This is a genomic window from Nocardia vinacea NBRC 16497, from assembly GCF_000308835.1.
Lineage (GTDB): Bacteria > Actinomycetota > Actinomycetes > Mycobacteriales > Mycobacteriaceae > Nocardia > Nocardia vinacea.
Genome location: NZ_BAGN01000219.1, coordinates 1 through 57,671 on the forward strand (window position 1 = coordinate 1; position 57,671 = coordinate 57,671).

The 57,671-nt window shown below is 65.7% G+C and carries 53 protein-coding genes and 2 pseudogenes (1 of these 55 running past the window's edge); 24 read left to right on the top strand and 31 right to left on the bottom strand.

What is annotated here, in order from left to right:
* Positions 1–417: pseudogene (locus tag ON44_RS30420) on the bottom strand (hypothetical protein); the annotation flags it as partial.
* Between the two features lie 94 nt (positions 418–511).
* Entirely contained in the window at positions 512–1,120 is a 609-nt protein-coding gene (locus ON44_RS30425) for a type IV toxin-antitoxin system AbiEi family antitoxin (protein ID WP_040696486.1), read from the bottom strand.
* Positions 1,121–1,219: 99 nt separating this feature from the next.
* On the opposite strand from ON44_RS30425, the gene ON44_RS30430 reads away from it, so the two are divergent.
* Complete coding sequence (locus ON44_RS30430) at positions 1,220–1,948, top strand: LmeA family phospholipid-binding protein (protein WP_040696333.1); 729 nt, start codon at positions 1,220–1,222, stop codon at positions 1,946–1,948.
* Between the two features lie 129 nt (positions 1,949–2,077).
* Here the strand turns inward: ON44_RS30430 and deoC are convergent, their stop codons facing one another.
* Complete coding sequence (deoC, locus tag ON44_RS30435) at positions 2,078–2,782, bottom strand: deoxyribose-phosphate aldolase (protein WP_040696489.1); 705 nt, start codon at positions 2,780–2,782, stop codon at positions 2,078–2,080.
* A 144-nt stretch (positions 2,783–2,926) separates the two neighbouring features.
* Here deoC and ON44_RS30440 point away from each other — a divergent pair, with 144 nt between their 5' ends.
* Positions 2,927–3,487 carry a GNAT family N-acetyltransferase gene (locus ON44_RS30440; protein WP_040696335.1) on the top strand — a complete coding sequence of 187 codons (561 nt, stop codon included), beginning with the start codon at positions 2,927–2,929 and terminating at the stop codon, positions 3,485–3,487.
* A 141-nt stretch (positions 3,488–3,628) separates the two neighbouring features.
* Here the strand turns inward: ON44_RS30440 and ON44_RS30445 are convergent, their stop codons facing one another.
* Positions 3,629–3,904 (bottom strand): hypothetical protein, encoded by a 276-nt coding sequence (locus ON44_RS30445; RefSeq protein WP_040696491.1) that lies wholly within the window; start codon positions 3,902–3,904, stop codon positions 3,629–3,631.
* Positions 3,905–3,992: 88 nt separating this feature from the next.
* Here ON44_RS30445 and purU point away from each other — a divergent pair, with 88 nt between their 5' ends.
* Positions 3,993–4,883, top strand: coding sequence for a formyltetrahydrofolate deformylase (gene purU, locus ON44_RS30450; protein ID WP_040696337.1), 891 nt, complete (start codon positions 3,993–3,995; stop codon positions 4,881–4,883).
* A 4-nt stretch (positions 4,884–4,887) separates the two neighbouring features.
* Here the strand turns inward: purU and ON44_RS30455 are convergent, their stop codons facing one another.
* From ON44_RS30455 to ON44_RS30460, 3 genes are all read right to left on the bottom strand, one after another.
* Complete coding sequence (locus ON44_RS30455; RefSeq protein ID WP_040696341.1) at positions 4,888–5,922, bottom strand: alpha/beta fold hydrolase; 1,035 nt, start codon at positions 5,920–5,922, stop codon at positions 4,888–4,890.
* A gap of 313 nt (positions 5,923–6,235) precedes the next feature.
* Positions 6,236–6,376, bottom strand: a complete 141-nt coding sequence (locus tag ON44_RS50605) for a hypothetical protein (protein ID WP_157187358.1) — start codon at positions 6,374–6,376, stop codon at positions 6,236–6,238.
* A complete protein-coding gene (locus tag ON44_RS30460) occupies positions 6,369–7,649 on the bottom strand; it encodes a cytochrome P450 (RefSeq protein ID WP_040696493.1) in 1,281 nt (426 codons plus the stop codon). The genes ON44_RS50605 and ON44_RS30460 overlap by 8 nt, the downstream gene beginning before the upstream one ends.
* Before the next feature lie 106 nt (positions 7,650–7,755).
* On the opposite strand from ON44_RS30460, the gene ON44_RS30465 reads away from it, so the two are divergent.
* A complete protein-coding gene (locus ON44_RS30465) occupies positions 7,756–9,372 on the top strand; it encodes a GMC oxidoreductase (protein ID WP_040696343.1) in 1,617 nt (538 codons plus the stop codon).
* Between the two features lie 3 nt (positions 9,373–9,375).
* Here the strand turns inward: ON44_RS30465 and ON44_RS30470 are convergent, their stop codons facing one another.
* The 3 genes and pseudogenes from ON44_RS30470 to ON44_RS30485 all read right to left on the bottom strand — a co-directional run bounded on the left by ON44_RS30470 (position 9,376) and on the right by ON44_RS30485 (position 12,459).
* Positions 9,376–9,672, bottom strand: a complete 297-nt coding sequence (locus ON44_RS30470; RefSeq protein WP_040696344.1) for a DUF2516 family protein — start codon at positions 9,670–9,672, stop codon at positions 9,376–9,378.
* A 777-nt stretch (positions 9,673–10,449) separates the two neighbouring features.
* Positions 10,450–10,890, bottom strand: a pseudogene (locus tag ON44_RS30480) (helix-turn-helix domain-containing protein); the annotation flags it as partial.
* A gap of 162 nt (positions 10,891–11,052) precedes the next feature.
* Positions 11,053–12,459, bottom strand: coding sequence for a DUF445 domain-containing protein (locus ON44_RS30485; RefSeq protein ID WP_373283221.1), 1,407 nt, complete (start codon positions 12,457–12,459; stop codon positions 11,053–11,055).
* A 234-nt stretch (positions 12,460–12,693) separates the two neighbouring features.
* Between ON44_RS30485 and ON44_RS30490 the strand changes: the two genes are divergently transcribed.
* The 10 genes from ON44_RS30490 to ON44_RS30535 all read left to right on the top strand — a co-directional run bounded on the left by ON44_RS30490 (position 12,694) and on the right by ON44_RS30535 (position 21,913).
* Positions 12,694–13,374 (top strand): TetR/AcrR family transcriptional regulator, encoded by a 681-nt coding sequence (locus tag ON44_RS30490; RefSeq protein ID WP_083898236.1) that lies wholly within the window; start codon positions 12,694–12,696, stop codon positions 13,372–13,374.
* A 262-nt stretch (positions 13,375–13,636) separates the two neighbouring features.
* Entirely contained in the window at positions 13,637–15,076 is a 1,440-nt protein-coding gene (locus ON44_RS30495; RefSeq protein WP_040696346.1) for an ABC1 kinase family protein, read from the top strand.
* Positions 15,077–15,106: 30 nt separating this feature from the next.
* Positions 15,107–16,357 (top strand): saccharopine dehydrogenase family protein, encoded by a 1,251-nt coding sequence (locus tag ON44_RS30500; protein ID WP_040696348.1) that lies wholly within the window; start codon positions 15,107–15,109, stop codon positions 16,355–16,357.
* Between the two features lie 144 nt (positions 16,358–16,501).
* Complete coding sequence (locus tag ON44_RS30505; protein WP_040696505.1) at positions 16,502–17,134, top strand: class I SAM-dependent methyltransferase; 633 nt, start codon at positions 16,502–16,504, stop codon at positions 17,132–17,134.
* 134 nt (positions 17,135–17,268) lie between these two features.
* Positions 17,269–17,688 (top strand): hypothetical protein, encoded by a 420-nt coding sequence (locus ON44_RS30510; RefSeq protein WP_040696350.1) that lies wholly within the window; start codon positions 17,269–17,271, stop codon positions 17,686–17,688.
* A 3-nt stretch (positions 17,689–17,691) separates the two neighbouring features.
* Positions 17,692–18,357 carry a hypothetical protein gene (locus ON44_RS30515; protein ID WP_040696352.1) on the top strand — a complete coding sequence of 222 codons (666 nt, stop codon included), beginning with the start codon at positions 17,692–17,694 and terminating at the stop codon, positions 18,355–18,357.
* Positions 18,354–19,049, top strand: coding sequence for an ESX secretion-associated protein EspG (locus ON44_RS30520; RefSeq protein ID WP_040696354.1), 696 nt, complete (start codon positions 18,354–18,356; stop codon positions 19,047–19,049). The genes ON44_RS30515 and ON44_RS30520 overlap by 4 nt, the downstream gene beginning before the upstream one ends.
* A gap of 537 nt (positions 19,050–19,586) precedes the next feature.
* Complete coding sequence (locus ON44_RS30525) at positions 19,587–20,432, top strand: polyphosphate kinase 2 family protein (RefSeq protein WP_040696356.1); 846 nt, start codon at positions 19,587–19,589, stop codon at positions 20,430–20,432.
* Between the two features lie 126 nt (positions 20,433–20,558).
* Positions 20,559–21,350: a DsbA family protein gene (locus ON44_RS30530; protein ID WP_040696358.1), complete on the top strand. Its 792-nt coding sequence runs from the start codon at positions 20,559–20,561 to the stop codon at positions 21,348–21,350.
* Positions 21,347–21,913 (top strand): vitamin K epoxide reductase family protein, encoded by a 567-nt coding sequence (locus ON44_RS30535; protein WP_040696361.1) that lies wholly within the window; start codon positions 21,347–21,349, stop codon positions 21,911–21,913. Before ON44_RS30530 ends, ON44_RS30535 begins: the two co-directional genes overlap by 4 nt.
* On the opposite strand, the gene ON44_RS30540 is transcribed toward ON44_RS30535, so the two are convergent.
* Complete coding sequence (locus ON44_RS30540) at positions 21,910–23,028, bottom strand: S1C family serine protease (protein ID WP_040696363.1); 1,119 nt, start codon at positions 23,026–23,028, stop codon at positions 21,910–21,912. The genes ON44_RS30535 and ON44_RS30540 overlap by 4 nt on opposite strands.
* Before the next feature lie 186 nt (positions 23,029–23,214).
* On the opposite strand from ON44_RS30540, the gene ON44_RS30545 reads away from it, so the two are divergent.
* The gene (locus ON44_RS30545) at positions 23,215–24,267 is read left to right on the top strand and encodes an NAD(P)-dependent alcohol dehydrogenase (RefSeq protein ID WP_040696367.1); all 1,053 of its coding nucleotides are present in this window, start codon (positions 23,215–23,217) and stop codon (positions 24,265–24,267) included.
* 46 nt (positions 24,268–24,313) lie between these two features.
* Positions 24,314–25,516: an AI-2E family transporter gene (locus tag ON44_RS30550; protein ID WP_051182613.1), complete on the top strand. Its 1,203-nt coding sequence runs from the start codon at positions 24,314–24,316 to the stop codon at positions 25,514–25,516.
* Here the strand turns inward: ON44_RS30550 and ON44_RS30555 are convergent, their stop codons facing one another.
* On the bottom strand, positions 25,517–26,806 hold the full coding sequence (locus ON44_RS30555; protein WP_040696370.1) for a phthiocerol/phthiodiolone dimycocerosyl transferase family protein: 1,290 nt from the start codon (positions 26,804–26,806) through the stop codon (positions 25,517–25,519).
* A gap of 124 nt (positions 26,807–26,930) precedes the next feature.
* On the opposite strand from ON44_RS30555, the gene ON44_RS30560 reads away from it, so the two are divergent.
* Positions 26,931–27,497, top strand: coding sequence for a TetR/AcrR family transcriptional regulator (locus tag ON44_RS30560; protein ID WP_040696373.1), 567 nt, complete (start codon positions 26,931–26,933; stop codon positions 27,495–27,497).
* Between the two features lie 257 nt (positions 27,498–27,754).
* The gene (locus ON44_RS30565) at positions 27,755–28,486 is read left to right on the top strand and encodes a ZIP family metal transporter (protein WP_040696376.1); all 732 of its coding nucleotides are present in this window, start codon (positions 27,755–27,757) and stop codon (positions 28,484–28,486) included.
* Between the two features lie 6 nt (positions 28,487–28,492).
* Here the strand turns inward: ON44_RS30565 and ON44_RS30570 are convergent, their stop codons facing one another.
* From ON44_RS30570 to aceA, 6 genes are all read right to left on the bottom strand, one after another.
* On the bottom strand, positions 28,493–29,380 hold the full coding sequence (locus ON44_RS30570) for an LLM class flavin-dependent oxidoreductase (RefSeq protein ID WP_051182614.1): 888 nt from the start codon (positions 29,378–29,380) through the stop codon (positions 28,493–28,495).
* A 160-nt stretch (positions 29,381–29,540) separates the two neighbouring features.
* Positions 29,541–30,107 carry a TetR/AcrR family transcriptional regulator gene (locus ON44_RS30575; RefSeq protein WP_040696379.1) on the bottom strand — a complete coding sequence of 189 codons (567 nt, stop codon included), beginning with the start codon at positions 30,105–30,107 and terminating at the stop codon, positions 29,541–29,543.
* Positions 30,107–30,526, bottom strand: a complete 420-nt coding sequence (locus tag ON44_RS30580; RefSeq protein WP_040696382.1) for a VOC family protein — start codon at positions 30,524–30,526, stop codon at positions 30,107–30,109. The genes ON44_RS30575 and ON44_RS30580 overlap by 1 nt, the downstream gene beginning before the upstream one ends.
* 109 nt (positions 30,527–30,635) lie before the next feature.
* Positions 30,636–32,942 (bottom strand): 5-methyltetrahydropteroyltriglutamate--homocysteine S-methyltransferase, encoded by a 2,307-nt coding sequence (gene metE, locus ON44_RS30585; RefSeq protein ID WP_040696385.1) that lies wholly within the window; start codon positions 32,940–32,942, stop codon positions 30,636–30,638.
* A gap of 349 nt (positions 32,943–33,291) precedes the next feature.
* Complete coding sequence (locus tag ON44_RS30590; RefSeq protein ID WP_040696388.1) at positions 33,292–34,161, bottom strand: 3-hydroxybutyryl-CoA dehydrogenase; 870 nt, start codon at positions 34,159–34,161, stop codon at positions 33,292–33,294.
* A gap of 368 nt (positions 34,162–34,529) precedes the next feature.
* Positions 34,530–35,819: an isocitrate lyase gene (gene aceA, locus ON44_RS30595; protein ID WP_040696392.1), complete on the bottom strand. Its 1,290-nt coding sequence runs from the start codon at positions 35,817–35,819 to the stop codon at positions 34,530–34,532.
* 431 nt (positions 35,820–36,250) lie between these two features.
* Here aceA and ON44_RS30600 point away from each other — a divergent pair, with 431 nt between their 5' ends.
* Positions 36,251–37,372 (top strand): alpha/beta hydrolase, encoded by a 1,122-nt coding sequence (locus ON44_RS30600; RefSeq protein WP_040696393.1) that lies wholly within the window; start codon positions 36,251–36,253, stop codon positions 37,370–37,372.
* A gap of 28 nt (positions 37,373–37,400) precedes the next feature.
* Here ON44_RS30600 and puuE read toward each other — a convergent pair whose 3' ends face one another.
* From puuE to ON44_RS30625, 5 genes are all read right to left on the bottom strand, one after another.
* Complete coding sequence (gene puuE, locus ON44_RS30605; RefSeq protein ID WP_040696396.1) at positions 37,401–38,306, bottom strand: allantoinase PuuE; 906 nt, start codon at positions 38,304–38,306, stop codon at positions 37,401–37,403.
* 5 nt (positions 38,307–38,311) lie between these two features.
* Complete coding sequence (alc, locus tag ON44_RS30610) at positions 38,312–39,298, bottom strand: allantoicase (RefSeq protein WP_051182615.1); 987 nt, start codon at positions 39,296–39,298, stop codon at positions 38,312–38,314.
* Positions 39,295–40,482, bottom strand: a complete 1,188-nt coding sequence (locus ON44_RS30615) for a DUF6986 family protein (protein WP_051182616.1) — start codon at positions 40,480–40,482, stop codon at positions 39,295–39,297. The genes alc and ON44_RS30615 overlap by 4 nt, the downstream gene beginning before the upstream one ends.
* A 108-nt stretch (positions 40,483–40,590) precedes the next feature.
* Positions 40,591–43,416: a molybdopterin-dependent oxidoreductase gene (locus ON44_RS30620; RefSeq protein WP_040696400.1), complete on the bottom strand. Its 2,826-nt coding sequence runs from the start codon at positions 43,414–43,416 to the stop codon at positions 40,591–40,593.
* Positions 43,413–44,270: an FAD binding domain-containing protein gene (locus ON44_RS30625; protein WP_040696403.1), complete on the bottom strand. Its 858-nt coding sequence runs from the start codon at positions 44,268–44,270 to the stop codon at positions 43,413–43,415. Before ON44_RS30625 ends, ON44_RS30620 begins: the two co-directional genes overlap by 4 nt.
* Positions 44,271–44,710: 440 nt before the next feature.
* On the opposite strand from ON44_RS30625, the gene ON44_RS30630 reads away from it, so the two are divergent.
* Positions 44,711–45,451: a 2OG-Fe dioxygenase family protein gene (locus ON44_RS30630; RefSeq protein ID WP_040696404.1), complete on the top strand. Its 741-nt coding sequence runs from the start codon at positions 44,711–44,713 to the stop codon at positions 45,449–45,451.
* Positions 45,444–46,676 carry a M20 family metallopeptidase gene (locus tag ON44_RS30635; RefSeq protein WP_040696406.1) on the top strand — a complete coding sequence of 411 codons (1,233 nt, stop codon included), beginning with the start codon at positions 45,444–45,446 and terminating at the stop codon, positions 46,674–46,676. Before ON44_RS30630 ends, ON44_RS30635 begins: the two co-directional genes overlap by 8 nt.
* Positions 46,677–46,682: 6 nt before the next feature.
* On the opposite strand, the gene ON44_RS30640 is transcribed toward ON44_RS30635, so the two are convergent.
* Positions 46,683–49,571 (bottom strand): tetratricopeptide repeat protein, encoded by a 2,889-nt coding sequence (locus ON44_RS30640; protein ID WP_040696408.1) that lies wholly within the window; start codon positions 49,569–49,571, stop codon positions 46,683–46,685.
* Positions 49,572–49,806: 235 nt separating this feature from the next.
* Between ON44_RS30640 and ON44_RS30645 the strand changes: the two genes are divergently transcribed.
* Positions 49,807–50,148, top strand: a complete 342-nt coding sequence (locus tag ON44_RS30645) for a hypothetical protein (protein WP_040696410.1) — start codon at positions 49,807–49,809, stop codon at positions 50,146–50,148.
* A gap of 89 nt (positions 50,149–50,237) precedes the next feature.
* Here the strand turns inward: ON44_RS30645 and ON44_RS30650 are convergent, their stop codons facing one another.
* The 4 genes from ON44_RS30650 to uraD are packed head-to-tail and all read right to left on the bottom strand — an operon-like array spanning position 50,238 to position 53,340.
* Positions 50,238–51,599 (bottom strand): 8-oxoguanine deaminase, encoded by a 1,362-nt coding sequence (locus ON44_RS30650; protein ID WP_040696412.1) that lies wholly within the window; start codon positions 51,597–51,599, stop codon positions 50,238–50,240.
* 4 nt (positions 51,600–51,603) lie between these two features.
* Positions 51,604–52,509, bottom strand: a complete 906-nt coding sequence (gene pucL / locus ON44_RS30655; protein ID WP_040696415.1) for a factor-independent urate hydroxylase — start codon at positions 52,507–52,509, stop codon at positions 51,604–51,606.
* A 7-nt stretch (positions 52,510–52,516) separates the two neighbouring features.
* Positions 52,517–52,837 (bottom strand): hydroxyisourate hydrolase, encoded by a 321-nt coding sequence (gene uraH / locus ON44_RS30660; RefSeq protein WP_040696417.1) that lies wholly within the window; start codon positions 52,835–52,837, stop codon positions 52,517–52,519.
* Positions 52,834–53,340 carry a 2-oxo-4-hydroxy-4-carboxy-5-ureidoimidazoline decarboxylase gene (uraD, locus tag ON44_RS30665; RefSeq protein ID WP_040696512.1) on the bottom strand — a complete coding sequence of 169 codons (507 nt, stop codon included), beginning with the start codon at positions 53,338–53,340 and terminating at the stop codon, positions 52,834–52,836. The genes uraH and uraD overlap by 4 nt, the downstream gene beginning before the upstream one ends.
* Before the next feature lie 140 nt (positions 53,341–53,480).
* Between uraD and ON44_RS30670 the strand changes: the two genes are divergently transcribed.
* Both ON44_RS30670 and ON44_RS30675 read left to right on the top strand, forming a co-directional pair.
* A complete protein-coding gene (locus ON44_RS30670; RefSeq protein WP_040696419.1) occupies positions 53,481–54,068 on the top strand; it encodes a nucleotidyltransferase family protein in 588 nt (195 codons plus the stop codon).
* 14 nt (positions 54,069–54,082) lie between these two features.
* Positions 54,083–55,120, top strand: a complete 1,038-nt coding sequence (locus ON44_RS30675) for an XdhC family protein (protein ID WP_063721654.1) — start codon at positions 54,083–54,085, stop codon at positions 55,118–55,120.
* A gap of 2 nt (positions 55,121–55,122) precedes the next feature.
* On the opposite strand, the gene ON44_RS30680 is transcribed toward ON44_RS30675, so the two are convergent.
* From ON44_RS30680 to ON44_RS30690, 3 genes are all read right to left on the bottom strand, one after another.
* Positions 55,123–56,214 (bottom strand): ABC transporter substrate-binding protein, encoded by a 1,092-nt coding sequence (locus ON44_RS30680; protein ID WP_040696421.1) that lies wholly within the window; start codon positions 56,212–56,214, stop codon positions 55,123–55,125.
* 77 nt (positions 56,215–56,291) lie between these two features.
* The gene (locus ON44_RS30685) at positions 56,292–57,029 is read right to left on the bottom strand and encodes an ABC transporter permease (protein WP_373283222.1); all 738 of its coding nucleotides are present in this window, start codon (positions 57,027–57,029) and stop codon (positions 56,292–56,294) included.
* Between the two features lie 318 nt (positions 57,030–57,347).
* Positions 57,348–57,671: the final stretch of an ABC transporter permease gene (locus ON44_RS30690; protein ID WP_040696422.1), read on the bottom strand. It continues 423 nt past the right edge of the window; the window shows 324 of its 747 coding nt (coding positions 424–747); the start codon falls outside the window, past its right edge; it ends in the stop codon at positions 57,348–57,350.

Consider the following 57,671-nt stretch of genomic DNA (forward strand, 5'->3'; position numbering starts at 1 on the left):
CTCGGCCAATAGCGCTCCGCGGAACGGAATTTCGAGTCGGGGCGCGGGTTTCGCGGTCCCGTCGATCCGGCCGGTCCGGAGTCCGCCGGGTGCGGCGATCGCATCCACGTCGACGCTGTGCAGCGGCGCGATCGTGTGCCCGGTCACGAAACGCAGCAGCTGGCGTGCTGCCCGCAACCCGTCGGTCGCGATCCCCACCGACACCGCGGGCGAGCTCGCGGCCAGGGCGGTCAGGCCACGGAAGATGCCACGGTAGTCGCAGTGCCAGTCCCGGCAGGTTTCGACCTGTTGTGCGAGGTCGGCGTCATATCTGCGGACCGCGTCGGCGACCACGGCGGTGGCGAACATATCGCCGATGCGCTCGGGTGCTCCGGACGGAAAGACGAGATCCCAACTGCCCTGACCGACCGTCCCCATGGTCAGTCACCCTGCCATGATTGCGCGCCGGGCAAAACCGGAGATCGAATGAATTGATAGCCGAATCGGATCATTCGCGACTTCACCGCGCCGATCACGCGGCGGTGAGGGCCCGGTGCACGCGAGCCGCCGCACGCGGGGGTAGTCGCACACTCGCGGAACGGATTTCATCGATACCGCAGCGATGGATGGCGACCGCGTCGCCGACCACCTCATCCAATGCGGATTGCCCGATAGCGGCCTCGGCCAGATCGAGCACCGTGCGTACGGGCGTGGTCACCAGAAATCCGCCCGCGGATTCGAGATCGGCCGGAATCAGCGGCCGGCGCAGCACCACCAGTCGCGGGGTGACCGGCGGCCGTCCCGCACCGACCGACATATGCAGGAATCGCGGCCGTAGTCGACCGAGTCCGTGCAACTCCGCAGCACTCTGATGCGATACCGCGGCGGCCCCGTCGAACCAGGCCGCCCACATGGCGTATTCGTCGAGCGGGCCGGTGGGCCAATCGGCCAACCGCAATAGCCCGACCCCGGCCCGCGTCACCGAGCCATCGCCGAGACCGGCGCGAACGCGGGCCTCACATCCGGCACGCAGTACCTGCCTGGTAGTAAAGAACCCGGCATGGCGCCCGGCCAATCGCCGCAGCACACGCCACCCGTGCTCGGCGGAATCGAGTGCGCGGCCCGCCGCATCGCCAGCCATGCCGACCAGGCTACGCTCGAATTCTGTGTCGCATGTCACAATCGAACCCCTCACGGCGCCCTCATAGCGAGCACAGAAACGTGGTGAAGAATCGAGCGTATGAGTACGAAGAGCCCATCCACCCTGACGGTCAACCGGCGTCCCTTGGTGATCGCGCTCGTCGTGGTCGCGATTCTGCTTGCTACCGTGCTGGTAGGCGGGGAGGCATATGCGCGGTACCAGGTATCGCGGTGCATCAGTACACAATTCGAGAAGGATATGGGTTCGAAGATCGATGTGAGCTTCGGAGCCAAACCCATGCTGATCACCTGGATCGACGGGAAGGTCGATCAGGTGAAAGTGAACAGCGACGATTCCAAGTTCGGTCCGGCCGTCGGCATGGTGGTGCACGCCAGGTTCAACAATGTCGAGGTCAGCAATAGCGGCAGCGGCAGCACCATCGGCAGCTCGTCGGCCGATGTCACCTGGGGCAACGACGGCATCCGGGAAACGCTCGGCGGCCTGGTCAGCGGCGTGTCGTCCTCCGCGTCGAGCGGGATGCTCACCCTGGATGTGCTCGGTGGGCTCGCGCAGTTGCAGGTGAAGCCGGAGATCAAGGACGGCACCGTGCAGATCGAGACGAAGTCGGCGGCGCTGCTCGGGATGGGGATACCGACCGATCTGGTGTCGGGCATCGTCGATGTGTTCACGCAGAGTCTGCAGAGCTACCCGCTCGGCATGAAGGCCACCGAGGTCAAGGTCACCGATAACGGTGTCGCGGTGAAGCTGGCGGGTGGGCGGACCGAACTGCCCGCCGCGCAGGACAGCAGCGGCAGCGTCAGCTGCTGATCCGGCTCTCAGGTCCGCGCCGTTGTGCCGGACCAGCGGGCTTCGGGAGCGAAATGGCTATCCAGGTAGCCATTTCAGGGCCACGTGGCGCAATCATCCGAGGAATTCGCCCGCACACTCGGCACGCTTCTACGATTCGGGCACGGGATCAGGCGGGAATCCCTCCAGCACCGCACGGGATTTCGAGAGTCCGAGACGGGTCGCGCCCGCGGCGATCAGTTCGGCGGCGGCCTCGGAGGTGCGGATGCCGCCACTGGCCTTCACACCGAGACGTCCGCCGACGGTCTCGGCCATGAGCTGGACCGCGTGCACGCTGGCACCACCGGACGGGTGAAATCCCGTGGAGGTCTTCACGAAATCGGCCCCGGCACGTTCGGCGGCGCGGCAGACCTCGACGATCGCGGCATCGGACAGCGCCGCCGATTCGATGATCACCTTGAGAACCGCGCGATCCCCTATTGCCTCGCGCACCGTAACGATGTCGGACAGCACCGCGCTGTAATCGCCTGCGCGCGCGGCTCCGACATCGATCACCATATCGACCTCGGCCGCGCCCTGCTCGACCGCGAGGCGCGCCTCGGCGCCCTTGACGAGCGAATGGTGCTTTCCGGAAGGGAATCCGGCGACCGACGCGACCACGACGCCGGACGCTCGAATCGGCAACATAGACGGCGATACGCAGATCGCGTACACGCCGAGTTCGCGTGCCTCCGTGGCCAAAGCGTTCACCTCCGCGGCCGTCGCCTCCGGCGCCAGCAGCGTGTGATCGATCATGGCGGCCACTTCGGCCCTGGTCAGCGACGCGGAATTTGCCACAGGGTGAGAGTCTGGCATACCGGTGGCGAATTCCATTGCGCGCCTGGCGACACATCGCGCACACTCGATACTGTCGGTGGAGCTACGGACATCGCTGTGCGACTGCCCGGCCGACTGTTGCGCAGTTGCGGATGGCCCCATTCGTTCAGGAGGAGACGACACGTGCTGATCCGTCGCGAACGCGCCGACGATGCCGCCGCGATCGCGGCCGTACACCGCAGCGCCTTCGGACCGCAGTACGCGAATACCGATAACGACCGGGAGACGGCCGAACTCACCGACGACAGCGCAGCGGACCCACCCGAGGTCGACCTCGTCACCCGGCTGCGCAGCGACTCCGGCTGGATCCCCACCCTCTCGATGGTCGCGGTCGAATACGACACCGTCATCGGCCACATCTGCCTCACCCGCGCGGGCGTCGGCCCGTTCCCGGTGCTCGCCCTCGGCCCGATCGGCGTCCTGGCCGAACATCAGGGCAATGGCGTCGGCGCGGCCATGATGCACGCCGCCATCGGTGCCGCCGACGCCCTCGACGAACCCCTCATCGGCCTGGCCGGAAGCCTCGATTACTACCCCCAATTCGGCTTCACCCCCGCCGCCCGCCTCGGCATCACGCCGGATGAACCGGCCTGGGTTTCCCACTTCCAGGTGCGGGCATTATCGGCGTACGACTCGCAGATCACCGGCGAATTCCGTTACGCGGAGCCGTTTTACGAGCTGTAGGTGAGGGTCTGTCCGGGGTGGCGGTTCCAGGAGTCAGGAGGACCGAACGGGATTCGGGGATCCCGGCAGCGACTTCGAGACCACCATGTATCGGCGGAGGCAACCTCGAGAAGGACACTCCAGGACTACCGTCTCGGCGGGTCAGGGGTGGTGGAGCATGTCGTAGACGTAGGAGCGTTCGTGTTTGCGGGAGACCCAGGCGCCTTCGGGCGGGAGGGGGCCTTGGCCCGGGTCGTCGAAGGGGCGGCTCAGGACTTCGCCGGAATCGGTGCAGATCGACCAGCCGAAGTCCGGTAGGCGGCGGCACCAGAGGTCGTGATCGATTCGCTTGTACGACGGGTAGCCGTAGGCCCAGCCGTCGCGCACGAATTCGTACGTCAGCCCATCGAGCTGTCGTACGAACTTCACGCGCGTCACATTTCCATTGTCGGCTTTCCCGCAACATTCGCTCAACACCTGCCCGGGGTGCCGCAGGTGCACATAGTCGACCTGGGAGGATGAGCCCATGAGTTCCGCTCCACCTGTCCTGGACGACCGACGCTTCGTGCTCACCCTCGGGTGCCCGGACCGTCCCGGCATCATTGCCAGGATCACCTCCTTCATCGCCGAGTTCGGGGGGTCCATCGTGGAGGCGGGCTACCACTCCGATCCGGATATCGGCTGGTTCTTCACTCGTCAGGCGATCAAGGCGTCGACTGTGCCGTTCGGCATCGCGGAACTGCGCGACCGGTTCGCCGGGGTCGCGGCCGACTTCGGGCCGGAGACCGAGTGGCAGCTGCTCGACTCGGGTGAGCGTCGCCGGGCCGTACTACTGGTCAGCAAGGACGGCCATTGCCTGCACGACCTGCTCGGCCGTGCCGCGAGCGGTGAACTGCCCGCGACCATCGAAGCGGTGATCGGCAATCACCCGGACCTCGCCGGGATGACCGAGGCGCACGGCGTGAAGTTCCACCATGTGCCGTTCCCGAAGGATCCGGCCGAACGCGGCCCCGCCTTCGAGGAGGTGCGCGCCCTGGTCGATGCCCACGATCCCCATGCCGTCGTCCTGGCCCGCTTCATGCAGGTGCTCCCCGCCGAACTGTGCGAACACTGGGCGGGCAAGGCGATCAACATCCACCACAGCTTCCTGCCATCGTTCGTCGGCGCTCGCCCCTACCATCAGGCCTTCGCCCGCGGCGTCAAACTGATCGGCGCGACCTGCCACTACGTCACCGCCGAACTCGACGCGGGCCCGATCATCGAACAAGACGTCATCCGCATCGACCACGCCGACGAGGTCCGCGATATGGTCCGCCAAGGCCGCGACATCGAACGAGTGGTCCTCGCGCGGGGTCTCCGCTGGCATCTCGAGGGCCGAGTGCTGGTACACGGCCGCCGCACCGTGGTGTTCTCCTGACCCCTTACCCGGCCGCTTTGGCGGGCTGACGCACCGAATCGAGGACGAGCTCCAGTTCTTCGTTGAACCGCTCGTACATCTCGGTGTTTCCCAGATGTCCCTGTGGGAGCACCTCGTACTTGACCAGACTGCCGGTCTCCCTGAGCATTTCGGCAATTCGCCGGGCATGCACCGGCGGCGTCATATCGTCGTACTCGCCGGCCAGGATTGTGGTCGGCACGATGAGGTTGCGGGCAGATTCGCCGAGATCCAGTTCGGCGAGCAGGATTCCGAATTTCGCACGGACGCGGGCGGGGCAGGAGCGGACGACGGCGAGGCTGTAGTCGACCACGTCGCCGGTGGAGCGCAGGCTCATTATCTGTCGGGTGAAGGCCCACTTCACCGGGGCGATCGGCGGGAAGACGAGCGGGGAGCCGAGGCCTAGACGGCCTATCTTGTGCGGCAGCTGAATTCGCCGGTTGAGCAATGGGAGTGGCGCATTGAAGAACGGCAGGACAGTCGTCTCGGCGATCAGGCGGCTCGGCGCGGTGTTGGTCAGCAGTACCGCGCATGCTTGCTTCGCGACTCGGTCCGGATAGCGTCCGGCCCAGGCCTGCAGCGTCATGCCGCCGAGACTGTGGCCGACCACAACCGCCCGCTCGCCCGGGCGCAGCGTGGCGTCGAGCACAGTGGCCAGATCGTCGGCGAGCAGATCGGTGGTCAGATGACTAGAGCCGAATTCGCTCTCGCCGTGACCACGCACGTCGTAGACGACTACACGGTACCGATCGGCGAACTCGTTGATCTGCGCATTCCAGTACTCGATGGCGCAGGTCCAGCCGTGTACCAGCACGATCGTCTGCGCATCGGCCGGTCCGTAGACGTGTACGCGCAAGCGCGCACCATCACGGGTGATGACCGGAACGACCTCATAGGGCGCGGTCGGCGGATTCAGCGCCGCGGTCGCATAGGTACGCGACCGCAGATTGGCGCGGTGTGTGTGAAGCAACCCCCGGACCCGACCAGGGACGTCCACCAGTGCAGGCGGCATTGCGCGCATCGGACACTCCTTTGTGTAACTCTCCGATACACTAATTGCAAACCGTCATGCTTGCTAGTGCAAGCACCTCAAAAGTTATCCGAACTTCTCCCCAGCCCCGTTTGTGACCGATCCCAAAGGAATTTCGAACCAGCCAGTCGCCGGAAGGTCGAAATCAGCTTTCAACAGCACAGATCGCCACTGTGAACGCTGACAAACCGCCGCCGAATCGCATCTCCGGTCACCCACCGGATCGCACCAAGTCGACCGCGAATCCGGTTCCGTCGCCTGGTCGAATCCGCGTCAACGCGACAACAGGTCTCGTCGATGGCAGCTAGCGCACGCAGACCGCGAGCGCTCGATACATCACGCCATCCCCAACCGCAGCCGTCACCGAGAAGGCCAGCAGGATCTGGCCGACGGCGCTGGAGCGCAGCGGCTGGCGGGCCTGCGGCAACTGGTTACGCTCAGGCACGCAGCTTGACGGGCATGGAGCGGTAGGCGTGCAGATTACGCAGGGGGTGTGGGATCGGTGGACCGTCCAAGGACAGATCCGGATACCGCTCGAACAAGGCTCGCAGCGCAATGGAGCCTTCCAATCGGGCCAGCGTGGCGCCCAGGCAGCCGTGCAACCCGCTGCCGAACGCGAGATGATCCGCCGCGTTGACCCTGGTCACATCGAATCGTTCGGGATCAGGGAAGACGGCGGGGTCGTAGTTGGCGCCCGCCAACGACAGCAGAACCAGGGAACCGGATTCGACGCGCTGATCGGCGATGTCGACCTCGCAGTTCGTGACTCGGCCCGTCATCCGCACCGGACCGTCGTAACGCAAGACTTCCTCGACCGCACGTGGCCACAGCTCCGGCTGCGCCGCCAGCAGTTCCAGCTGGTCCGGATGGCTTGTCAACAGAGCGATTCCATTGCCGAGCATATTCACCGTCGTCAAGAATCCAGCGTCCAGCAGCAGCGCCGCATTGGCCATCTGCTCGCGACGGGAGAGCTCGCCACCTGTCACCAGCATGCTGAGCACGTCGTCGGCCGGCTCGGCGGTGAGCCCGTCGAGGTGTTGGTCGAAGTACCGCTGAACCTCGGCCAGGTCTTCGATGGCGTGGCGGTAAGTGCTCCAGCTCAGGCCGCGTTCGAGCAGCGGCGCACCGGAATCTCCCCACTTCAGCAGGGTCGAATGCATGTGCGTCGGCAACCCGAGAATCTCGGCGATGATCGCGACCGGCAACTGTGCGGAAAAGTCGACGATCAGATCCGGTCGCGGCTTCGATTCCAGGCGTTCGAGCAGGTCATCGGTCACTTCGACAACCCGCTCACGCAGTTTGGCGATTGCCTTCGGGGTGAATGCCTTCCCGACCAGGCGTCGGTATCGGGTGTGGTCCGGCGGATCGGTCACCAGCATCGAGGGCGGTTCGGCGAGGTTGGGCAGTCCCGGATCCGTTTTGGTCATCACCCAGCGGATCGGCTTCGGCAAGGCCGAATGGTCGGGCCTGACGACGCTGAAGCGACGGTCTCGCAGGATGAGTCGGCACAGTTCGTAGTCCGCGGTCACGCGCAACCCCGATACCTTGGGTATCCGGCCCCGCTGCCGGATCTCCTCGATATACCGCGACGAGCCGAGCAATCGATCCGGACCGACGGCGATCTGTCCCAGGGGATCGCCCCGGCGCGCCGCCCACAGGAGGTAGAAGCGTGGCAGGCCATGCATCATCAGCCACCGAATCCACACGCGTATCAACATGTCGTCACCTCCCACTCCACCTTTCCATATGATAGATAGCCGCTATGAGCGGAGCGTCGCTGTCGGGCGCTGATCGGGCGACCTTCGGATCAGGTGAGAGGCCACCATGGACAGGCGCAGATTCGTCAAGGGCGCTGGCCTGGCGACGATGCTGGGTTTTGCGAGTGGACGCACGTTTGCGGCGTGGGCCGACGACTACAGCCCGAGCCCGAGATCACCGGTGTACCGCACGCTGGTGCCGGAGATCTTCGCACCGCTGCCGGATCCGGCGGATCATATGCCCGCGATCGTCATCGGATCGGGGTTCGGGGCGTCGATCACCGCGCTGCGTCTGGCGCAGGCCGGGACCCAGGTCGCGGTGCTCGAGCGAGGATCGCGCTGGCCGAACGATCCGTGGCGCAATATCTTCGCCAACGACACGATTCCGGATGGCCGCGGCTTCTGGCATCGCACGACCTTCACCGGCGCGAACAGGATCCCGGTGCAGATCGATCCGTTCGGCGGGGTCCTCGACGTTTCCAGTTATCCGGGCATAGACGTATGGCGCGGTGCGTGTGTGGGCGGTGGCTCGGTGGTGTTCACCGGGGTGATGATCGAGCCGGAGCAGCGGTTCTTCGACCACGTGTTCCAGGGTGTGGTCGACTACCGCGAGATGCACGACGTCTACTACCCCAGGGTCCGAAATACGTTGCGGCCGAGCCCGATACCGAACGATATCTACGACTCCTTCGCGTTCACCCATGCGCGGGGCTGGGACGAACAGTTCCGCGCGGCCGGCTATACACCGCAGCGCATCGACGGCAGTTGGAATTGGGACGTCATCCGCGACGAGCTGACCGGACGATCGATGCCGTCGGCGACGGTCGGCTGTTCGAACCTCGGCAATTCCAACGGCGCGAAGTTCGATCTGAACCAGAACTACCTGCGTTATGCCGAGGACACCGGCTGCGCCCAGATCTATCCCGGCCATCGCGTGGACGCCATCGGCGCGGAGTCGGGTCGCTATACCGTCGCCGTGACCAAACTCGCGCCTACCGGCGAAGTGCTCCGCATCCGCACGCTGACCTGCGACAAGCTGTTCCTCGCCGCGGGCTCGGTCGGCACCTCCGAACTGCTGGTACGCGCGCGGGCGACGGGCGCGCTGCCGAACCTGAACGAGCACATCGGCGAAGGCTGGGGCGGCAACGGCGATGTCGCATTGGCGCGGCCTGCCAGCTCGGTCGACATCGGTACGCAGGGCACGCCGTCCGCGAGCCGGATTCTGGACGAGGCGGGCACACCCGTATCGCTGGAGAACTGGTTCGTCCCCGGCACCACACCCTTCGACGTCGGCATTGTCGCGTCGTTGGGCATGGTCCTCGACGACACCCGCGGCCGATTCGTCTACAACCCGATCGACGGGAGCGTGAACCTGCAGTGGCCACCCGACGGCGCTGCCGGCTACCTAGCGCACGCGCGGGAAGTCAACAACAAGGCGACCTGCAACTGCCCGTCCAACGCCCAACCAGCCTTGGAGGCGGATGCCTCATTCACCTCACATCCGTTGGGCGGCGCAGTGATCGGACGCGCAACGGACCCCTACGGTCGGGTGCGTGGCTATCGAGGCCTGTACGTGATGGACGGGGCGGCTGTGCCCGGCAGTACCGGAACAGTGAACCCGTCGTTGACGATCAGTGCGCTGGCCGAGCGCAATATCGAAGAGATCATTCGTTCCGGCGAGTAGGCACTACCAGCGCGGCCCACGCTGAATCTCATCCACCTTCGGCCGCACATCGGCCAGGTACACGCCGGTCGCGATAATCGACACCAGCGCAAGCAGACTCGTGACGCTCAGTGAGAGCAACAGGAACAGCAGGGCCGCGCCGAGGATCGCGATCCAGATCGGTTTGGTCAGCTTGTCGACCGCGGTGAAGGCGTCGGGGCGCTGGCGGATGGCGTGGATGAGCGCGAAAATCGTCGCGCCGAGCGCCAAGAGCCGCAGCCCGTACAAGATCCAGCTGGCCAATCCGTGCGCTGTGTCCACCAGCCCATCATAGAAGCAACGACCCCGCACACGTCGGTGCGCGGGGTCGTCAGCGTGGGGAAGGGAAGGGCGTCAGGCCTTCTTGGGGGCCGCCTTCTTGGCCGGAGCCTTCTTGGCGGCGGGCGCCTTCTTGGCCGGAGCCTTCTTCGGGGCGACGCCTTCGGCGGCGGGCTCGGTCTCGGTGGTCACCTCGATGACCTCGGCCTCGACGACCGGCTCGACCTCGGCCTCTTCTTCCTTGGCCGGACGGCCGATCAGCTCGTTGACCTTGGCGAGCGCATCCTCGGCACGGCTGGCCGCATCCTTGTACAGCGTCTCGACGCGCTCGATCTGATCCTCGACCAGGTGGTTGGCGCGCAGCCGCTCGACGGTCTCCTCGCCGCGCACGGCCAGATCCGAGTACAGATCGATGACCTGGGCGTAGTACTTCTCGGCGAGCGCCTTCAGCTCCTCCGGGGTGAACTTCTCGCGCAGCTCGGCGAGGTCCTCCGGCAGCTCCGAGGGCAGACCGGACAGCCGCTCGCGCAGCGTCTCGAACTGGGCCCGGACATCGGCGGGCACGTTGGCGAAGCGCTCGCGGGCCTCTTCGACGCGGCCGCTGACATCGGCGGTGGCGGCGCGCTCACGCACCTGGCTGACGGCATCGACAACCGCGGCGTACACGGCGTCACCGGCACCGACGGTCGCGAACAGTGGCTTGATGGTTACGTTTTCGGTCATTCTTCGTTCTCCTGGCGTGGCGGAGTTGGTGATGTGCTCGGAACGTCGCTGTCCCACTCGTTCCCCCCCTGGTTCGCTTCCTCCGTTTTCCCGGCGAAACGATTCATAGATGTCCAGCAGCACCTGCTTCTGCCGTTCGCTGATCGACGTATCGGCAAGCAGGGCATCCCGGACCGGACTGTGCGGCCGCTGCTCGAGATAGCCAGCCCGTACGTACAACACCTCCGAAGAGACCCGCAGTGCCTTGGCGATCTGCGCGAGTACTTCGGCGGACGGATTACGCAATCCGCGCTCGATCTGACTGAGATACGGATTGCTCACTCCCGCCAGGGTGGCGAGCTGACGCAACGAGACTTGCGCGGCTTCTCGCTGTGCCCTGATGAAACCTCCGATGTCGTGTGCCGCGTTGGCCACACGCGCCGCCTTTTCGCCGACGCCGCTGGATCTCTCCTGCGAATCGTCGGTGTACTCGGCGGAACCTTCGGGCTGGTCTGCCATCACTCACCTTCTGGCGGTTGTACGTGTCCGATACTAAAGCAGGGTGCTAGCTATTGCAAGCACGCTGTAAGCACCCTTCCGGCGATGTTCGATTTCCGGCGCTCGCAGCCCCTCCGTGGTTACGCACGCCGCCTCCTCCGGGCCTATCGCACGCCGCGGGGGTCAGCCGCCGAACATCAATTGCGAAATCGTGTAGATCACCAGCCCTGCCAGCGATCCTACGACCGTGCCATTGATGCGAATAAATTGCAGATCACGCCCAACCTGCAATTCGATCTTCTTGCTAGCTTCCTCGGCATCCCACCTGGCAACCGTATCGGTGACCAGAGTGGTGATCTCCTCCGCATAGTTTTCCACCAGATACCGCGCACCGCGATCGATCCAATCGTCGACCTTGGCGCGCATTTCGGCATCGTCGCGCAGCCGCTCGCCGAGCTGCTGCACATTCTCGGCAACCTTGCGCCGCAGCGTGGAGTTCGGATCGTCGGCCGATTCCAGGATCAGCCGCTTGGCCGCGCGCCAGGTCGCCTCGGCCATGCCGGTGATCTCCTCGCGACCCATGATCTGCGCCTTGATCCGCTCGGCCTTTTTGATCATGGCCTCGTCGTGCTGGAGGTCGTAGGCGAATTCCTCGAGGAACCGATTCGCCGCGAGTCGCACCTCGTGTTCCGGATTCGACCGCACCTTCCAGGTGAACTCGACGAGTTCCCGATAGATCCTTTCTGAAAGCAGAATGTTTACGAATTTCGGAGCCCATTGCGGCGCATCCCGTAAAACGATCCGGTCGATCGTTTCCTGCGAACCGAGCGCCCACTGGTGCGCACGCTCGGCAAGCATGTCGAGCAGCGGCAACTGCCGATTGTCGGCGAGCAGTTCGGCAAGCACCCGGCCGATCGGCGGGCCCCACAGCGGTTCGGCGATCCGCTTGACGATGGTGTTGTCGATGACCTGCTCGACATCCTCGTCCCGCAGCACCCCGACCACCGCGCGCAGAATGGTCGAGCTCTCCTGCGCCACCCGGCCCGCATGTCCGGGATCTGCCATCCAGCGCCCCACCCGCCAGGAGACCTGCGCCGAATTCACCTTCGCCGAGACCACGTCCGGGGCAAGGAAATTCGATCCCACGAAGGCGCCGAGACTGGCGCCGAGCTGATCCTTCTTCTTCCTGATGATCGCGGTATGCGGGATCGGCAGGCCGAGCGGATGGCGGAACAGCGCGGTCACGGCGAACCAGTCGGCGAGTGCGCCGACCATGCCCGCCTCGGACGCGGCCCGCAGGTAGCCGACCCAATCACCGCCCGCTCCGCGCGATTCCAGCCAGCGGCAGAACAGATAGACCGCCGTCGCGAATGCCAGCAACCCGGTGGCCAGGGCCTTCATCTTGAACAGATCGCGGCGCTTGCCCGCATCGTCGACGAAGGCCGCGAAACTGGTCGGTGGTGCGGACGTGGGCGCATCCAGCACCGCTGTATCGGATCGGCGGCGTTCGCGGGGCCCTTCGTGGTTACGCTCCGCAACCGCCTCCGGGCCCGTCGCTCGCGCCGCCGTGTTGCCGGGAGCTTTCTCCATGACACCCATTCTGCTGTGTGTTGCCGACCGACCTCCGAGCCGATCGCAAGCGACACGCAACCGACGCCGAATGGCCCGATTATGTGCAACCTGTCGCAACCAACACCCAAACGCGCATGTGGGTCGTTGCCTGGACCTAAGCTGGTGGTCCACGAACCCACACAAACGAGGGAGCTAACGCTGTCCACCGAAGACCTTGTCGATGTCGGCGAGCTTGCCGAACGACCGGCGGCGGTGCGCACCGGCCGGACGGACGGCCGTAAGCGCCGATGGCGGCAGCATAAGATCGACCGCCGCGAAGAGCTGGTCGATGGCACCCTCGCGGCTATTCGCACGCGGGGCAGCAATGCGGGCATGGACGAGATCGCCGCGGAGATCGGCGTCTCCAAAACCGTGCTCTACCGTTACTTCTCGGATAAGAACGACCTGGTCCACGCGACCATGCAGCGGTTCATCGAAACCACCCTGATGCCGCGGGTGTACGAGGCGATCAGCCTCGACGCGGACGAGTACCACCTGGTGCGTTCGGCGCTGGCCGCCTACGTCGGCACAGTCGACGAGGACCCCGAGGTCTACCGGTTCATCATGGGCAACGGTTCGACCGATCAGTCCTCGCTCGCCGAATTCGAGAAGCTCTTCGCCGACGTCGTCACCACGGTCATCATCGATCGCGGCGCCGAACACGGCTTCGAGACCGAGGGGGCGCTGCTGTGGTCGTATGTGCTCGTCGGCGGCATCCAGTTGGCAACGCACTGGTGGACCACGGATAAGGCGATGTCGCGCGAGGAAGTCATCGACTACCTGACCATGATGGCCTGGAGCGCCATCGAGGGCATGGCGCGCGCGGGCGGCTCTCGGGCGATCTTCAACGCCCAGCCGCACATCCTGCCTGCCCCGCCGCAAGCCGGTGCCTGAGCGCTAGCTCGAGGTCGCCGACTGATCAATCGCCCGACTTCGCGCGCTAACAGGCCGCTAGCTGGGGCGCTAGCTGAAATCGTGACGGCGGTCTCGACATTGCCGCGAGGTTGGCTACTCTGAAGCCGAGCGGTACGCGGGTGTCCCACGTCACCGCCCCGCACAGAGCCCGATGGCGGCCTGCGCGGGGCGCTACGTGGTTACGCAAGCTGCCGCCTGCGCGCCCGTCGCGCCGACCGCTGGCACCAATGGAGGTACCTCGATGGCGAAGCAAGTGCCGACTTCTCGGCTTGCTCGTGGCACCAAGCTGGGTGCGGTGGCAGCCAGTTCGGTAATCCGAACCCAGCGCACACGCCTCTCCATGCGGGGCCGGTCGGCGGCCGTACGCGCGAAGATGGCCGAGGAGTCCATGATCCGCACCACCGAGCAGGTGGTCACGGTCCTCGGGACCATGAAGGGCGTGGCCATGAAGCTCGGCCAGATGATGTCGGTGCTCGATCTCGATCTGGTGCCCGAGAGCCATCGCGAACGCTTCCAGAAACGACTCGCCGTGCTGCGCAATGCCGCGCCCACGGTGTCGTTCGAGTCGATGCGCCAGGTGATCGAGGAGGACTTCGGACGGCCGCTGGACGCGGTATTCGCCGAATTCCAGCCGGAGCCCATTGCCGCGGCCTCGATCGGGCAGGTGTACCTGGGGCGGCTGCACGATGGACGTCAGGTCGCGGTGAAGGTGCAGTACCCGGGCATTGATGCGGCGGTGCGCGCGGATCTCAAGAATCTGGCCATGTTCCGGCGCGTACTGCAATCGGCGATGCCGTGGGTGACGCCCGCCGTACTCGACGAGCTGCGGCTGAATATGGAGAGCGAACTCGACTATCACGCCGAGGCCGATACCCAGCTCCAGATCGCCGAGCTCTACGCCGGACACCCGTTCATCATGGTGCCGCGTTCACTGCCCGAACTCAGTACGACGCGGGTGCTGGTCAGTGAATATGTGGCGGGCAAGGGATTCGAGGAGATCCGGCAGTTACCCGCGGTCGAACGGAATCGGATCGGCGAGATCATCTATCGCTTCTATGTCGGTTCGCTGTTCAGCTTCAACGAATTCTGTGGTGACCCGCATCCGGGAAATGTGTTGCTGGCCAACGACGGTCGGGTCGGCTTCCTCGATTTCGGCCTGTTCAATCGGATGGATCCCGAACATGTGCGGTTCGAGACGATCTGTCTGCGCGCGGCGGCCGAGGATCGGGCAGAAGACCTGCGGCAGTTGATGATCGAGCGCGGCGTGATCGACTCGCCCGACGAGATCGGCGCCGAGGAATGCCTGGAATACGTGCTCGCGGCCTCGGAATGGTGTCTGCTCGACGAGGAGTTGACCATTACCCCGGAACTGGCCAGCGGTGCGTTTCTGCTCGCGGTGGATCCGCGAGCCAGTGAATTCGCCGGGATGAAACAGCAGAATCTGCCGCCGGAGCACCTGTTCTCGCGGCGTGCCGACTTCCTCACCTTCGGCATGCTCGGTCAGCTCGAATGCACCACGAACTGGCACAAGATTTCCCGCGAATGGCTCTACGACGAAGCGCCGGTCACCGATTTGGGTAAGGCGCATCTGGAGTGGTTGAGCGAGCGCAAACCGACGCCGACCAAGAAGCCGCGGGCGCGGGCGAAGAAGCCGACCACGCGCGGTTCCGGAACCAAGTAAATCCACTGAGCAGTTATCGAACGGAAGATCATGGCAGACAACCGAGAATTCGACCTAGTGCTGTTCGGCGCAACGGGTTTCGTCGGCAAGCTCACCGCGCAGTATCTGCTCGGCGCGGCGCCCGCCGAAGCGCGCATCGCACTGGCGGGCCGCTCGCTCGACAAATTGACAACGGTTCGTGACGAACTCGGCCCGGCTGCCGCGAATTGGGGGCTGGTAGTTGCCGATTCGACCGACCAGACCGCACTCGACGCTCTGGCCGCGCGGACCACTGTCGTGGTGACCACCGTCGGCCCGTACCTGCGCTACGGCATACCGCTGGTGGCCGCGTGCGCGAAGGCCGGTACTCACTACGCCGACCTCACCGGTGAGCCGCTGTTCATCCGGGACGCGATCGACCGGTACCACGAGCAGGCAGTGGAGACCGGCGCGAAGATCGTGAATTCCTGTGGCTACGACTCGATTCCGTCGGATCTGAGTGTGTACCAGCTGTATAAGCAAACGGTCGCGGACAATACCGGCGAGCTCGAGGACACCACCCTGATCGCGTCGCTGAAGGGCGGGGTGAGCGGCGGCACCATCGACTCGGGCCGGGCCATGATGGAGGCCATCGCGGCCGATCCGGCCAAGGGTTCGGTGATGAGCCACCCGTATTCGCTCAGCCCGGACAAGTCGATGGAACCGAATGTCGGCCGTCAGACCGATCAGGCGCTGCAGCGGGCCAGCAGCATCGACCCGAGCTTGGACGGGTGGGTCGGGACCTTCGTCATGGCCGCGCACAACACCAAGATCGTGCGCCGCACCAATGGCCTGCTCGGTTGGGTCTACGGTAAGAACTTCCGCTACCGCGAGGTGATGAACGCGGGCAAGTCGGCCGCGGCGCCGCTGGTGGCCGCCGGTATGGCGGGCGGCATCGTGGCGACCATGGCCGCCGGTGCGATGCTGTCGCGAGTTGCGGTGGGGCGCAAGCTGCTCGACCGGATCGTCCCCAAGCCCGGCACCGGACCGAGCGAACACGCGCGCACCAGTGGCTGGTTCACCATGAAGACCTACGCGCGCACCTCCTCGGGCGCGAAATACGTGGCGACCTTCTCCGGCGCCGGCGACCCCGGCTACCAGGCCACCGCCGTCATGCTCGGCCAGGCCGGACTATGCCTGGCCTTCGACAGTGCCGACCAACCCGACCTGGCCGGCATCCTCACCCCCGCATCCGCAATGGGCGACCCCCTCACCACCCGCCTACGCGCCGCAGGCATAACCATCGAAGTCCAGCGCACCTAACCACCAGATCAAGATCAGGTGGAAACTATGGCGGCATCGCCCGAGATGCCCCCTCCACCAGTGCCACCTGATCTTGATCCTTCGAGGAGCACACGTGAGATCTGGACCAGGTGGGCGTTGTGTGCGGTCGCCGAGGGGGGTGCGGTGAATCTTGCTCGGCGTACTATGAATGCGCCCGCGCTTGCTGCGATCTATGAAAAGGCTTGGCGGCCTGCGTTGTTTTATCTGGCCAGCGGCCGGACCAACGCTGCCGACCGTCGGGACGCGGTCACCACCCTGCGTCTCGACGGGGCCAAGAGGGTGCTCGATATCGCTTGCGGCCCAGGCAACTTCACTCGCTATCTGAGCAATGCCCTCGACGGCGACGGCTTCGCCATCGGTTTGGACTACTCCGAACCGATGCTGGCCCGAGCCGTTACCGATAACGCGGGCCCGCGCGTCGGCTATCTCCGCGGCGACGCGCGCACCCTGCCCTTCGCCGACGGCACCTTCGACGCCGTCTGCTGCTTCGGGGCGCTCTACCTGATCCCCGACCCGATCGCCGCGACCCGCGAAATGATCCGCGTCCTCGCCCCCGGCGGCCGCATCGCCATCACCACCAGTCACCGCGCCGACAACCCGTTCGGCCGCGCGAGCCGGGTCGTCGGCGGCTGGAGCGGACTGCGCGTCTTCGACGACGAGACCTTCCCGAAGCTCTTCGCCGAAGCGGGCCTGATCGATATAGATCAACAGGTGCACCGCCTCCTGCAATACATCAGCGCCACCCGCCCGCTCTAGAGACCCACGCTGTGGTGCGCCACATCACATGGGTGCGATGCCGAGGGACGAGCACAAGCGGGTTACACCGGTCGGAACCGAACGGTAAAGTGCCCGCAAGCGGTGGGTGGACCGAACGTGAGGGGGCGACCCAGATGGCGGTACCGGATACCGGTCAGCGGATGGCCAGGCAGTTGTATGCCGCCGCCACCGGAACAAGCGGCGGGGCACCCTTCGAGTTGGCCGAGGATGTCGCCGAAAACCTCGCCGCCGCATGCGACAAGCTCGTCGAGGATCTACAAAAGGCCACGGCCACCGGACATCTCGTCACGGAGGTATCCGGGTTCCCGAACCTACCGACGGGACACGGCTTGGCAAAAGGCTTCGGCGACAAAGGCACTCAGTTCCTCGACACCGTCACCGCATTCCAGGAAACGGCGCTGCTGTACAAGGCCGCCTATCTCGCCGCGGGAAAGCGTTTCGAGGATGCCGAGGCCGCGAATCGTGCCGCCCTACAACTGATCACCGATTACCTGGAGTCGCCGCGCAGCGAACAAACCGACGGAAACCACTGACCCATGGCCGATTCCGTCACCAGGGCAGCCGCCGATGCCATCCGGGTCCAGCAGCGCGCCGTCGCCGCCTCCGCCGGATCGGCAAGCGGCGGAACCGATCCCCCGTACGCACCCGAGCGCGAACTATTCGGCGCCTATACGCACCAGGAGATCTGGGATCTGGTGCACGAGGTCATCGATCCCGCGGCTCTCGGCCGGGTCGCCGATGCCTGGCGCGCCAATGCCACCGTGGTCGCCGAGGCATTCCAGGCCTTCTCCGATGCCACCAATCGCGAATTCGCGCACTGGTCGGGTCGTTCCGCCGATGCCGCGCTGCGCGCCACCCGCGAATTCGTCCGCACCGGTACCGAGTCGCATGATGTCTGCCGCGCGGTACAGCGCCTGATGGAGCTCAATTCCGATGCGGCACAGGCCATCCGAGCGGCAATTCCGCCACCGCCACAGTATCGTGCTCTGGAAGATCCGGCCGCCGAAGCGATCCACGGCGGACAACGCAGGATGGACCACGACATGGCCGCTGCCACGGCGCAGGCCGATGTCCAGGACACGATGACCTATGTCTACACCCCGATCATGCCCGCATCCGGCGACCGTGTCCCCCGATTCACCCCGCCGCCCGACGGCCCACAGATCGCGCGGCCGAATGCCGGCAGCGGGGGCGCACGGTGAAATGGGTATTCACCCCGGACGAATTCACGCATGTCTGGGAGAACGAGACGAGTCTGGACCGCCGCCCGTATCCGGTCAATCTGGCGCCCGCCGCCACGGTCCGCACCGAATCCGAATACGCCGCACTGCGACTACCCCAGCGCTTCGCCCGCCAGGCCGATGCCGATCTGGCCGCCGCACTCATGCTGTGCGCCCGCCCCGATGCCACCACCATCACCGTCTCCGGTGAGTCGGGGGCCAAGCGGATCCTTGTTTTCGCCGCGGTGGTGCACAACCACGCGGGCATACTGATCGCCGATATCGACAAGGTGACGGTGCGCATGTGCCACGCCCGCAACCTCGGCAAGCATCTGGTCGAGATCATCGGATCGGCCGAGCCGGGCAAACTGGCGCCCATGCGGGAGCCGCAGGACGCGGTCCTGAACTCCGACGAAGGCGACAGCGCGACCAACGGCCATCGCCGTGCCGCCCGGTTCCGCCAGACCCTGCGAAAACCGGTGGACGGTCGCGGCTTCATCACCGTGACCGTAGAACCGGAAAACCCGATGTCGCCACCCACCAGACACCGCAGCTGGCTCGATTTCACCGGTGACGGACGCTATCTGCTCACCACCTCGCACGAGCTGACCCTGACCCCGGTCACCGACGAGGATTTCGCCGACCAATTGCTTCGGCTCGCCCAGATCCGCTGACACATCACCGGACAGTTGGCAACGTCACGTCGCAGCGCCCACGTGAGCACAACGAAGCGAGTCCTACGAGCAACCCGTTCACAGCCCGTCTCGCATCCGCACCGAAGGCACAGCCATCGAACACAAAGCCCAGCCATCGAAACGCACGCGACCCACCCGCGAACCTCAGTGCGCGCACCAAGCGCCGAACGACCCACCATCACCGACCCCAACGAAGCGAGTCCTACGAACGACCCATTCACAGCCCGTCTCGCATCCGCACCGAAGGCACAGCCATCGAACACAAAGCCCAGCCATCGAAACGCACGCGACCCACCCGCGAACCTCAGTGCGTGCACCAAGTCCCGAACGACCCACCATCACCGAGCACAACGGAGCGAGTCTTACGAGCGACCGTTCGCGGCCCGTCTCGCGTCCGAGTCGTCGAAGCGCATGCGACGAAGTCGCGAGTCTCGACGGCTCGGACGCGAGACACCAGGGGCCGCGAACACGCAGCGCCGAAGGCGCTGCCATCAGACACAGCCGTAAGATACTTCGATGGCAAAGAAATGGTCTCTGCCGCCCATCGAGGCTCTGCGGGCCGATGGCTTGCGCATCGCTGATCTCGACGCCTCCGGTACGCCCGGATTCGAAGGTGACAAGAAGCAGGCCCAGAAGCTGCTCATCGAACGCGCCGGCGTGCTCTCGGATCTGCAGGAGAAGCTCTACGCCAACGGTCGTTCCGGCGATACCCGCAGCGTGCTGCTGGTGCTGCAGGGGATGGATACCGCAGGCAAGGGCGGCATCGTCCGCCACGTCATCGGTTCGGTGGATCCGTCGGGCGTCGACCACGCCTCCTTCGGTGTTCCGACCGAGGAGGAGAAGAGCCACCACTTCCTGTGGCGCATCCGCAAGGAACTGCCGCGCGCCGGCCAACTCGGCGTATTCGACCGCTCGCACTACGAGGATGTACTGGTCGTACGGGTGCACAATCTGGTGCCGCCGGAGGTCTGGGAACCGCGCTACGACGAGATCAACGCCTTCGAGCGGGAACTGGTCGACCAGGGCACCACGCTGGTGAAGGTCGCCATGTTCGTCTCCCTCGACGTGCAGAAGAAGCGGCTGCGCGAACGACTGGACCGACCGGATAAATACTGGAAGTTCAACCCCGCCGATATCGACGAACGCGGCTACTGGCCCGCCTATCAAGAGGCCTACCAGGTCATGCTGGACCGCACCTCGACCGACTACGCCCCATGGCATGTGCTCCCGGCCGATCACAAGTGGTTCGCCCGCCTCGCGGTCACCGAACTGCTGATCGACGCACTCGACGGGCTGAAACTAGACTGGCCGCCGGCCTTGTTCGATGTCGAGGAGCAGCAGCGCCGCCTCACCGAAGCCTGACCAAGGTTCCTCTCAGGTTGACCACGGATGATGTGGCCGTGCCCGTCCACGCCCCGGGGGAGCTCCGGATCTACCATCGTGGCGGCAGGTAACCGGCAGGCAAGCGAAAGGCGTGGTGAACGCACGGTGAGCAATAAACCGGGTGGCAAAACGAATCCGCTCGCGGCGGCGGAGCGCGCCGACCGCAACCGCAAGATCCTCATCCAGGTGGGTGTGGCCGTCGTGCTGGTCGGGCTCATCGCAGCGATCGGCATCGGTATCGCGGTGAAGAACGCGAACAAGAACGATCTGGGCGCCACCCCGTCCATCGCCGCCACCGCGAGCCAACTGCCCAATGGCGCCACCGCGACCATCACCGATAACGGCGCGGTCCGCATCGGCAAGCCGGATGCGAAGGTGACCGTCCGCGTGGTCGCCGACCTGCAGTGCCCGGCCTGTAAGGGCTTCGAGGCCGCCAACGCCCAGGCGATCAAGGATGCCGTCGACAACGGCACGGCCATTGTCGAATACAACATCATCTCGTTCCTGGACAAGGCGTCCACCACGAAGTACTCCTCGCGCGCGGCCAATGCGGCGTACTGCGTCGCCGAGGCGGATCCGTCGAAGTACCTCGACTGGCTGACCACTATGTACACGCAGCAGCCCGCCGAGGGCAGTGCGGGTCTGACCGACGACCAGCTGATCACTATCGCGAAGGGCGTCGGTTATCCGGATTCGGTCGGGCAGTGCATCAAGGACAACAGCTACAACAAATACATCGGGGCCAAGACCAAGGATGTGCTGAACAGCGGAGTCCAATCGACCCCGACCATCTTCGTCAACGGCACCCAGGTGAACAGCCAGGACCTCGCGTTGCCGGGTGGTCAGTTCAAGCCCGGCGCGATGGCAGCGGTCATCGCCGCCGCCGCGGCCAAGTGAACAACACCTCCTCCAGGGCCGCCTGGGTGTTGCTGATCGGCGGGCTGGCCGGGTGGCTCGCCTCGGTCACGCTGACCATCGAGCGGTTCAAGCTGTTCACCGATCCGAACTACCGGCCCTCGTGCAGCATCAACCCGATCCTGTCCTGCGGCAGCGTGATGGCCACCGAACAGGCCGCCAAATTCGGATTTCCCAATCCGATCATTGGCATCGTCGGCTTCTCGGTGGTTGTCACCCTCGCGGTGCTCGCGATCGCGAATGTGCGCTTTCCGCGCTGGATCTGGGGCGGACTGTGGGTGGGGACCGTGCTCGGCACGGTCTTCATCTGCTGGCTGATCTTCCAGAGTCTGTACCGGATCGGCGCGCTGTGCCCGTATTGCATGGTGGTGTGGGCGATCATCACGCCGCTGCTCGCGGTGGCCACCGAACAGGTGTGGGGTGGTGCGCGCGGACCGATGCGGATCGTCGTCGAGTGGCGGTGGACGTTCGTCGCGGTGTTCTACGCCGTGGTGCTGCTGCTGATCTTCCTGAAGTTCCAGGATTACTGGCTGTCGCTGGTCTAGTTCGGGGTGCCCAGCGCGAGCACCACGGTGATCGTGCGTTGCACGCCGCCAATGCCGAGGACACCCAGCTGAACGGTGTCATCCGGCTTGTGCACATTGATCGCGGCCCGCAGCGCCCTCGCGGTGGTGATGTCACGGCCGTCGATCGAGGTGATGACATCGCCATCGACGAGCCCGGCGGCGTAGGCCGGCAATCCGTACAGTGCGACATCGATCTTCGCCCCGCTCGGTTTCGCATCCGAGATCAGTACGCCGAGCGTCGCGGTCGGTCCGATGTGCACGGTTTCGGTGGGCGTGCCGGAACGAATCTGGCCCACGACCCGCATCGCGGTGTCGATCGGCACCGCATAGCCGTTCGGGGTGCGCCCGACCTCGCGTGAGGTTTCACCCGACGCGGCGGTGATCACGCCGACCACCGTGCCACCGGGATCGGCGAGCGCACCGCCGGACTGTCCCGCGGTGACCGGCGCCGCGATCTCCACCATCCCGGTCAGCGATTTGCGGGTCAGATCGGAGGCATTGAGCGCGACGATCGTGCTGTTCAGATCGGTGATATTGCCCGGGATCGAGGTCGGCGTGCCGCCCGCGCCGCCCGCATTACCGATGGCGAGCACATCCTCGTGCACGCGCAACTCGGCGGAGCGGCCGATGCGTGCGATCGTCAGATCGGTGGCACCGGTGAGTTCCAGCAGCGCGATATCCGCACCGGCGTCGTAGCCGAGCACCGTCGCGTCGTAGACGGTGCCGTTGCCGACATCGGTGACCGTCACGGTTTCGGCGCCCTTGACCACATGATGGCTGGTCAACACCTGTCCGTCGGCGGTCAGCACGATCCCGGATCCGGCCGCGCCGAGTCCGAACGGCCGCGAGGACGTGCTGATATTCACCAGTGCCGGTTCTACTGCCTGCGCGACCGCCACCGGATCCAGCGGCGGCAGCGGCTCGAGCAGGGCGGGCGGGAAGTTGCCCGCACCCGAGGGCGACGACCAGTCGGGCAGTTCACCGCGGAAGCCGAAGAATGCGGCCACGGCGAGCAGGAAGGCCGCGAACAGCGCCAACGCACGCACGCCACCGGCTCGCTGCCCCTCGGGCGCGCGGTACCGCTCGTCGTCCATGCCGCTCTCCCGCCTCCGGCTGGGCCCTCGACCAATTCCATTGTGGCCGGAGATCTTTATTCGGCGACGCGTTTGGCAAACCTCCGCATGCGGCGGTAGGCATGTACGCATGAGCGAACGCAGTGAGCGAATCATGACGCAGCGCGCAACGCGCATGCCGAAGCCGAGCGCCAGCGAGGCGCAGGCATGAGCGTTGCTGCTGCGTATGCGATGTCCGCGCCCGATGGGCAATTCGAGAAGCTCATCATCGAGCGGCGCGAGCTCGGACCGCGCGATGTGCTGATAGATGTCAAATACGCGGGTATCTGCCACTCCGATATCCACACCGCCCGCGATGAATGGGGCGGCGCCAAATACCCGTGCGTCCCCGGGCACGAGATCGCGGGCATTGTCGCCGCGGTCGGTCCGGAGGTGACCAAGCATCGGGTCGGCGATCGCGTCGGCGTCGGCTGCATGGTCGATTCCTGCGGCGTCTGCGGTCCATGTCTGGCCAATGAGGAGCAGTACTGCGACAACGGCGCCACCATGACCTACAACACCCAGGTGGACTCGTCCATCCAGCCGGGTGGGCACACAATGGGCGGCTATTCGACCCAGGTCGTGGTGACCGAGAACTTCGTACTGTCGATTCCCGAGGGCATCGGACTCGATGTGGCGGCACCGCTGCTGTGCGCGGGCATCACGCTGTTCTCCCCGCTGCGACACTGGAATGCGGGGCCGGGTAAGAAGGTCGCGATCATCGGCATGGGTGGACTCGGGCACGTCGGGGTGAAGATCGCCGCGGCGATGGGGGCCGATGTCACCGTGCTGAGCCATTCGCTCAGCAAGCAGGACGATGGCAAACGCTTCGGCGCGCAGCACTACTACGCGACCGGCGATAAGCAAACCTTCCGCGAGCTGCGCAACCGCTTCGATCTGATCCTCAATACGGTCTCGGCCGATTTGCCGATCGACAGCTATCTGCGCCTGCTGAAGCTGGACGGCACCCTGGTGATCCTCGGCATGCCCGAGAACCCGTTGAGCGTCAAGCCTTTCACCATCGCCGGATACCGGCGGGCGCTGTCCGGCTCGATGATCGGCGGTATCGCACAGACCCAGGAGATGCTGAACTTCTGCGCCCAACACGGAATCGGCGCGGAGATCGAGCTGATCTCGGCCGACGAGATCGATGGCGCCTACGACCGGGTCGTCGCGAGTGATGTGCGGTACCGGTTCGTGATCGACGCCGCAACGATCTAGTCCGTGTCGTTGCGCCGATTCGTCGCCGGTTCAGTAGCTTGGCGATGTGTCTGCGGATGAAGAGCAATCCCCACCCGCCGAAACGACGGTGGTCACCGCCGATGTGACCGCGGGGCCGCCGCCGTGGCTGTTGCGGGCGTTCCTGCTCGCGGCGGCGACGGTGGCCGGGCTGGTATGCGGCTTCTGGATTCTGCAGAAACTGCAGGGTTTCCTACTGGTGCTGCTGGTTTCGGTGTTCCTGGCCTTCGCCATCGAGCCGGCGGTGAATTGGCTTGCCGCGCGCGGTGTCCGGCGCGGACTGGCGACCGGGGTGGTGTTCCTGGTGTTGGCCGTCGGCACCGCCGCATTCGTGTGGACGCTCGGCGCGCTGCTGGTCGATCAGGTCACCACCCTGGTCAAGAACGCACCCGAACATGCGGATCAGGCCGTCGACTGGGTGAATCGCACCTTCAAAGCCGATCTGTCCAGCAGCGATATCCAGAAGTACCTCGGCGACTGGAGTTCCACCATCGACGGCTATCTGGTCGGGTTGGCGGGCAATGCCTGGGGCGTCGGCACCGCCGCGATCGGTGCGATTTTCCAGGCACTCGGCGTGCTGTTGTTCACCTACTACTTCGCCGCCGACGGACCGCGCTTCCGCAATGCGGTCTGCTCGCTGTTGCCGCCACATCGCCAGCGACATGTATTGCGCGCCTGGGATATCGCCGTCGACAAGACCGGCGGCTATATCTATTCGCGCGGCCTGCTCGCACTGTGCTCGACGATCGCGCACTATGTCGCACTGCGCATCCTCGATGTGCCGTCCGCATTCGCCCTCGCGCTGTGGGTCGGCGTTGTCTCGCAGTTCATTCCGACCGTCGGCACCTATCTCGCCGGTGCGCTGCCGGTGCTCGTCGCGCTGGTGCACGGACCGTCCACCGGGCTGTGGATTCTGGGCTTCATCGTGGTGTACCAGCAGTTCGAAAACTATGTCCTGCAACCGAGGATCACCGCGACCACGCTGGATATGCATCCGGCCGTGGCATTCGGCGCGGTCATTGCAGGTGCGGCGATACTCGGGCCGACCGGTGCGCTGCTGGCGATTCCGGTCACCGCGACGGTGCAGGCGTTCGCGGGCGCCTACATCCGTCGCTATGAGGTCGAGGCGGACAGCAATACCGAGGAGCCCGAAACACCGCCGAAGAAACAACGAAAGTGGACGCGTCAGTTGACCATTCGCCTCCGCGGCAGCGGTCGGCCACCAGAGTGATCATTCGGCGCGAATGCCTTGCAGAGCGTCGATCAGCGCCAGGCTCACCTTGCCCATCTGGGCGCGGCTGTACAGGGCGGTGTCGCACTCGACCTGGATGGTCAGGTGTCCGCCGATGGTGAAAACGGTGAGCTTCGGCGGCATGCCGGGGCCCATGGCGAAGATGTCGTCGCGGATGTGGCGGATACCGTCCGGGGTCGAATGTGCGGGCAGGCGACCGATATTGGAGATGGCGACGGTTGGCGAGGCGGCGAAGATCGCGGCGGTCGCCTCGTCCTGGACGCGCTGCGAGGCGAGTAGAAATATGGGAGCTTGGCGCTGCTCCTGTGCGGCCGCCATGCCCGCGGCGACCTCGTATGCGACCTCGATCGGGCCTGCGTTCTCGGCGACGAGCGCGGGGGTGCCCGCGCCGGAAGCGCAATTCAGGATCGTGTGCGCGGGCAGGTTCAGCTCGGATCGCACATCCACCGCGTGGCCGCAAAATACCGGGAGCGTTCCCGTCGCGGGTTCGAGTTGGGAGCGGACTGCGACGAGTGCGGCGCCGGCGAGCAGGCTGTTGACCGAAAGCCCGTGCGCACGAGCGGCGTCGACCAGGTTCTGGGTTTCCTTGGTATCCAGTTCGATTCGCTGCACCGCGAACCGGCCGAGTGGATCGTCGCCGCTCCCGTCGATCGGTAGGGTGCGCGGAGCCGATTCCGGCCCCATCAGCGCGGCCACAGTCCGGATCTGGTCAAGCGACTCGGCGACCTCCACATCCGACACCACCGTGGCGAGTTGGATATCGATGCCCTCCGGCAATTCCTGATCGAAATCCGACTGCGGCAGTGCGGTTCCCGTCGCATATGCGGTGTAGCGCTGCCACAGCTGCGCGAGCAGCGCGAAAGCCGATCTGCCATCGGCGATTCCGTGATGGATGACCAGGATGATTTGATCGCGGTCGCCGTCGCGGAGCAGATGGGCGCGGAACAGGCCATCGCGCCAATCCCGTGGTCCGTTGACCAGATTCAGGTACTCGGCTTCACCGCCATCGGTGATCTCGAGATGGGGCCGGTAGGCGTCGTCCCGGCGCAGATACAGCGTGCCGTCGGCATCGGCCACCGGCTTGCTGCGCAGCAGTGGATGCTGAGCAGCGAGTTCGTCGAGCACCCGGCGCAGGATCTCGACATCCAGCAGTCCGTGCACGGTGGAACCGATGAACAGCGGCATACCGCCGGTCGGCACGCTGCCGAGTCGGGTTTCGGAGCCGAAGAAGGTGAGCTCGAACGGAGAAATCGGTCGCTGTGCGGTCATTGGTCGTCTCGTACTTCCGTGTGGTGGAGCAGGTTACGCCCTCAACATACAGATGTTTCAAACGCTTGTCACAAACAATTGTTTGAAATACGTGTCACAAACGGATGTATGCCACGCTGATGGGGTGGGAACCCGAGAAGATCTGCTCGCCGCAGCCAAGCAGTGCCTGGCCGAACGCGGGTATGCGCGCACGACCGTGCGGGATATCGTGGCCGCCTCCGGCACCAATCTGGCCGCCATCAACTACCACTTCGGCACGCGCGACAAACTGCTCAACCAGGCGATGATGGAATCGAGCGCGGATGCGGTACAGCAGATCCTCGAATCACTGCCCGCGCACGATGCCGAGGATCCGGCCGCCCGCCTGCGCGATTTCCTGCACCAGTTGATCACCTCGTTCACCGAGAATCGCGCCCTGTGGTCGGCCAATGCCGAAAGCCTGACGCAGGCGCTGCACTCCCCCGAACTGCGCACCGAATTCGGCACCGCTCAGGCGCAGGCACGCGATGGACTATCCGACTTTTTCGGGCCTGGTGCGCAGGACCCGCGCATCGGCGCCATCCTGCAAACCATGATCGGCGGCCTGCTGATACAACACCTGGTCGACCCGGAACAGGCCCCCACCGCCGCCGATATCACCGCAGGTCTGCGTACCCTCGCCACGCTGCTCCCAGCTGACGGCGGGACATAGCCGCCGCATCGTCGCCTAGGCGTGCTTCCGGGTGGTCGCACTCCGTGCGCGATACGCCACTCTTGGCGCATCAACCCCGGTGCGCTGTATCCCGGCTCGGCCACGTGTCCGGCTGACGCGTCGACCGGCTCGGCATGCCATAGCGTGCTCTGCGCGCCCGAATAGCGCCACCGTGTCGGGCCGACATCGCGAACACACAGCGAACTTGCTGCGCGAATATCGCATCGCGCTGGCGGCGGGTGACAGATGCTGGACCGATGGCGATTCTGCTTGCGCTGGTATCGATGTGCTCGACGCTGGTCGGCGGGCTGGTGGCGGTGCGGATCGGCGACCGCAAACATCTGGTGCTGGGGCTGGCGGCGGGGGTCATGTTGGGTGTGGTGTTCTTCGACCTGCTGCCGGAGGCATTGGAGCAGTCGGGGGATATCGTGCTCGGTGTCCCGGCGGCGCTCGTCGCCACCGTGGGCGGCTTTGTCACCATCCACGTCATCGAGCGCGCGGTCGCCATCCATACCGGCCATGAAGGCGAATTCGGTTCGCACAAGCACGGTTTCGAATCCGTCGGGCTGGTCGCGGCGGCCGGGCTGATCTTCCACAGCACCCTCGACGGCCTCGGCATCGGATTGGGTTTCCAAGCCGGAGCCACCGTCGGCATCGCGGTCGCCATCGCCGTCATCTGTCACGACTTCGCCGACGGCTTCAACACTTTCACCATCACCAAGCTGTACGGCTCTGCCCACAGACGCGCACTGATCCTGCTCGCCCTGGACGCCATCGCCCCGGTCATCGGTGCGGTAATCGGCACCGTCATCCGGGTTCCGGCCGGGACCGTCGGCCTCTACCTCGGCTACTTCGCCGGATTCCTGCTCTACCTCGCCACCGCCGACATCCTCCCCGAGGCCCACGCCGAACACCCGTCCCGGCTGACCCTCGCCTGCACCGTCACCGGCGCGACATTCATGCTCGTCGTGGCCGCGCTCAGCCACTGACCAGCGTCAGCCGAGTTGCGGCAGCACCTCGCGAGCCACCCAAGCCATGGCGTCCGCGAATGCGGGACCGGGTACCGGCAGCCAGATCGAGCAGGCGTGGAGTCCCGCCTCGTGCAGGGCACCGAGTTCATCGACAATGCTTGCGGCCGTTGGCTGCCCGCCACCGAGCAGCCGCCCCGGATCACGGCTGATGGCGGTGAATCCGGGTGGGACCACGAAGGCCACCGAGGTCAGTCGCAGCTGCCGCTCGATACCGGATGCTTCGGCGAGTTCGGTGAGACGTTTGCGGATTCGGTGCAGTTCGGCGGGATCGGCGACCGGACCGTGCCATGCGCTGCCGAAGCGCACGGCTCTGCGCAGTGCGGCATCGCTCTGCCCGCCGACCCACACCGGTGGTCCACCGGCAGTGCGCGGCGCGATACCGATTCGCGGCTCGGACTCACCCCGCCACAACGATGTGAGCACTTCCAGATGCTCGCCCGCGCGCTTGCCGCGTTCCTCGAACGGCACCCCGACCGCATCGAATTCGGCACGGTCCCAGCCTGTTCCGACGCCGAGCGTGAACCGCCCACGCGACAGTCGGTCGAGTGTCGCGGTCTGATGGGCCAGCACGACCGGGTTGTACAGCGGCAGGATCAGCACGCTGGTCGCGATGCCGATGCGCGAGGTCGCACCCGCGATGGCCGACAGCATGATCAGCGGCTCGTGCGTGACACCCAGGTCACCCGCCAGCACATGACTGCCGGCGACAATGTGGTCGAAGCCCAATTGCTCTGCGGTACGCGCGGTTTCGACGATATCGTCGAGTTCGCCGGCCTTCCCGGGCCATAACCCATGCGGTGCGATACCGAGTCGAAGGCTCTCGCTCTCACCGACTGCTTCTTCCAAAGGCATAGCGTTGGCTCCCGATTCCGGTCCTGACAGAGGTGACGCCGAGCTCCCTGCCTATTCACCGGGCACCCTGTACACCCGGTGCCCGGTTGGTGGACGAGCTGCCCGGTCGATCAGACCAACACCGACAGTCGCCCCCTGATTCCGGCGGAGACCCGGCCGGTCAGCGAGTGATTGCGTGCAGCACCGCGTCGACCGACTGATCAGCGAGCGGTTCGGTCAGCGGTAGATGGCCGAAGAGGGCGCGGTAGTAGATCGGGGCGGCGACCGCGTCGAGGATGAAATCGAGATCGATACCCGGATCGACTTCGCCTCGATGGATTGCCGACTCCACGGCGATCGCGGTGGTTCGCCTGCGTGGTTCGAAGACCGTCGCCAGGAAATGCGCGCGTAGATCCGGGTCGTTGGCGAGATCCGCCACCAAGGCGGGCAACACGTGGCTCAGGGAGGTATCGCGCAGTGCGACAACGAGATTGCGCATCGCGATAGTTAGATCGGCACGCAGGTCACCGGTGTTCGGCGTTGGCTGCAAGCCCAGCAGGTCGGCGACGACATCGACGACGAGGTGGCGTTTCGAGGGCCAGCGGCGGTAGATCGCCGGGCGGTGCAGACCAGCTTTTGCCGCTACCTGGCCGATGGACAGTTCGGCATAACCGTTCTCGTCCAACAGCTCTCGCGCTGCGGCGAGTACCGCGGTGTCGATGCGGTCGTCGCGCGTGCGTCCCGGCATCAGAACACCGGACGCGGCATCAGAACGACGCGCCAACCGTCCGGATCCGGAAAGGTCAAGCCGCCGTTGGCCGCCCAATACGGATTCTCGGCGGGCACCGGCTCCACCCCGAATTCACCGAGACGCTGTGCGACGTCATACATCTGGGTTTCGGTCGAAAAATAGAGCACCAGCAGGTTTTCCGCGCTCGGCGCATCGCCGGGACTTCCGTCCACGTGGGTGGTGAACTCCAGGTGATATCCGGTCCCCGGCAATCCGAGCATCACGCCGTCGTAGCCCGCGTGATTTTCGAATCGGTAGAGCTCGCGCAGCCCCAACCCCTCGACATAGAACCGCACGACCTCTACCAACCGATCGGTGGGCCTGGCAATTCGAACCTGGGCCACCGGCAACGACTCGGGCCATGTCTGCTCAGCCATATCTCAACGATACGGTACGTACTGTACCGATTCGATATGGCATCCATCACCCGAGCCGCAAAAGACCGCCGCCACGTCCGAGACATGGCGGCGGCCTTCGTCTTCGGTATTACTCCGTCGGCGTCGCCCGCCGACGAACACGGCGCGCGGCCGCGACCATATTGCGCAGCGAGGGCTCCAGCTGCCAGTAGTGCCGGGTCTTGAGTCCGCCGTCCGGATTCGCCCACAGGCGTTCCGGACTAACGGCTTCGGCTGCGGCCGTGAGCAATTCGTCGAGCTCATCGATATCCGGGATCCGCGCCGAACGGCTCTCGTAGACACCGGGACCGACGCCGTGACTCAGGCCGTGACCCGATGCGGAGTCTTCCTTGAGCGCCTTCAACACCCATTCGATCGAGCGGGTCGCCACGATCGCGGTGACATCGGCATCGAGCTCCTCGATCGCGTCGACCACCTCGGTGCGACCGGAATAGCCGATATGCGTGTGGATCTGGGTCTCCGGCTTGACACCGGAGGTGGCCAGGCGGAATGCCCCGACCGCCCACCGCAGATATTCGGCGCGCCCCTGCGGACGCATGGGTAGCAGCTCGCGAATGGCGGGCTCGTCGACCTGGATGATCGAGATCCCGGCCCGCTCCAGATCCACGACCTCATCGCGGATGGCCAGCGCGACCTGATCAGCGGTCTCGAACAGCGGCTGATCCTGCCGCACGAACGAACGCGCGATCATGGTGACCGGACCGGTGACCATGCCCTTGACCGGCTTATCGGTCAGCGACTGGGCATAGCTGATCCACTCGACCGACATCGGCGCGGGCCGCGAAACGTCACCATAGATGATCGGCGGTCGCACACAACGGGATCCGTACACCTGCACCCAGCCGAAGTGGGTGGTCGCGAAGCCGTCGAGCAGCTCGGCGAAATACTGGATCATGTCGTTGCGCTCATGCTCACCGTGCACGAGCACATCGAGGCCGATGTCCTCCTGTAGGCGGATCGTGGCCTCGATCTCGGCCTCGATCTTCTTGCGGTATTCGTCGTAGGACAGTTTGCCCTGGCCCAGGTCGTAGCGGGCCTGACGAATCCGATCCGTCTGTGGGAAGGAACCCAGCGTGGTCGCGGGCACCGGCGGCAGATTCAGCTTGCGCTGCTGGGCTTCGCGGCGCACCTCGTACGGTTCGCGCGAACGCATATCGGGCGTGACCGCGTAAACCCGTTGCCGCACCGCGTGTTTCTGCTTGAAGTGCACCTCGGTCGGCCGCTTGCGCCACTTGTCCGAGGGCCCCTCGGTGAGCGCCTTGGCGAGCGAAACCACCTCGCCCACCTTCTGTCGCGCGAAGGCGAGGCGGTCGGCGACATTGCCCTCGATTTCGTATTCGGCGAGCACGTCATAGGGCACATGCAGCAGTGTCGTGCCGGTGGACACCACGAGATCGGGGCACACCTCGGCCAGCTCGTTGAGGTATTCCAGCGTCACATAACGATCCGCGCGCCAGACATTGTGACCGCTGATCACGCCCGCGTACAAGCGCTTACGCCGAATGCCGGGAATCTCGGCGAGCTCTTCCGGCTGGATCCGATAACTGGCCAGATCCAGTCCGATGGCCTCGACATTGGTTTCGGCCAGAATGCGCAGCGCCTCACCGAAGTCACCGTATTGCCCGGTGACGAGCATGCGCGGCCGCAGCGCCGAGGTCGAAAGTCGTTGGTACGCACGCTCGAACGCGGCGAGCTCCGCAGGAGTGCGCTCACTGGTGAAGCACGGCTCGTCCAACTGCACACAGGTGGACCCGCGCTTGGCGAGGATTTCGAACAGCTCCTCGTACACCGGAAGCAGCTTGTCCAACAGACTGAGTGTGTCGAAACCGCCTGCCTCACCGGGGATATGACCCGCCTTGGACAGCAGCAGCAGCGACACCGGGCCGACCACCACCGGACGCAGCTCGATATCACCGGCTTTGGCGCGATCCCATTCGTCGAGCAAAGCCTCGGGGTGCAGCGAGAATTCGGTGTTTTCGTCGAGTTCGGGCTGGCGGTAGTGGTAATTCGTACCGAAGAACCGCACCAGCTCCAGCGGCGGCAGATCCGGCCGACCGCGCGCCATCAGGAAGTAGAAGTCCAGCGGATGCAGCTCGTCCTGGTACCGCTTGAACCGCGCGGGCACCGCACCGAACAGCAGCGCATTGTCGAGAATGTGGTCGTAGAAGGAGAAGGTGTTGCCCGGCACCTGGGTCAGACCGGTGGCGGCCAGCCCGTTGTACTGCCGCTCCTGGATATCGCGCCCGACCGCGAGCAGTTCGTCGCGGGAAACCCCACCACGCCAATAGCCCTCGAGGGCCCGCTTGAGTTCCCGGTGCGGCCCGATCCTCGGGTAGCCGAGAATGCTGGATCCGTAACCGTCCTGAACGTTGACCATGAGCGGGGCACTCCCTTTCGATCACCTGCGCGGAATCCTCGACCCAGACCCCGCAGCAGCGCTGCGCTCTCGGTATTTCGGCCGAGCCGCTGGTCACGACCCGACCTTTCTTGCAGCCTATGCCGCTGACAGCATTGGCAGAGTAAGACTCCGCGGTGGTCGCTCGAGTGACCGTTGACACCTGAGCGACCCCAACGGAGCGAGTCTTACGAGCGACCGTTCGCGGCCCGTCTCGCGTCCGAGTCGTCGAAGCGCATGCGACGCAGTCGCGAGTCTCGACGGCTCGGACGCGAGACACCCGGGGGCCGCGAACACGCCGCGCCGCAGGCGCGGCAAATCCAACACAGAATCAGACTTTGTACTGGTAGAAGCCCGCGCCGGTCTTCTTGCCGAGCAGACCGGCCTCGACCATGCGCATCAGCAGCGGCGGCGCCGAGTACAGCGGCTCCTTGAACTCCTGGTACATGGAGTCGGCGATGGACTTGACGGTGTCGAGGCCGACCAGGTCGGTGAGCGCCAGCGGACCCATCGGGTGGGCACAGCCGAGCACCATCGCCTTGTCGACGTCTTCCTTGGTGGCGAAGCCGGATTCGACCATCCGGATGGCCGAGAGCAGGTACGGCACCAGCAGCGCGTTCACCACGAAACCGGAGCGGTCGGCCGAGCGCACGACCTGCTTGCCGAGCACATCGCCGGCGAATGCCTCGGCTCGCGCGGACACCGCCGCGCTGGTCTTCAGCGTGGTGACCAGCTCGACCAGCGGCAGCACCGGCACCGGGTTGAAGAAGTGCATGCCGACAACGCGCTCCGGGTTGGCGGTGGCGACAGCGATCTTCATGATCGGGATGGAGGAGGTGTTGGAGGCCAGCACGGCGTCCGGATCGGTGACCACCTTGTCGAGCTCGGCGAAGATGGCGGTCTTGACCTTCTCGTCCTCGAGCACCGCCTCGACCACCAGCTGGCGGTCGGCGAAATCGCCGAGGTCGGAGGTGAACCGCAGCCGCCATGCGGCCTGTTCGCGCTCGCGCTCGGTGATCTTGCCGCTGCTGACGCCGCGGTCGAGCGAGCGCAGGATGCGGGCGCGACCTGCGGCGGCTAGCTCCCGAGTCTGTTCGTAGACGAGCACGTCGATATGCGCCCGCGCACACACTTCCGCGATTCCGGCACCCATCTGTCCGGCACCGATGATGCCGACGCGCTGAATCTTCTCGCTGCTCACGTCCCGCTCCTGCTGTTTTTGTCTGGCTGTCGGGTGGCTGGTGGCGAAGGACGCTCCGATAAGAGCCGACCTTCGATGGTCCAAGGTATAGGGATGCCCTCCCGGCTGGGGCTGTTCAGCCGGGAGGGCGGTACACCCCTACTGGAGTAGAGGATTGGCGGTATTCACGTCGGGAACCTCATTCCCTGAAGCGAGCACCCGGTTCAAGCTCCGAAACTGCCTTAGCGACAACCACGGAGGGAGTCTTACGACCGACCGTTCGCGGCCGGCTCGCTTCCGAGTACTCGAAGCGCATGCGCCGAAGGCGCGAGTCTCGAGTGCTCGGAAGCGAGCCTTCGGGGCCGCGAACACGCCGCGCGAAGGCGCGGCTAGTGAAATTGCCCCTCTTCGGTGGAACCCTTCAGGGCCGCCGTCGAGGTGTTCGGGTCCACGGTGGTGGCGATCGTGTCGAAGTAGCCGGCACCGACCTCACGCTGGTGCTTGATGGCGGTGAAGCCACGCTCGGCGGCGGCCTTGAACTCGCGCTCCTGCAGGTCGACGAAGGCGGTCATGCCCTCGCGGGCGTAGCCGTGGGCCAGGTCGAACATGCCGTAGTTGAGCGAGTGGAAGCCGGCCAGGGTGATGAACTGGAACTTGAAGCCCATCGCGCCGAGCTCACGCTGGAACTTCGCGATGGTCGCGTCGTCCAGGTGCGCCTTCCAGTTGAAGGACGGCGAGCAGTTGTAGGCCAGCAGCTGGTCCGGGAACTCGCTGCGGACGGACTCGGCGAACTTGCGCGCGACCTCGAGGTCCGGCACGCCGGTCTCCATCCAGATCAGGTCGGCGTAGGGGGCGTAGGCCTTGGCACGCGCGATGCAGGGCTCGATGCCGTTCTTCACACCGAAGAAGCCCTCGGCGGTGCGGGTGCCGTCCAGGAACTCACGGTCGCGCTCGTCCACGTCCGAGGTGATCAGGGTGGCGGCCTCGGCGTCGGTGCGGGCGATGATCACCGAAGGCACGTCGGCGACGTCGGCGGCCAGACGCGCGGAGGTCAGGGTGCGGATGTGCTGCTGGGTCGGGATCAGCACCTTGCCGCCCAGGTGGCCACACTTCTTCTCGGAGGCCAGCTGGTCCTCCCAGTGCACACCGGCGGCACCGGCGGCGATCATGGCCTTCTGCAGTTCGTAAGCGTTCAGCGCGCCACCGAAGCCGGCTTCGGCGTCGGCGACGATCGGGGCCAGCCAGTTCTGGACCGAGGTGTCGCCCTCGACCTTGGCGATCTCGTCGGCGCGCAGCAGCGCGTTGTTGATGCGGCGAACCACGGACGGAACCGAGTTGGCCGGGTACAGCGACTGGTCCGGGTAGGTGTGGCCGGACAGGTTCGCGTCACCGGCGACCTGCCAACCGGACAGGTAGATGGCCTTCAGGCCGGCGCGGACCTGCTGGACCGCCTGGTTACCGGTCAGGGCACCGAGGGAGTTGATGTAGTCCTCGTTGTTGACGAGATCCCAGAGGATCTCCGAGCCACGACGCGCGAGGGTGGCCTCTTCGACGACGGTGCCCTGCAGCTTCGACACCTGGTCGGCGGTGTAGTTGCGGGTGATGCCCTTCCAGCGCGGGTTGGTGTCCCAATCCTGCTGGATCTCCGCAGCGGTCTTCGGGGTGCCGACGTTCGACATCTCTGACTCCACTTCTTCGTTTCGGTGCCCCACGGTCGAGCATCGCTCGAACTGCTGTGGCGGCAATTTGCAGGCTTGCTAGGCCCATGGGGTGTACTTCCACACGATGGCACACCAGGAAATAGCCGTCTACCTGTTGCAAGTGTGAATCCGAGCTAGGTTTCGACCGGTCTTTGCTAACTTTGCGAAATTTGCCTGCGAATTGCAAGCATGAAACCTACCCGCCGGTAGCGCTGACATGCGGTTTTAGCGTAACGCTCGTACTGTTTGTGATCGACCGGCAGACTGCCATCCGACGCGCCCGGCATTCCGGGTTGTGAGCACCTTCACAAGCGTCCGTGTGGCCTCCGCCACCTCGAGATGGGCGCCGATGGTTCGATTGGCAGACGCGTCCATCGCGGACAGACGTTCCGCGTCCGAGAGGAGCCGTTATGCGGAAACTGTGGTTCGCCGCTGCCGTCGTTTGTGGTCTAGGCCTGCAACTGCCTGCGGCGAGCGCCGATCCGGGCGCGGTGGAATCCGTCGCGCCGCTGGCTGCGGTGGCGACGCCGCCCGGTTCGGTGAATTCCAGCCGCATCTTGTACGCGACGACCACCGCGAACGATATGCCGACGGTGGCCGGTGCCGCGGTCTACTTTCCGCCGGGGGAAGCACCCGCGGGTGGTTGGCCGGTGATCGCGTGGGCGCACGGCACGGTCGGACTCGGCGACGACTGCGCCTACAGCATCGCCGGGCCGAGCGCGGTCGAGCGGGACTGGGCGTATCTGGAGACGTGGCTGCGGCAGGGCTATGCGATCGTCGCCGCGGATTACGCCGGACTCGGCACGCCGGGCGAACATCCCTATCTCAATGGCGTCGTGGTCGCGCACAACGTCGTCGATGCGGTGCGGGCCGCCACCAGGCAGTACTCGTCGCTGGCGAAGAAGTGGGTGGTCGTGGGCCAGTCACAGGGTGCCGGTGCTGCCGTCTACAGCGCGCGCTACGCCTCCGAATTCGGCGGACCCGAACTCGACTACCGAGGGGCGGTCGGCACCGGCATACCGGCGTATATCCAGGACATTCTGTTGCCGCTCGGTCCGCATGTGCCGCCGGTGAAATTGTCGCCGCACTCGTCGGCGTACGTGCTCTACATCCTCAACGGCCTGCGCACCACCTATCCGGCGCTGAATATCGATTCGTATCTGACCGAATCCGGCCGCGACTGGCTCGCCCGAGCCCGCGAGGCCTGCATCACCCCGCTCAGCGATGCGCTCGCGGCCGACGATGTGGTGATCGGTGACCTGTTCGCACGCCCGCTGCTCGAGATCCCGGACCTGCACGGGCTGCTGACCCGCTATCTCGGCCTGCCCGAGTCCGGTTACGACAGGCCGCTGTTCCTGGGGCAGGGATTGCGCGACACCGATGTGGTTACACCGGAGACGCTGCGGTACGCCGCGGTGCTCGAGGCGAATCGGCAGCCGGTCACGCTGCATACGTACCCGGAGGATCACAGCGGGACCGTCAATGCGTCGCTGCCGGATTCGCTGCCGTTCGTGCGGAATCTGTTCGGCTGAACCTACCCACCTCGCCGGCTGCCGTCCCCTAGGCGCCACCCGCCGGATGCACCCGACGCCAGTGCTCGGCGATATCGATGCGGCGCGCGACCCACACGTCGGCATGCGACTGGACGTGGTCGAGGAAGCGTTCCAGCGCGGCGAGGCGGGCCGGGCGGCCGACCAGACGGCAGTGCAGACCGATCGACAGCATCTTCGGACTGCCCTCCGCGCCTTCGCGATAGAGCACGTCGAAGGCGTCGCGGAGGTGGGCGAAGAATTGTTCGCCGCTGGGGAAACCCGCGGGTGAGGCGAAGCGCATGTCGTTGGTGTCGAGGGTGTACGGGACGACCAGATGGTTTCGGCCGTGCACGGTGACCCAGTACGGGAGATCATCGGCGTAGGAGTCGGAGTCGTAGACGAAACCGCCGTGCTCGACCACCAATTCCCTGGTGTGCGGGGAATCGCGGCCGGTGTACCAGCCGAGCGGGGCCGCGCCGGTGAGTTCGGTGAGGATGCGCACGGCCTCGGCCATATGTTCGCGCTCGGTGTCGCGGTCGGTGAGCTGGTAGGACTGCCAGCGCAGGCCGTGGCTGGCGATTTCGTGGCCGAGTTCCCGAAAGGCGGCCACCGCCTCCGGATTTCGCTGCATGGCGCGGGCGACGGCGAAGATGGTCAACGGTAGGTCGCGGCGTTCGAAGGCACGCAGGACCCGCCACAATCCCGCGCGGGAGCCGTATTCGTAGAGCGATTCCATGCTCATGTGACGATTCGGAAAGGCTTGCGCGGGAGTCATTTCCGAGAGAAACGTCTCCGAATGCGGATCGCCGTCGAGCACATTGTGCTCCGCGCCCTCTTCGTAATTGAGGACGAACTGGACCGCGATATTCGCGCCATCCGGCCACTGCGGATCCGGTGGTGTCGCACCGTAGCCGACGAAATCTCGTTCGCCCATACCGCTCAGCCCCCGAGTTCGCCGTAGAGGCGCAACCGCGCGAGTCCGCCGTCGGGGTAGATATCCAGGCGGACCTCCTCGACCGAGGCCGCCACCGGCGCGATCGCGAAACGGTGCCTGGTATCGGGCAGCAGTTCGGTGCGCGGGAGCAATTCGAGTTCGGTGCCGTCGGTGGTGCGGCCGGTGAGCCGGGCCGAACCGGGACTATTGCCGAGGAAGTACGACGTATCGATCTCGGCGAGGCGGATGAGGCCGGGTCCGGCCAGTCGGATGTGCACCCAGTCGTTGCTGTCGTCGCGGCGGCGGGCGGTTTCCCAGCCGTCGCCCATTTTTCGTGCCAGGCCGGGGTAGAGCAGCTGGTTGGGCGAACTGTAAAAGCGGTTGGAGCAGTCGAGGACCAGGGCGCCGTTTTCCAGTGCGGCCAGGTCCAGCGGGCCGAGCCCGAGCAGCTCGGGGTCGGGCCTGCCCTCACCGTGTACGCGCAGCCGGGCGATGCCGCCGTCCGGGTGCATGGTGAGTTTCACATGGGTCCAACGGTTTTCGTTCTCGATCGCGAACGGATTGCGGCTGTCGCCGGTTACCGGGGCGCGGTCGATCAGGGGCACCCAATCATCGCGCTCGGCAATGGCTTCCGCGGGCGGATAGCCGTCGATCTCCAGTGCGGAAACCGACACCGCGGGCGGATAGTTGCCCTTGAACCAGGCGGTATCCACCACGATGCCGCGGATCACGCCGGGCACGCCCAGCCGCACGATGGCCGAGTCGTCGCCGGGTCGGCCGCGGTGCCTGCGGGTTTCCCAGCCGTCATAGATCTGGCCCTTGTGCCCGAAGGTCGACGGTCGGTATTCCGACGGACCGGGATTGATCAAATTCTCCTTCTCCGCGAAGAATTCGTCGTTGGCCCAGATGACCGATCCACCGAGCGGCCGCAGCGCAAGATCGGGCAGCAGCGTGAAATCCGCGTTCAATACGCCTCCTGCATAGTCGTTCACAGCGTCTCCTGCGGAATCGGCACGCGCGCAACGAGCGCCCGCAGCACCTCGGGAGTCAGTACCGGCGCGAGCGCACGCAGTTCATCGGCGGTACGTGCGCCGCAGTTCACGCCACGTAAGACGGTGGCCGCCAAGGCTTCCGCGGTGGCGGGCTCGTCCATGACGCCGCCGGAGCGGCGGTCGAGATAGGCGACCAGACGGGGTACCGCGACGTCGATGGCGCGGCGGAAGAATTCGTAGGTGGCCAGCCAGCGGGTGATCAGGTGTCCCGGATGCATATCCCAGCCCTGGTAGTAACCGAGGCGCAGCGCCCGGCCGACGAGCCGATGATGGTTGCGCAGTGCGGATTCCGGATCGCGGTCCGGCACGATCTGGGTGGAGCCGTCACAGATCCACACCCCGGTTTGGGCAGCGGCCACCTGCATGACCGACTTCGCGTAGTCCGCAGCCGGATGGTCGAGCGCCTGATCGGGCGCGGCGATACCGCACGCGGCCGTGTAGTCATACGTGCCGAAATGCAAAGCACTGCAACGGCCTTCGGACACACTGAGCATTTTGGCGATCGGAGCGCTGCCGTCGGCGGCGATAATCGCCTGCGGGCTCTCGATCTGCAATTCGAATCGCAGGGTGCCCGCAGCGAGTCCGGATCCGCGCTCGAGTCCGTCACACAGGGCGACCAACGCCGAAGCCTGTTCCGCCGCACGGATCTTCGGGACCGTGAAGACGAACCCCGTCGGCACACCGCCCGCGGCATCCAGGACCAGCTCGAGGGTGCGCAGGGCGCGATTGCGTTCGGTGCCCGCCAGACCCTTCATCCGGATGCCGAGGCTGGTCGGCCCACCGGGTTGCTTCGCCCACTCGGCGAGTGCCGCGCCCGCATTGGTGGCGGCCTCGTCCTCCTCGGCGTCGGCGCGGAAGCCGTAACCGTCTTCGAAGTCGATGCGTAGATCCTGGATCGGCCGCCGCACGAGTTGGCTGCGCACGGCGGGCAGCGCGGCGGTGCCGTCGATTCCGGCGAGCAGGTCGTGGTGGCGATCGAGCAGCTCGATCGCCGTCGCACCCCATTCGGCGGGGGTCGCGGCAGTGGCCCGGTCGGCCGGGACGTAGGCCGTGTGGATCGGCTGGACCCGACCGTCGGAGCCCGGGTACCGGGTCCGCAACTCGGCGTCGACCGTGTCGAGCATCGCGTCGATGCGAGCGCGGACATTCTCGGGTAGCCGAGTTCCGCTCCCCGGCCCTCCGTGGTTACGCACGCTGCCTCCTCCGGGCCTGACGCTCACGTCGCTGGGTGCTCACCCCTGGTCTCCTTCCTGAAGGGCGCGCCAGATCCGGTCCGCTGTCATCGGCAAACCGGTCTGTCGTACTCCGACAGCATCGCGGATGGCGTTCGCCAATGCAGGAGCGACCGGGTTGTATGGGGATTCACTCATCGACTTGGCGCCCAGCGGGCCCAGGTCATCGGCGGTTTCGGCGAAGTAGACCTCGGTGTGCGGCAAATCGGCGAACTGCGGGATGTGATAGTGCCGCAGCGTCCGTGTGGTTACCTCGCCTTGCGCGGAGCGCATGTCCTCGTAGAGCGCGGTGCCGATGGCCTGTGCGACGCCGCCGACCACCTGACCGCGGCACTGCACCGGGTTGAGCACCGTGCCCGCGTCGGCGGCCTGGACCGATTGCAGGATGCGCACCAACCCGGTATCGGGCTGCACGGCGACCCGGAACGCCTGCACATTGAAGCTGACCGAGCGCGGGCTGCCCGCGTGTTCGCCGTGTCCGGACAACTCGCCGTCGGCCAGGAGTTCGGTGGCGCCGATCAACCGATCGCCGCAGCGGACGCCATCGGCCACCAGGACGCACTCCGCTTCGACGCGACCGGTCAGCTTGGCGGCCCGTACCAGAATGTGCTCACGCAGTGCCACGGCCGCGGCGTAGGAGGCCTTGCCCGCGACGGTGATGCCGGTGGACCCGAAGGCGCCGGTGTCGTAGCCGACGACGTCGGTATCCGATTGGCGGATCACTATGCGGCGCACGTCGGTGTTCAGTGCCGTCGCAGCGAGCTGGGCGTGCACAGTTGTGGTGCCATTGCCGAATTCGACTGTGCCGACGCGGAGTTCGTAGCGGCCGTCGGGGAGCAGGGTGACGGTCGCCTCGGAGCGGTGGCCGCGCGGTGGGATGGTGGCAATCATGGCCAGCGCCATCCCGGTGCCCACCCGCCAGTCCGGGCCAGGGGCGCGAATCCCGTTGCCGCGCAGTAAGGCTCGTTCGGCGAGATCGAGACATTGATCGAGGCCGTAGCTGCCGAAGTCCAGATCGCTGTCACCCACTTCCGCGCCGACGAACGCGTCGCCGGGGACGATGACATTGCGGCGGCGGAATTCGAACGGGTCGATATCGAGTGCGCGCGCCAGTTCATCCATGGCCGACTCGACGCCGAAGATGATCTGTCCGAGACCGTAGCCGCGGAATGCGCCCGAGGGAACATTGTTGGTGTAGACCGTCTTCGCCTCGACGCGCTTATTGGCGCAGCGATAGACCTCGATGGATTCGCCGACGCCGTGGAACAGCACGCCGACACTGTGATTGCCATAGGCCCCGGCATCGGCGAGCACATCGATCGAAAGTGCGGTCAGTAGGCCGTCGGCATTCGCGCCCGCGGTGACCGCGACCCGCATCGGATGACGGCAAGTGGCACTGGTGAATTCGTCGGAGCGGGTGAATTCGTATTGCACGGGTCGGCCGGTGCGCAGTACTGCCAGTGCTATCAGATCCTCGGCCAGCATTTCCTGTTTGGCGCCGAATCCGCCGCCGACGCGCTTGGCGAATACGCGCACCCGGTCACGCGGTAGCCCGAATATCTGGCACAGTTCGTCGCGCACCAGGAACGGGACCTGCGTGCTGCAGCGGACGACCAGTCTGCCGTCGGCGTCCAACCAGCCGATACCGCCGTGGGTTTCCAGATGTACGTGCTGGCCGCGGGGTGAATGCCAGACGCCACGGACCACCTGCGCCGCCACGGCGAGGCCCGCCGAAACGTCGCCGACCTCGCCGTTGATCTCGGCGATCAGATTGCGTTCGGTATCGGCGATGCGAGCCGAATCCGGCTTATCGCCATGCAGTTTCGGCGCTTCCGGCAGCAATGCCTGGGCCGGATCGAATACCGCAGGCAGGATGTCGTACTCGACCTGAATCGCCCGACAACCTGCGCGAGCGATATCCAGGCTCTCCGCCACTACGGCGGCGACCCGCTGTCCGACGAATCGCACCGTGCGATCGAGCACGTAGGTGTCATCTGGGTCGTCGACTCGGAGTTCGTGGCGCGCTGTGGAAAAGGCGAGCGCAGGCGCGTCTGCGTAGGTGAGCACTGCGTGCACGCCCGGAAGTGCCTCGGCCGCGGCGGTCTCGATGGAGACGATCCGCGCGTGCGGGTGCGGGCTCGGCAGGACCGCGATATGTAGTGGGGCCGTGGGTGGTGCCGCGGCGGCGTCCACATCGGCGGCGGCGTCACGAGGCAGGATGTCGAAGGTGAATGGCTCTGTGCCCGTGACGATCCGGGGTCCGGCGGGCGCACCGACGCCGCTGCCCGCTCGTCCGCAGGCGGCGTCGTCCGCCGGTGCGGGCCGGGTACCTGAAGCGGGTACCGAGTCGGGGGCGACGCCAGTGCCCGCAGCAGGGTGAGAACCGGGCACCGCGCCGATGGCATCGGCGATCACGCGATACCCCGTGCAGCGGCAGAGGTTTCCCTTCATGAGCTCCGGTAGCTGCTCGGGATCCGGGGCGGTCGGACCGCCGCAGCCGAGGCCCGCGGCGGTGACCACCATGCCCGCGGTGCAGAAACCACATTGGAAGGCGGCAGAGTCGACGAAACGTTGCTGGACGGGGTGTGGGTGGTCGGGGGTACCGAGGCCGGAGGCGGTGGTTATGGTGCGGTCGGCGGCACGATAGGCGGGAATGATGCACGAGTGCACGGGCACACCGTCGAGCTGCACGGTGCACGCACCGCAATCGCCCGCATCGCAACCTTTCTTCACCGCGAAATGACCGTGTTCGCGCAATAACGTACGCAGGCATTGGCCCGGACGCGGTTCGGCCTGCACCGACTGACCGTCGACCTCGAATCTCATTGCCCGTCACCGACTTCGGTACGTAGCTCGGCGGCAACCGCACCGGCCAGCACACCGGAGATATGGCGACGCCAGTCCGGTGCTCCGTGCGGATCGTCGAACCAGAGCGTCGGGTCGATGGCCGCCACCGCACCCCGCACCTCGGCAGCACCGGGCGTCCCATCGAAATCCAGCACTATCGGCCGGGTCGTCGCCGCGGTTATGGTCAGCGCGCAGCGGCCGTCCACCTCGCGTCGGCCCATCACAACCGCACCGGAACGACCGAGCGGAGCCAGCGCGATCTTCCGGAATGCGGTGCGCGCGTGCAGACTTCGAACCGGAACGGTAATCGATCGCAACACTTCACCCGAGGTGAGCACATTACGTCCCGGCCCGAGTACGAACTCCCGCAAGGGAATCCGCCGGTCGGAACCATCCGGCGACCACACCAGCGCGACACCGTCCAACGCCACCAACGCCCCCAACATCGCCCCGGCGGGCAACGACAGGCACACATTCCCACCCACCGTCGCCGTCCGCCATATCTTGTGCGACGCCACCAACGCCCGACACGCCTGCGCGAACAACGCCGTCCCCGGCCACTCCGCCCGCAACACCTCCACCCCCAGTTCCTGCCCGACCTCAGCCCCCGCCAACTCCGCCAACGTGCAGGTGGCCGCAATCTCCAACCCCTCCCCCGTTGCCGTCAACGCGGCCCACCCGAGCCCCGTGATGTCGACCAGCCGTTCCAACCCCTCCTGCGGCTCGGAAAACAAGAACGTCCCCCCAGCGAGCACCCCGCAACCCCCACCCACAAGAGCCAGGTCGGCCCGCCCCCGAGCCATAACCACATCCCGAATCGTGTCCAGATCCACACCACACCTCGCTCCACTGTCCCTGCCGCCAACCCTAGGAGCCGAGCGTTGCGCCGATATTTCACAACGCCCACCGCAGATTGCGCGGCGGTAACCACACCGGATATCTCCATCCTCGCTCGAGAACTATGCGCAGGTCAGCGGTGCTCCGGCCGAACCGTCTCAGATATGTCGCCGCCGATACCGGAGATACCGATCCGGCGCAGCGGCTCTGGGCTCGCGCACTCGAACTCTGTGACCAGATCAGCGCACGCCCCGTCGACGACGTCCGCCCCGAGGCCACTCGACACGGGTGTGATTGATCACCGCAATGCTTGATATGTCGGGATTTGGCACTATCTTCGAGCCGCGCGGCTCAGCGCTTCGGTCGCCGTGGTCGTGTCATCTTTCGCATTGCTGACTACACCCTCAGTCGGAAGGTTCCGGCCATTAACCAGCACATGGTGCCCGAGGTCAACGCCGATCTCGAGTCCTTCCCATCCCGCACCCCGAACGGGGCTGCCTTCTGGCGCCTCGCCGCCGCAGATTTCGGGCTGTCCGCCGAGGAACGGTCGGTGCTGAAGTGCACGTTCCATGATTCGACCGAGCTGGATAAATGGCTACCGTCCGGCAAGACCTATCGACAACGGGCCTACGGCTGCTACGGGCTTTCGGTAGCCGATATGCATTTCACCCCCATCGACGAACCGCCGCCGTATATGCAATCGGTCGCCGTCAATCCACTGGTCGGTGGTATCGAGCGCAGGTTCAAACAGATCGAGCCGCGGCATCCGGCGACCGAGCCCACCAGGAAGATCGCGGCCGTCGTTGCCCGCTCGCTGGTGGCGGCCGGTGTCCTGTCGGCGCGACGCACCCCCGAGGTGCTCGTCGACGCCCACTACATGGCCATCACCGCACCGGGTGAACCAGCGCCGGAGGGTAAGCACCGCGACGGGCTGATCGCCGGATCGGCACATTTGATCGAGCGCCGAAACCTGGCGAAGGGCACCGGCATCTCGTCCATTTACGACGGCGCCGAACCGGAGGTCGAGCTGGCGTCATTCGAACTGATGCGGCCGCTCGACTCCTATGTCTTCGACGATGAGCGTGTCCAGCACTTCACCGACGAGATCCGGCGCAGGATCCCTTTCGTGAAGGCGTATCGAAATGTGCTGCTGCTCGGATTCAGAAGGTGTGACTGACTCGATCGAAAAGATGATCGGCGACCTGGACCGACTGCTCCCGGAGGACGAGCTCGTGGTCATCGCCACCGAACTCACCGCCATCCCCTCCTTCACCGGACAGGAGACGCCGTTGGCGCTCCAGGTCCAGAAAACCCTCGCCGACAACGGTATTCATACCTTCGGACAGCAGGTGCAGCCCGGTCGATTCCAGATGATCGGTCTGCTCGGCCCGTTGCATGGAACACCCGCGCTCATGCTGAACGGACACCTGGATATGGATCCGCTGGGCCGCGACCACCCGGAGGATCCGTTCACCGCGCGACGAATCGACGACCAACTGTTCGGGGCCGGCCTACACAATATGAAAAGCGGCCTCGCCGCCATGATCGGCGCGGCAATCGCCGTGCACCGCAGCGGAATCCCGCTCCGGCAGGGTTTGCTGCTGGAGTTCGTGGTGGGCGAACTTCAGGGCGGGGTCGGCACGAAGCATGCGCTGCGCTCCGGGCTCACAGCAGCAGCTGCCGTTGTGCCCGAACCCTATTCGGTCCGTCGCGTCATCACCCGGACGGCGGGCGTCCACAAATTCGCCCTGGTAGTTCGCGGCCGCAGTGCCCATACAAGCAGGCCGGACGAAGGTGTCGACGCTATTGCGGTGCTGCGGCAGGTACTCGACCTGCTCGACGCGGCCGACATCGGACTGCACAATCCGGACTTTCCACCATTGCCTCGCATGCAGGTCGCGAGCCTGCTGGCGGGACGTGGTGAGGGACATGATCTTTCGGGCATCTCCTACTGCGCCGACAAAGCGACTGCCCTTATCGACCTACGCTACCCACCGCCCTATGAGCCCGAGGACGTCCACGCGGCCATCGACGCCGCACTCGACCGCCTCCGCCCGCGGTTTCCGGCGGCCACGATCGACCTGGAACATCCGGTCGACCCGCAGTTCCGGGTCAGCGGGACGGATATGCCGCCGATGGACATGTCCCCCGACTGCGCTGTCGTTCGCGACATCGCCGAACTACTCCCCCTGGTCTCGGATTTCGACGTCGAGGAGACCGGGCTCGCGCTGCCGTATTCGTACTGCGGCAACGACACCACCCATCTCAGCCGAGCGGGCATCGAATGCTGTCTGTTCGGACCGCGTGGAACCACGCCGGACACCGAACATCACGTGCTGATCAGCGAAATGACCGCCTGCGCCCGCACGCTCGCCGCGCTCGCGATTCGGCGCTGCGCATAACGCAGGTCAATCGCTGCGCATCCGGATTTCGGAGGTGATCTGTTCACCGTGCCGCACACCGGTGCTCGCATAGAGTTCGAGCGCCTGGGAGAGCAGTTGTTCGGCACGCTCGGCCCGGCCGGTCTTGACCGCGACCGTGGCCAGGCCACGCAGTGCATCGGCGCGCCCCAGCGGATCACCGATCCGTTCGGCGATCCGCTGGGAGCCCTCGTAATACCTTTGTGCGCCCCGGTATTCGCCGAAATGCCGCTCGATATGCCCGAGGCCACGCAGCGTATCCACCTGGCTGAACCGATCGTCGATCTCGACCGCGATGTCGTATGCCTGCTGGAACATGCTGCGAGCCTTCTCGTAGTCACCGGTCTTGCGCGCGATATTGCCGAGGCCCCACAATGTCCACCCTTCGCCGTACCTGTCGTGGATGCGTCGGGCGATCGCCAATGCGTCATCGAAGTACCCGCGGGCTGTTTCCTGCTCCCCGACCAGCCTTTCGATATGACCGAGCCCACGTAGCGCGTCGCCGGCCAACCTCCGGTGGTTCATGTTCTGTGCGATGCGCAAGGCCTCGCCGTAAAGATGCCTGGCCTCGGCCTGTTCGCCCAGTCGCCGGATGACCTCGGCCAGACCCCATTGCGCGGTGGCCACCCGGATCGGGTCGCCGATTTCGCCCGCGATGGCGAGGGCCTCCTCCGAGTAGCTGCGGCCGGTCCGATAGTCCGAAGCAACCCAGGCCACATGTGCAAGCCCTTGTAGAGCGTCGCATTCGGTCGGCTGATTGGCGATAGACCTGGCCATTTTCAAGGCCTGACCGAAGTAGTCCCGTGCCTCCGCGTGATCGCCGGTGCTCCGTGCGGTTTGGCCGAGCTCACACAGGATGGCGGCCTCGGTATTCTGATCCGCCAGCTCGAGTGCGATGGCCCTGGCCTGCTCGAACGCCGCCCCCGCCGCCTCGTGGTGACCCATGAGGCGGTCGACGCGGCCGCGGCCGACCAAAGCCCAGGATTCGGCGCGGCGGTCATGGACTCGGCCCGCTATGTCGAGGGCGCGGCCGAAGAGGCGGTGTGCCAGGGACCAGTGGCCGGTTCCGGAGAGGTGGGAGGCCAGGCGGCGGGCCAATTCGGCTGCGTCTCTTGTCGGTTCGGCCGCCTGTACGCAGCCCTGCAGCATTTCGCGTTCGCGGGTCAGCCATTCGCGCGCTTGGGTCGCGTCATCGGAGGGGTTCCAGAGGTGTTCGCTGCCTGCGGGATCGAAGATCTGGTGGGTGCTCGCCTGGCGCGCGACGGCGAGGCTCTCGCCGACGAGGCGATCGATGACGGCGGCGTGTTCGGCGGGTGATTCCTCGCGTTCGGCGTGCATGCGGGCGCACCATCGGGTGAGGTCGTGCATTCGGTAGCGGTGGCCACCTGGACCGCCGGAAGACGGGTCGAGGAACCCGGCCTCGAATAGCCTGCGCACCATCATCATTCCGTCACCGAGCGGTACCGAGGCCATCGTCGCCATGGCCTCCGCGGTGATCTCGGGGCCCGGAAACCAACCCAGAAGGCGAACCGCCCGTTGATGTTTCGGATCTTGCAGGCGTTCATAGGACATCTCGAAGGCGGCACGCAGCGATTCGTCTTCCGCGGCGAACTGATCGAAGAGGTGTTCGGCGGCCGAGTCGGGCGCGCGGCGATCCACCGACGCCTCCTTGATCCGCGCCGTCAAACTGGCGATATCGGCCGCGCTGTCGGCGAGCATCTCCTCGCCGTGATGGGCGATCTGGCCGCCGATCAGCCTGATGGCCAACGGAAGTCGGCCCGCCGTCTCCAGGATCAGGCGCACCGCGCGCTTGTCGTAGCCGGTGCGGAGATTGCCGAGTTTGACGAGCAGTTCCTCGGCCTCCTCCCACTCCATGACCTCGAGCCGCAGCGGTCGGGCACCGGCCAGACCGGTGAGTTTGCTGCGGCTGGTGATCAGGACGAAACAGCCGGGGGCTTGTGGCAGTAGGTCTTTCACCTGCGCGGTGTCCAGGACATTGTCGAAGACGATGAGCATGCGTCGATCGCTCATGGTGGTGCGCCAGCGGTTCGCCCGCCCGGCCAGGTCCATTTCGATGGTTTCGCGGGCGACCCCGACCTGCAGCAGCAACTGCTCGAGTACATCGATGGGTTCGCGCGGGTCGCGGCCGAGGGTGTAGCCGTGCAGGTCGACCCAGATCGTGCCGTCCGGGTAGTGCCTGCCGAAGGCCGCGACGGCGTAGCGTGCCAAAGCGGTCTTGCCGATGCCGGTCAGCCCGACGATCACATGCACCGCGACCGCACCGCTGCGCAGGTGTTCGGTTACGCGGTCACGCAATTGGGCCTTCGGCCCGTCGCGGCCGGTGAAGTGCGGGACCTCGGCGGGCAGGTCACCGCCGGCGGGCACCGGCATTCGGCCGATGGCACGCCGGGCCACCGCCTCGTGGTACTCCAGCCGTTCGTGTTCCGGCATATGCGCCAGGTCGGCGACATCGACGAGTTGGTCCCAGGTGGTGCCGTAGATGATGGCAAGGTTCTTGAGGACGCGGACCGTCGGCCGCACACCGGAAGGACGCTCTGGTTCGTCATCGAGAACCACGCCGTCGCGGCTGAACGGCCACGCCTCGTATTCGGAGATCCGGCTGGCCCTCATGGCCGCGGTGGCGCTGTCGGTGAGCTCGTTGTAGCGCTCGGCGACCACACCCTGGGTCATTTCGTTGGCGTAGCGCCAGGCGGCGCGCGGTCGGTACCCGCGCTGACGCAGTTCGGCGGCAAGGGGTTCCAGCAATTGCTGATCGGTCAATCCGAGATCGGCCAGGCGCTCGCGTAGGCGTCGTCGATCCTCGGCACTGACATTGCCTCCGGAACGTCGGCGGGCCTGGCGACCTGCTCGATCCATCGCCCCACCCTCCCCCCGCATGCGATGCGTTCGGGCCGACGGTGCTGCGCGCACCGGAGAATCGAAACGCCGACTGTGATTAATTCCTTGGTATCAGCCGCATTTCCGCTGGTCAAGTGCGTCGTCCTGAGTGAAGAAATCACTTTTGCCGCTGTGATCGCGCCACGCCGAGGCGAACTGGCACCGTAGTACTGAACAACGTGACAAGTCGCAGCGGATGAAAGGGGTTCGCGCGATGCCGATTACGACCACAGAATGGCTCATCACCAGCGATGTGGCGCACGAGGCAGCCTTCCGGATCGATCTGCCCGAGGCCGGCCGCGGCAAATGGCTGCTGTCGTATCTACCGACCGATCGTCGGCTGACGCGGGCGCAGGCACTGGCGGGAATGGTTGTGGCGGAAATGATTCTGCTGGATCAGTTGGATCCGTCCGGTCGGTTCGACCACGAGATCGCCGAATTGCACGCGGCCGAACTGGGTCTCACGCTGCACGAGATCATGTGCCTGCTCGCACTGCGGGCGCGGCTGGAATCGGATCCGGAGCACGAAATCGAACACGCCACAGCCCTTGCCTGAAGACCAACTGGCGCTGCGGGTTCTGCGCCGGACCCGCAGATGCCGCGGCCGCCGTCACCGAGGGGAGGACGGCGGCCGCGGACCGAGACTCAGCCCGCTTTCGCTACCAGCGCCGCCTGTGCCCGCGCGACCTCGCCGCCGACCTTCTCCTCGTCGACAGTGCGCACCTCGCCATCACGAACAACCGTGCGCCCGTTGACGATCAACGCCGCCAGCGGCGGGGCCGAGCCGAGAATCAATGCCGTCACCGGGTCATCGATGCCCGCGTGTGCGGGCGTATCGAGCCGCCACAAGGCGAGATCGGCGAGTTTGCCGGGTTCGATCGACCCGATTTCGGCTTCCCGCCCCAGCACGCGCGCGCCGCCGATGGTGGCCAACTCCAAGGCTTTTCGAGTACTGATTGCGCGCGGCCCACCCCTGGCTCTTGCGTAGAGCAGCGCATTGCGCGGCTCCTCGATCATCGAACTGGATTCATTGCTGGCGGCGCCGTCCACGCCGAGCCCCACCGGCACACCGGCGGAGACCAGATCGGCCGTGCGCGCCGTACCCGCCCCGATCCGAGCATTCGAGGTCGGGCAATGCGCCACTCCGGTACCGGTTTTCGCCATCGTGCCGATGGCAGCGTCGTCCAGGTGGATGCCGTGCGCGTACCAGACATCCGGGCCGAGCCAGCCGAGCCGCTCCATGTACTGGGCGGGTGTACAGCCGAATTTGTCCGCACAGAACTCCGCTTCATCGATCGTCTCGGCTAGATGGGTATGCAGGCGTACGCCGAGATCGCGTGCCAGCACGGCGGATTCGCGCAGCAACTCGGTCGTCACCGAGAACGGCGAACATGGCGCCAGTGCGATCCGCAGCATCGAATCGAATGACGGATCATGCCAGCGCGCAACGGCATCCGCGCTCGCGACGAGAATGGCGTCGAGGGTCTCCACCACCTCGTCGGGCGGCAGCCCACCCGAACTCTGCCCGAGATCCATCGAGCCGCGCGTCGGATGGAATCGCAACCCCACCTCGGCGGCCGCGGCGATCTCCGCGCCGAGCAGGTCACCACCCGCGCGCGGGAATACGTAGTGATGGTCGGTGGACGTGGTGCAGCCGGTGCGGGCCAGCGCGCAGAGCGCACCGGTCGCGGCGACGCGAACCGACTCGTCATCGATGCCCGCCCAGATCGGGTAGAGCGTGGTGAGCCATTCGAACAGCGTGTTATCCGCGGCCAGACCTCGGGTGACCCACTGGTAGAGATGGTGATGGGTGTTCACCAGACCGGGCGTGAGCAGGCACCCACGGCCATCGATGCGGTGCACATCCGCGCCGAGATCGGGCGCATCGCCCGCACCGACCGCGGTGATCCGGTTGCCCTGCACCGTCACATACCCGCGACGGTATTCGGTGCCGTTCGGATCGACAGTCGCCACGGCGCACCCGGCTATGACCGTCGTTGTCGTCATGTAGCTACGGTAGCCATGCGGGCCCGGCTTCCGGGGCATCTTCCCGCTGCACAGTGGCATGGATGAGTCCGTAGGGCCGGTCATCGGCGTGAAAGACCTCGCCATGGTTCTCGATGCCGAATCGACCGAGGTCGAAGTCGAAATGATGCTTGTTCGGCGCGGTCAGTCGGATTTCGGCGAGCACCGGAAAGGCCTCGAGCGCGGCCTTGCCCATTTCGAAGAGCGTCTGCTGCATAGCCTTCGAATGCAGCGTCGCGAAGACCTCGACCATCCGCTGCCGGACGCCCGCGTACACCGCATCCCAGTCCACGCCGGTCGTGGCGGCGAAACGCCACTGCGCGACGAGTGAGGTCGCGAGCATCCGGTCGTGCGTCGGCGCGAGCACGGTGAAATCGTCGGTGAGGAAGTCGGTAAATTCCGAGCCGGTCGACTTGAGGATCACCAGATCCTTCACCCCGCCGATGACCCAGGCCTGCTGCCGGTCGCCCTTGCCCGACACCGTGACCGTCGCGGTCCGCACCTCGGAGCCTTGCCGCACCCAGGTGTGATCGTGCTCGCTGCCGTCGACGGTGACCCGCTGCCACGCATACTCCTCGACCTCGATGCGCGCGCTGTCGACGGGCGCGATCTCGTCTACGAAATGCGCGGCCAGCGTGCACGCATAGTCTTCGATCGGTTGCAGCCCAGGCTTTTTCGCATACGCGTAGGCGGTCTGCTTCTGGGTATCGGTGGGCAGCACCTTCGACTGGTCACCGGCGACATAGGCATCGGCGAAATCGCCACGCAGCACGGTGGATACGTTCACATCGCGGATTTCGTGACGCGGCTGGTCCCGATAGATCCGGACGATGCGGTTCTCCGCCTTTCCGTACCGGTTGTCGGACAGCACGATCGGCCCGGTCAGCTCCATGAATGACTCAGCTCCCTCGGTAGGTGGAAAAGGCGAAGGGCGACAACAGCAATGGGACGTGATAGTGCCGCTCCTCGATGACGACGAACGTGATGGCAACCTCCGGATAGAACGATTCGACCCCGCGCTCGGCGAAGTAAGCGCCGGTACCGAATACCATCCGATATGTGCCGGGTGGCAATGCCGCAGCGAGCGAGGCGATCCGGCCGTCGTCATCGGTGGTTCCGGAACCGAGCACCTCGGTGTCCCGATAGAGCACCACCGCGATACCGGCCGCGGGCGCACCCGCGACGGCATCGAGCACATGTGTACCGATCGTGCTGCTCATTCGGTATCACCGACCAATAGCCGCGCCAACCGAATCCGATTGATCTTCGCCAATTCCGTTCGCATAACCCACCTTTCGGTCTCCGGATCATTTCCGAGCCGGGCGGTGAGCAATTCCAGCAGCTCGTCCCCGGACTTACCGGTCGCGCACACCAGATAGATATGGCCGAACTTCTCCTCATAGGCCAGATTGCCCTCGGCCAGCCCCGCCCGCACCGCATCCTCGGCCTCGGCCACCCCCGCCTGCTCGCGCGCCGATGCCGCGGTATCGGGCCGGGCGCCGATGCGCGGGTGTCCGTCGAGTGCGCGATCGATCTGCGCCTCGGACAATTCGGCCAGCACCGCATCGGCCGTATCGAATACGGCATCGATATTCGCGTACGGCCGCCCGGCGACCAGCGCACGAGCCCATTCCGGCGCAGAGCAACACATGAGCAAGGCCGCATTCGCCTCCGCTTCGGGCAACGCGTCGAATTCCGTGAGGCCCAACCCGTCGGATGTCATCGGACCAGCATCGAATACCACCGACCCGGCCGCCAGTCGAACGAGATAGATCACTTCCGGCGTGTCGCCCGCATCCGGCTGTCGACGTCAAAGCACTTTTCCGTAACCCATTGGCTACGCGGCCGGTCTACCTTCTTTTCATGGCTGCATCACCCGAACCGGTCTGCGCGGGCATCGTCTTGGCCGCCGGCGCCGGCACCCGCTACGGGATGCCCAAGGCATTGGCCGAGGGCGGCGCCTGGCTGCGGTCGGCGGTGGCGGCACTGCGCGACGGCGGCTGTGATCCGGTGATCGTGGTGCTCGGCGCGACCGGACCAGCGCCGGACGCCGTCGACTTACCCGAGGGTGTCGATCATGTGTGGGCGGCGGACTGGGCGACCGGACTCGGGGCCTCGCTGCGGGCGGGTTTGCGAGCCGTCGCGCACACCCCCGCCGAGTACGTCGCGATCATGCCGGTGGATACCCCCGATGTCGGGGCCGATGTGGTCGCCCGGGTGGTCGCCGCGGCCTTCACGGCACCCGCCGGCCTGGCAAGAGCTGTGTTCCACAACACACCCGGCCATCCCGTTGTCATGTCTCATAAGCACTGGACCTCGGTGTATCAAACAGCCGTTAGAGATTCCGGCGGGCGCACCTATTTAGCCGGTAATAACGATATGGTGTGCGTCACGTGCGACGATTTGGCGACAGGCGATGATCGTGACTTCCCGGCCACGCCGCACGCGTGAGCGGAGCTGAACAGATGCGGGACATCGTCGACGACCTATTGCGGGTGTGGCATTCGGGCCGGACAGGTGGACTGGCCACCGTCGTGCGAACTGTTGGTTCCGGACCGCTGCCGGTCGGAACATCGATCCTGATAGACGCCAATGGCGCGGTCTACGGTTCGCTCCTGGGCGGGAGCGTCGAGACGACCGTGATCGAGGCGGCCGCCGATGCCGCGCGCAGCGGTCGACGCGGACTGCACCGCTTCGGCGTCCCGCCGGGCGAGCCCGGATTGGACTCCGGCGGCATGGTCGATGTTTTCGTCGAGCCGTTCTCACGCCGGGACTTTCCAGAATTCCCCTCCATCGCCGCGGAAATCGCCGCGCACCGCCGGGTTACCCTCTTCACCGTGGTGTGGAATCCGGATCCGGATCTGATCGGACAGCATCTGATCACCCCGCAGCGGCATGCGACGGAACTGGTCGCGCTGCCCGAATCCGATGTATTCGTCTCCTCGTTCCCACCACCGCCGCGGCTGATCATCTTCGGCGCCAATGCCTTCGCCGCGGCACTGTCCGTCCAGGCCAAACTGCTCGGCTACCGCGTCACGATCTGCGATTCCCGCGACACCTTCGCAACGCCCGACGCCTTCCCGGGCGCCGAGGTGGTCGTCGACTGGCCGCACCGGTACCTGAATACGCTCTCGGCGGCGGGCGAGATCGATAGCAGCACGGCGATTGTCGTCCTCGGGCACGATCCGACGTTCGAAATCCCGCTGCTCACCGTGGCACTGCGACTACCCGAACTGGGTTACCTCGCCGCAAACGGTTCCTGGTCCGCGCACCTGAGACGCATCGAAGACCTACAAGCGGGCGGCTTCGACAACGCGACGCTGGCCCGCCTGCACTCCCCCGCCGGTCTCGATATCGGGGCACGCACCGCCGCCGAGGTCGCCGTTTCGATCGCCGCCGAACTGCTTGTCGCCCGGTCCGGAACCGAGCGGCGGATTACCGAGAACCGGGACGCCGACCCGCAATTCAGGGAATTACCGGCCAACGCCCCGGTGGCACTCTAGCTCTACTTCAGGCCCGGATTCTCCGCGTACACCTCGCGCAGCACCGAGAGGTCGAACAGCTGGTCGGCCTTGATATCGATCTTGGCATTGCGCAGCGCGGCGATATTCTGCTCGATCAACTGATCGGTCATGGTCAGCAAACCATTGGCGGTCGAATCCGCGGAGACGACGAGGCCGTTCTGCGCGGTCGCCTCCTGGGTCTGTTCGTTCAGATCGAGTTTCTGATCCTTGCCGTATACCTCGACCGCGAGTCGCGCCGATTCGGCCGGATTCGCGACCGCATCCTTCCAGCCCTTGATCTCGGCGATCAGGAAGGCCTTCAGCTTGTCGCGTTCCTTATCGATGGTGGACTGCTTGACCGTCAGGGTCTCGGCCACCAGCGGCAGGTTGTAATCGGCGAAGAGGAAGTTCGTATTCTGGAATCCCTTGGCGGTCAACGTGATCGGCTCATTGGTCACATAGCTGACCCAGCCGTCGACCTCACCGTTGGCCAGCGGCGTCGGATCGTATTGTGCGGGCACGATGGTCACATCGCTCGGCTTCATGCCATTGGCGTTCAGCAGCGCGTTGAAGATCAGCTGATTGGTGTCCTGGACGCCGATCTTGCGGCCCTTCATATCCTGCGGCGTCTTGATGGGCTTGGCGGCGGAGCTGACGATGCAGAACGGGTTCTTCTGATAGGTGGTCGCGACGATCTTGGCGGGTAGGCCCTCCAGGATCGCGGGCGCGGTGGTCTGCGGGGCCGAGGTGCCGAGCCAGACCTTACCGGTGTCCAAGCCCGCCTCGACCGAGGTGCTGGCCGCGCCACCGGCGATCAGATTCACCGAACCGAATCCGGCCTCCTTGTAGTAGCCCTTGGAATCGGCGAAGTATTCGCCCGCGAATTCGATGTTCTTGAGCCAGGACAGCTGGATCGCGACGGAACCGTACTTGGATCCGTCCGCCACCGACCCGCCCGACGAGTCTTTCGAATCATCGCCACATGCGGCCAGCAGGCTCGCACCGCCCAATGCGGCGCCGGCCAGCGCGGAGTAACGAAGCAGGGATCGCCGGTTCAGGTTCGGCCCGAACGAAGAGCGTTGTACGGGGTTCATGGGCCGAATCTAAGGGGATTCCGTTTCGATTTCTTTACTTTGGCGTTCCGAGCATTGATTTACGAAAAACTGACCGGTCAACGGCGACCCGCCTCGGGGCCGAAGCGGGCCAGCACCAGATTTTCGATGACGCCCACGATCGCGTAGAGCAGCACCGAGACGATGGTCACGATCACGATCGAGGCCCACAGCTTGCTGTATTGGAAGGTTGGGATGGCGCGAATCAGACTGGCGCCCAGCCCTGTTCCACTACCCAACCATTCACCGAGCAATGCGCCGATCAGCGCGCCGGGCACCGAAATTCGCGCGGCCGCGAAGACCGAGGGCAGGGCGGCGGGCACGGCGACCATGCGCAATCCGGTCCAGCGGGAGCCGCCGTACGCGGCCACCAGATCCATCGCCTGCCGCGGTGCATTGCGCAATCCCGCCATGATCATCACGAGCGCCGGGAAGAACACGACGATCGCCGCGAGCACCGTCACACCGGCCAGTCCGCGCCCGAATACCAGCACGATGATCGGGGTCAGCGCCACCAGGGGCACCGACCGCAACAGCATTGCCACCGGCATGAACGTCTGCTCGACCACCGAGAACGAGACGAACAGCGCCGCGACGACGAGTGCGGCCAGCATGCCGACTCCGAAGCCGATCGCGGCGTCGCGCAGGGTGATCTGCAGGTCGTCGAGGATCGCCTGACGTGCGGTGTGCGCGCCGGAGGAGTTGAACAGGTACTTCCAGATATCGCTGGGTGTTTTGCCTACTCGGGGGCCGACCTGGGGGAAGGCTTTGAGGAAGACGTACCAGATCACCAGCATCAGCAAGAGTGCGGTGATCAGGGGGAACAGGAAGCGGCCGATGCGGGTGAGCACGTCGAGGGTCCCGGCGGCGGCACCGCGTTGGGGCCGCGTGCTCTCCGCGACAGGCGGCGGTGCGGCGGCATTCATGTGGTCCATCGGCACAAGTTCGTCAGTCATCGCACTCCTCCGAACGGGCACCGCGGCGGCGCGCGCGGTCTCGCCCGACCCGTACTGTTCTGCCCGCCGCGCAACCCACGGCTCGACGCGCGCCAACTTGCGCCACGCGCCCGAATTCATCGGGCGATTGCGCACGCGGTGCGCCGATCTGTGCGCGGCTCATCTCGACTCCTGCGCGGTCCACGGGGTGACAAGTCGAGCGCCGAGCGCGACGATGGCGTAGCCGAGGCCCGCGAGCGCGGCGGCGGCCAGCGCCATCCCCCACGTCCGCGGCACGTTATAGGCGGTCTGCGCAGCAGTCAGCGCAACACCGATCCCACTGTCCACCCCGCCGAGATACTCGCCGATGATCGCACCGAGCACGGCCGACGGCGCGGCAATCTTCAACGCCGCGAACAGATTCGGCAGCGCCGCGATCGCCTGCACCCGGTAGAGCTGCTGCCAGCGACCACCGCCGTAGGCGCGGATCAGGTCGAGACTGGC

Excerpts from the sequence above, each read along its gene's own strand:
- deoC (WP_040696489.1), bottom strand. The coding sequence starts at position 2,782 with ATGCCAGACTCTCACCCTGTGGCAAATTCCGCGTCGCTGACCAGGGCC.
- pucL (WP_040696415.1), bottom strand. The coding sequence starts at position 52,509 with ATGGAGCTGACCGGGCCGATCGTGCTGTCCGACAACCGGTACGGAAAG.
- uraD (WP_040696512.1), bottom strand. The coding sequence starts at position 53,340 with ATGACATCCGACGGGTTGGGCCTCACGGAATTCGACGCGTTGCCCGAA.
- ON44_RS30430 (WP_040696333.1), top strand. The coding sequence starts at position 1,220 with ATGAGTACGAAGAGCCCATCCACCCTGACGGTCAACCGGCGTCCCTTG.
- puuE (WP_040696396.1), bottom strand. The coding sequence starts at position 38,306 with ATGGGCGAACGAGATTTCGTCGGCTACGGTGCGACACCACCGGATCCG.
- ON44_RS30620 (WP_040696400.1), bottom strand. The coding sequence starts at position 43,416 with ATGAGATTCGAGGTCGACGGTCAGTCGGTGCAGGCCGAACCGCGTCCG.
- ON44_RS30670 (WP_040696419.1), top strand. The coding sequence starts at position 53,481 with ATGGCTGCATCACCCGAACCGGTCTGCGCGGGCATCGTCTTGGCCGCC.
- ON44_RS30515 (WP_040696352.1), top strand. The coding sequence starts at position 17,692 with ATGGCCGATTCCGTCACCAGGGCAGCCGCCGATGCCATCCGGGTCCAG.
- ON44_RS30645 (WP_040696410.1), top strand. The coding sequence starts at position 49,807 with ATGCCGATTACGACCACAGAATGGCTCATCACCAGCGATGTGGCGCAC.
- ON44_RS30545 (WP_040696367.1), top strand. The coding sequence starts at position 23,215 with ATGAGCGTTGCTGCTGCGTATGCGATGTCCGCGCCCGATGGGCAATTC.
- ON44_RS30485 (WP_373283221.1), bottom strand. The coding sequence starts at position 12,459 with ATGGAGAAAGCTCCCGGCAACACGGCGGCGCGAGCGACGGGCCCGGAG.
- ON44_RS30570 (WP_051182614.1), bottom strand. The coding sequence starts at position 29,380 with ATGCCTTTGGAAGAAGCAGTCGGTGAGAGCGAGAGCCTTCGACTCGGT.
- ON44_RS30575 (WP_040696379.1), bottom strand. The coding sequence starts at position 30,107 with ATGCCGGGACGCACGCGCGACGACCGCATCGACACCGCGGTACTCGCC.
- ON44_RS30525 (WP_040696356.1), top strand. The coding sequence starts at position 19,587 with ATGGCAAAGAAATGGTCTCTGCCGCCCATCGAGGCTCTGCGGGCCGAT.
- ON44_RS30650 (WP_040696412.1), bottom strand. The coding sequence starts at position 51,599 with ATGACGACAACGACGGTCATAGCCGGGTGCGCCGTGGCGACTGTCGAT.
- purU (WP_040696337.1), top strand. The coding sequence starts at position 3,993 with ATGAGTTCCGCTCCACCTGTCCTGGACGACCGACGCTTCGTGCTCACC.
- ON44_RS30500 (WP_040696348.1), top strand. The coding sequence starts at position 15,107 with ATGGCAGACAACCGAGAATTCGACCTAGTGCTGTTCGGCGCAACGGGT.
- ON44_RS30555 (WP_040696370.1), bottom strand. The coding sequence starts at position 26,806 with ATGACCGCACAGCGACCGATTTCTCCGTTCGAGCTCACCTTCTTCGGC.
- ON44_RS30425 (WP_040696486.1), bottom strand. The coding sequence starts at position 1,120 with ATGGCTGGCGATGCGGCGGGCCGCGCACTCGATTCCGCCGAGCACGGG.
- ON44_RS30460 (WP_040696493.1), bottom strand. The coding sequence starts at position 7,649 with ATGTTGATACGCGTGTGGATTCGGTGGCTGATGATGCATGGCCTGCCA.
- ON44_RS30495 (WP_040696346.1), top strand. The coding sequence starts at position 13,637 with ATGGCGAAGCAAGTGCCGACTTCTCGGCTTGCTCGTGGCACCAAGCTG.
- aceA (WP_040696392.1), bottom strand. The coding sequence starts at position 35,819 with ATGTCGAACGTCGGCACCCCGAAGACCGCTGCGGAGATCCAGCAGGAT.
- ON44_RS30630 (WP_040696404.1), top strand. The coding sequence starts at position 44,711 with ATGGTGCCCGAGGTCAACGCCGATCTCGAGTCCTTCCCATCCCGCACC.
- ON44_RS30455 (WP_040696341.1), bottom strand. The coding sequence starts at position 5,922 with ATGCGCGCAATGCCGCCTGCACTGGTGGACGTCCCTGGTCGGGTCCGG.
- ON44_RS30540 (WP_040696363.1), bottom strand. The coding sequence starts at position 23,028 with ATGGACGACGAGCGGTACCGCGCGCCCGAGGGGCAGCGAGCCGGTGGC.
- ON44_RS30580 (WP_040696382.1), bottom strand. The coding sequence starts at position 30,526 with ATGGCTGAGCAGACATGGCCCGAGTCGTTGCCGGTGGCCCAGGTTCGA.
- ON44_RS30615 (WP_051182616.1), bottom strand. The coding sequence starts at position 40,482 with ATGCTCGACACGGTCGACGCCGAGTTGCGGACCCGGTACCCGGGCTCC.
- ON44_RS30465 (WP_040696343.1), top strand. The coding sequence starts at position 7,756 with ATGGACAGGCGCAGATTCGTCAAGGGCGCTGGCCTGGCGACGATGCTG.
- ON44_RS30680 (WP_040696421.1), bottom strand. The coding sequence starts at position 56,214 with ATGAACCCCGTACAACGCTCTTCGTTCGGGCCGAACCTGAACCGGCGA.
- ON44_RS30685 (WP_373283222.1), bottom strand. The coding sequence starts at position 57,029 with ATGCTGGTGATCTGGTACGTCTTCCTCAAAGCCTTCCCCCAGGTCGGC.
- ON44_RS30675 (WP_063721654.1), top strand. The coding sequence starts at position 54,083 with ATGCGGGACATCGTCGACGACCTATTGCGGGTGTGGCATTCGGGCCGG.
- metE (WP_040696385.1), bottom strand. The coding sequence starts at position 32,942 with ATGGTCAACGTTCAGGACGGTTACGGATCCAGCATTCTCGGCTACCCG.
- ON44_RS30565 (WP_040696376.1), top strand. The coding sequence starts at position 27,755 with ATGGCGATTCTGCTTGCGCTGGTATCGATGTGCTCGACGCTGGTCGGC.
- ON44_RS30510 (WP_040696350.1), top strand. The coding sequence starts at position 17,269 with ATGGCGGTACCGGATACCGGTCAGCGGATGGCCAGGCAGTTGTATGCC.
- uraH (WP_040696417.1), bottom strand. The coding sequence starts at position 52,837 with ATGAGCAGCACGATCGGTACACATGTGCTCGATGCCGTCGCGGGTGCG.
- ON44_RS30640 (WP_040696408.1), bottom strand. The coding sequence starts at position 49,571 with ATGGATCGAGCAGGTCGCCAGGCCCGCCGACGTTCCGGAGGCAATGTC.
- ON44_RS30600 (WP_040696393.1), top strand. The coding sequence starts at position 36,251 with ATGCGGAAACTGTGGTTCGCCGCTGCCGTCGTTTGTGGTCTAGGCCTG.